This window comes from Flagellimonas baculiformis, assembly GCF_033441575.1.
In the GTDB taxonomy this organism is placed as follows: domain Bacteria; phylum Bacteroidota; class Bacteroidia; order Flavobacteriales; family Flavobacteriaceae; genus Flagellimonas; species Flagellimonas baculiformis.
On the sequence record NZ_JAUZVW010000001.1, the window covers coordinates 461371 to 519041 of the forward strand.

The following is a 57671-nucleotide window of genomic DNA, read 5'->3' on the forward strand; positions in this document are numbered from 1 at the left end:
CTATGAAAAGAACAATTTTTATGTGGGTGTGGAAGGGTTCTACAAAAATGTGGACGGTATCAGCACCAACACCCAAGGTTTCCAGAATCCGCACCAATTTTCCGGGGAGATAGGCAGTTATCAGGTCAAGGGCATCGAATTTCTCATCAACAAAAAGACTGATCGGTTCAGTACTTGGTTGAGCTATTCCTTCAACAAGAACGACTATACCTTCGATTCCATAGTGCCCCAAAAATTCCCCAACAATCTGGACATCCGCCACACGCTCACATTTGCTGGGGCCTATACCTATAAAAACCTGAAGTTGAGTCTAGGGGTGAACTATCGCACAGGCAAACCGTTTACCGAGCCCTTGGACGGCGACGATGCCCTTGACAATGATTTTACCCCGGCACGCATCAATTACAAGGCACCGAACAGCAGTCGATTGCCCGAATATTTCAGGGCGGATGCCTCGGCCATTTATAGTTTCAGACTGACCACGGGCATCAATGCCAATGCCGGACTCTCCCTGCTGAACATGACCAATCGAAAGAACAGTCTGAACAAATACTATCGCATGAACGAGAACAATGAAATAGAGGCCGTGGAAAATCTCTCCTTGGGCATTACCCCTAATTTCAGTTTTCGGGTGAGTTTTTAAAACATTTTAATCTGTCAAAGGACGGAGGGATGTATTCTACATCCGCTCCGGCACATCGATGCCCAAAAGCAAAAACGCCGATTTGATCACTTCTCCTACTTTTTGGGACAACAATACTCTAAACCGTTTCTTCTGTTCATCGGGTTCGCCCAAAATGGACACCTGCTGGTAGAACGAGTTGAATTCCTTCACCAAATCATAGGTATAATTGGCAATAAGCGCTGGACTATAGTTTTCCGCCGCCAACTGTACCGTTTCCGGGAACAATTGTACCTGCTTCAACAACTCCTTTTCTTTTTCGTGGAGAACCAGTGAGGTCTCGACTGCCTGCCCATCCGGTAGGCGGGCGCTCGACCTGACATTGTCCGCCTTTCGGAGAATGGATTGGATCCGCGCATAGGTATATTGGATGAATGGCCCCGTATTACCTTGAAAATCAACTGATTCCTCTGGGTTGAACAGAATCCGCTTCTTGGGATCCACTTTTAAGATGTAATATTTCAGGGCGCCCAGACCAATGGTCCGGTACAGCTCCTTTTTTTCCGCTTCTGAATAACCGTCCAGCTTGCCCAGTTCCTCGGAAATGGCCTCGGCAGTATCTTCCATACTCTGGATGAGGTCATCCGCATCCACCACGGTACCTTCCCTACTCTTCATCTTGCCGCTGGGCAGGTCCACCATGCCATAGCTGAGATGGTACAACTGTTCGGCCCAGGTGTAGCCCAATTTTTTCAGGATAAGGAACAGCACCTTGAAGTGATAGTCCTGTTCGTTCCCCACGGTATAGACCATTCCGTTGATGTCGGGAAAATCCGTCACCCGTTGGATGGCCGTCCCAATATCCTGTGTCATGTACACCGCAGTACCATCGGAGCGGAGCACAATTTTTTCATCCAGACCGTCCTCGGTAAGGTCGATCCACACACTGCCATCTTCTTTTTTAAAGAATACCCCTTTTTCCAGACCGTCCTTTACCACATCGCGACCCAACAAATAGGTATCGCTTTCGTAGTACAGCTTATCAAAATCGACCCCTAGGTTTTTGTATGTAATGTCAAACCCCTCGTACACCCAACTGTTCATTTTTTTCCATAGGGAAACCACCTCGGCATTGCCAGCTTCCCACTTTCGAAGCATTTCCTGGGCCTCCAAAAGGATGGGGGCTTCCTTTTCGGCCTTTTCCTTTTCCACACCCCCGGCCACGAACTCCGCAACCTGTTCCTTATAGGCCCTGTCAAAGGCCACGTAATATTTCCCTACCAAATGGTCGCCCTTCAGACCAGAGGTTCCCGGGGTTTCCCCATTGCCAAATTTTTCCCAGGCCAGCATGCTCTTGCAGATGTGGATACCTCTATCGTTGATGATCTGCGTCTTATACACCTTCTTGCCCGATGCCTTCAAAATCTCCGCCACGGAATAGCCCAAAAGGTTGTTTCGGATATGCCCCAAATGCAGCGGTTTGTTGGTGTTGGGTGATGAATATTCCACCATGATGGCATCATTGGACGTTGATTTCACGTATCCAAAATCCGCTTCATCTTTGATGCTGTTGAAAAAATTAAGGTAGTAGCTGTCTGCGATCACAATGTTCAAAAAGCCCTGAACCACGTTGCACTTGGTCACTTCGGCCACATGTTCCTGCAGATAGTCCCCGATCTGGGCCGCAATCTGGGCAGGGTTGCCCTTCACATAGCGCAACATGGGAAACACCACCACCGTGATGTCCCCTTCAAAATCCTTTCGGGTCGGTTGAAACTCCACTGTGGGCAGGTCCACTTGGTACAGTTGCTTTACCGCCTCGATCACTTTTTGGGTCAAATCGTTCTGTAAACTCATCTCAAAGGCTTTCAGCCCGCAAAACTACATATTTTTTGCCCTTTTATGGCAATTTGGGGCTGTGTTGCGCCGATAGAAACCGTATTTTTAGGAAAAACTTTCCCATGGAACATTTACAACGTGCCGTACCCGTACTCTTTGCCCTCAACGTTCGAAAAGCGGTTGCTTTTTACCGTGACAAATTCGGATTTGACAAACAAGGTTGGGTCGATGACCACTATGCCGTGATAGGTCGTGACAAGATTGAGCTCCATATTGCCAAGTGCAATGATAAAATCTTTCCCGAGAATACCAGTTGTTACATCCATGTGGAAGGTGTGGACGAACTTTATGCGGAACTGAAAGAAGCAGGGGTCATCCATCCCAATGGGCCCTTGGGCGACAAACCTTGGGGCCTTCGTGAATTCTCCGCACTGGACGGCGATGGCAACCTGCTACGGTTCGGACAAAAATTGTGACCATGCTCCTGAACGTCTCCTACTCCGACAAGAACATCTCCCGAAAAATCGACGAGGCCGTGGGCAAGCCCTATACCCTGAAGGAACGCTTGGCCTTGAACGGTATCGGCTCCCCAAAGCTCCATATTGTCCAGTCCAGCCCTGAAATCCATAACCTGCTCCTTCTGGACAATAACCTCGACACCTGCAACATCGAGATCAGGCCCAAGGGCGTCATCGTGCGGTTCCGCTCCCTGCTGGAGACCTATGGGCTTATCATCCCTTATTACAAATTGAACCTTCTCAAGGGAGATATGGCCATACATTCCATCCATATGGACAAGCATTTCATCAAAGTGCATTCGGATACCAAGGCCGTTCAGAAGTTTTTCAAAAAACTATTGGACCATCGAACGGACAATTTGCCACCCTCTATCGATGATCTATGAAGATTTTGCTCACAGGTGCCAACGGCTACATTGGAATGCGTCTGTTGCCAAACCTTTTGGAGTTGGGACACGAAGTGGTCTGTGCCGTTCGTGATGAAAAACGCCTTTCGGTGGATGCCAAAACAAAGGCCAAAATTGATATAGTTGAAATCGATTTTTTGGAAGACCCGGAAACCCAGGTACTGCCCACGGGTATTGATGCCGCCTATTACCTCATCCATTCCATGACATCCTCGGTCACCGACTTTGATGAGAAAGAATCCATGGCAGCACGGAACTTCAATACCTTAATGGCCCAGACCCATTGCAAACAAGTGATCTACCTCAGTGGCATCGTCAACGATAAACAGCTTTCCAAGCACCTCAGTTCCCGTAAAAATGTGGAGTACATTCTCTATCAAGGTCCTTTTCAGCTTACCGTACTCCGTGCGGGCATCATTGTCGGTTCTGGCAGTTCCTCCTTCGAGATCATTCGTGATCTCTGTGAAAAACTGCCGGTGATGATCACCCCAAAATGGGTGCTCACCAAGACCCAGCCCATTGCCATCCGCGATGTGATCCTGTTCCTCACCCATGTCTTGGGCAATCCGGGCACCTATGATCAATCTTTCGATATCGGCGGCCCCGATGTGCTCACCTACAAGGACATGCTGCACCGTTACGCCAAGGTCCGGGGTTTTAAGAACTGGATTTTCACCGTTCCCGTGATGACCCCAAAGCTCTCTTCCTACTGGCTCTACTTTGTCACTTCCACATCTTATAAATTGTCGACCAACCTGGTGGACAGCATGAAAATGGAAGTGGTGGCACAGGACAACCGTTTGCAAAAAATACTGGACATCCATACCCACACCTACGAGGAGGCGATAGACATGGCCTTTAAAAAAATAGAACAGAATCTTGTGGTGAGCAGTTGGAAGGACAGTATTGCCAGCGGACAGATCAAGGACGATCTGGAAAACTATATCCAGGTGCCCAAATATGGGGTGCTTCAGGATAAAAAGACCCTAGCGATAACCGATGAGGCCGCCGTTCTTGAAAACATCTGGCATATTGGCGGGGAAACGGGCTGGTACTATGGCAACTGGCTGTGGAGGTTCCGTGGCTTTTTGGACAAATTGGTCGGTGGGCCGGGCCTTCGGAGGGGGCGCACCCATCTGGATAAACTGAACCCAGGGGATGCACTTGACTTTTGGAGGGTGCTCTTGGCCGATAAAAAAGCAAAGCGCTTGCTCCTTTTTGCCGAAATGCGAACGCCCGGTGAGGCTTGGCTGGAATTTAAGATCGAGGATGGCGTGCTCCATCAAACAGCGACTTTTCGCCCGAAAGGACTGTTGGGAAGACTGTATTGGTACTCCGTCCTTCCTTTCCACGTTTTCATCTTTGGCGGCATGATCCGGAATTTGGCCAAAACCTAAAAGGACGAAAATCGATTTTATTCCCGTAAGAGGTCTCGATACATTCCAAACAAGTTTGGAACACTCGACCTGACAAAACCATCATTCGTGTCAAGAGCAGAAAAAAGAAAATAGAACCAAGACATAAGACTTCAAATCCATTGGAATCTGGAGATTGACTTTTGGAATTTGAGAATATGTTCCGTCATTATACACCCCTAAGGTCCCCTACCATCGGCAGGCAGGCCTCAAGGGGACAATTCATAATCCTCGACCTGACAATATATTGTTTATTGGAAATTGTCATTTGGAATTTGTGTCCCATCCACAGAAATAACAATCCTTTAAAACGCTTTGTCACAAAATTCGTCTAAGTTCGTCATATGACCGAAGCAACCCTTGCCGCTCCAATGGCGTCTTTATAGTAAAAACACAAAAACCATGTCATTCCACAAGATCCTGACCCTCTGTTCCCTTTTCATGTTGATGGCCCCTTCCCTCAGCGCCCAGACCATCAGCTCCCGTTTGGTGGATGCCAAGACCCAAAAGGGCATCCCCTACGCCACCGTCCAATATGGCGAACACCAAGGCGTGATCACCAACGACGAGGGCCGTTTCAGTTTTGTGCTGGAAACCGGCACCAACCTGCCCGACTCCATCCACATCTCCTCTATGGGGTACGAGAAAAGGGGCTTTGCCTTGCAACAACTCCAGGACAGTGTCGTGATGCTCACCCCCAAGGCCATCGAGCTCAGCGGTGTGTATCTGTTTGACAAGGAACTGGAGGTGGACGACATCATCGAGAAAATGAAGGAACGCCTGCCCCAGAACATCAACAACGACCCTGTGAAGCAACGGTTTTTCCTGCGACGCTCTCAGTTTGCCACCATCAACAAGGTGGATTTCGGGTTTGAAAAGTCCACCATCAAGGAACTGGACAAGGAACTCATGGACAGCATTGCCCGTTCCGTGCCCAAAAATGCCCATCACTATACCGAGAGCCTGGGCGACCTCTACAAAAAAGGAACGGACTACAAACTGGCCATCGTCAAGGCGGCCGACCTGTATGACAAGAACAATGTGGGCTCTTTTGAGGACCTCGGCAAGCGCATGGAGGAAATTTTCAAAAAGAACATCAAACCGGATTCCTACCTGAAGATCAAGTCGGGCATTTTTAGCCAGAAGGTGCAGGTGGATTCCATTTTGGACGAAATGGAGGAAGAACAGGCGCAGGAAGTGAAGCAACGCATCCAAAAGGACAGCACTTCGGGGCTGTTGGACTCGCAGCGGCACACCATCAAGGACCTGCTCGGGGAGCTTTACTACCGGGAGGACAGCAAGTTGGACCTTATTGAAAAAACGAACCGCTACGACTTCAAACTGGCCGGCTATGCCGATATTGATGGTATGGGGGTGTATGTGGTGGACTTTTTCCCCAAGCGCAGCAGTGCCGATTTCAAGGGGCGGCTCTACATCAACATCGAGGACTTTGCGGTGATGCGGATGGATTTTGAGAACACCGACCGCCTGCGCAACTTCCGGTTGCTGGGCATTACCTACCGCGAGGTGCTCTACAAGGGCACGGCCCGCTTTGCCCAACTGCCCAATGGCCGGTACGACCTCAGGTTCATGGACCTTACCGTGGGGAACTACTTTGCCGTGGACCGTCCGCTGAAAGTGGTGGAAAAGAACAAGCACGTAAAGGGCCGCCGCAAGCAGAACGAGCTACTGCTGAACATCGACTTTCGGATGAGCCCCACCGAAAAGTGGGAACTTGTGGTGTTTGGGCAGGACCTCGTGGACGAGCCGCAGTTTGCCAACTTCAAGGAGGACAAGACCGTGCGGGCCACCTATATGCCGCGCTACGACCCTGAGTTTTGGCAAGGCCACACCATTATGGAGCCCAACCAGGCGATTAGGGAGTTTACGGTGGAGGACTAGATGTTGGATGCTGGACGTTAGATGCTAGATGTTAGACGTAAGACTTAGGACACAAGACTTAAGATTTTAGGTTGCAGATGTCAGACAGGGGCACGTCCAAGGCTTGACTGATACGGTACAAGGTATGGATGGTGGCGTTGGTTCTTCCCTTTTCGATTCTTGAAATGTTCGTGGTGTCTATTTTCGCTTCAACTTTGCCCACCAAATCCACTTGCGTATAGCCTTTTTCGAGACGGGCTTTTTTGATATTTTCCCCTATTTTCTTTAGAACTTCCAATTTTTCCATACTTGCCATATTTGACAAGTCAAGAAAAGGTTTATATTTACCGTAGTTAATGCCATATATGGCAAGTTTTGGTTTGATATGGTACATGATGAGGTTTTAGTAAACTGGATTGAAGATACCTATGGTAGTCCGGAAGAACTGGCCAAAATTCTGGATTTTGGTATTGAAATGCTGTTTTATTTGGAAGAAGGTTCTTTTGATCGCAAAGAGGTACAACAGGTGGTGGCTGCGATGAGGGGGATTGTGGTGGGGTTGAGGGAGTAAAATTAGTTAGCAGCCTAGTTCTTAAAGCCTAATTCTTCCCGGGCTTCGGCCGTTAATAAAACTGTCATTAATTCGAGGTTTTTAGAGTCCTTATACCCAAGTTCTTTACGCATTTCTTTCAAGAATACATTTGCATTGCTTAAAATTGCTTTAGAGTCACCTTCATTGGTAAAAATATTATTTTCATATTCAATAAACTTGGTAATTAGTTCTTCACTACCCCAATTCATTAGACCCTTTTTGAAAAGTGCCATTTCGTCAATAGTTTTTTTGGTTAGTCCAGTTCGATTGTTCTTGACATTTTTAAAAATCTCAAAAAAAGCATTATAGAAATGCTCACAAACCTTTTGTTTCTCTTTTAAAATATGTAGTTCATATTCTCTTTCACGAGTTTTTTTATTGTTAATGTTCACTGTCATCACGGATGTAAAAGCTGCTACAATTACCGCTACTATTCCGAAAACTGCAATTTTTGAATCTACAATATCAATATAAAATACTCCCCAAATTGTTAGGGAAACAAGTATTAGAATTAGAATAAACAACCAAATATTAATAAAGACATTTTTTCTCATCTTAATTAAAAACATCTTTTGGTTAATTCTTCTATTTGAATTTGCTTTCATATTTAAAGTTTAAGGATAAATATGATTTTATTAAACCACAAGGAATCAACACTTTAAAATCAATCCAATATACACTATTTCGCTATAATATCTTACAAGAGCAACAGAAAAGCTTTCAGGGGTTGACAATTGTCAATGGAACTAATAAAGCGTCATTTCTCACATCCGTTCGAAATGACAGGTGGATTTTGCTGCTTGACTGAGCGCAGTCGAAGTCCAAGCAAAAGAAGTACCGAAAAGCATTCGTGGAAATTCGTGAAATTCGTGTCTAGAAAAAACAAAATACGAATCAAGTTACCCCACTAAGAGGTCTCGATACATTCCAAGCCCATTTGGAACACTCGACCTGACAACTAATTGATCATTACTCATTGTAATTTGTGGGCATTCGTGGAATTCCTGCCTGCGGCAGGCAGGCGTGTCAAACAGAGAGGACGAAGTACGAAGGTGGAAGTACGAATAAAGATACCCCGCTAAGAGGTCTCGATACATTCCAAACCCATTTGGAACACTCGACCTGACAACTACTTGCAGTATTGATAATTGGTTATTGTAAATTGTGATTCCCTTTACACCCCTAAAGTCCCCTCAAGGGGACAATTCCCGACAACCTATTGGAAATTGTTTATTGGTCATTGGAAATTGTCCCCCGTCTGGGTTGCATCAATTTGCCCAAATAGAAAAGGGCGCCCATGACCAACACCATAAGAGCACATACCACAGTGATGTTGAGCAAGGTAGTTGCCAGCCCCAACGTTCCCACATTCAGGAACGGATAAGGATAAAAACCGGAGAAATGCCCTCGCACCATCACGAACAACACATACCCTAAAGGGTATAGCAGCCATCGGAAAAGCTGTTTCCACGCAACGGGCGTGCGCGCATGGAACATCACCCAATAGATGTACACCAATACGGGGATGATGGTATGGAGCAGTTCGTCCACCACCATTTGCAGTCCTGTGGGGTTCCAGAGTTTTCGCAGCACCACTTGGTACACCAGCCCCACCACGATGATGAAGGCCGTGAGGGCCATCGGGGTTGCCTTTCCGTGGAGCAGGGCCATTCGTTTTGGGTCCGCCCCGAATACCTTGACGGTAAAGAAAAGGGCCACCAAAGCGTTTGTCAAAATGGTAAAATAGCTGAAAAAGCGCACCAGGCTCTCGGCAACGCCCACTTCCCGGTTTTGGAGCATCAGGTAGAGTTGGGCCATCACGGCGAACCAGCCCAAACAGAGCCCCAAGATCTCAAAATTTCTTCGCAAGGTCGGTTTTTGGAAGTGAAGTTACGGTTTTTTTGCGGTCAGACTAAGCGCAGTTGAAGGACGAAGAACAAAGTACTACATACGAAGGTGGAAGTACGAATCAATCTTTACCCCGGAAGAGGTCTCGATACATTCCAAACCCATTTGGAACACTCGACCGGACAAAACCATCATTCGTGAACATTCGTGCCATTCGTGTCAAAAAAAGACAATAGAACCAAGACGTAAGACAAAAGACTTCAAGTCCTTTGGAATTTGGAGCTTGATATTTGGATTTTCCCAGTATGTGAGACCACTTTACACCCCTAAAGTCCCCTCAAGGGGACAATTTATAATCTTGACAAAAGCATTCGCCTTGACAACCTATTGGAATTTGGAGATTGCTCTTTGGAATTTGCAAAACGGCAGGCAGCCCTCAAAGGGACAATTTATGATTTCGGCAAGAACACTTCGGCCATCATGCAACGGGCACTGCCGCCCCCGCAAGTCTCTATGGTGTCCAGCGGACTGTGGATGATACCGCAATGCTTTTCTATGGCCGCAATCTGGTCCTTGCGCAGACTGTTGTAGGCCGCGGAACTCATCACCAGATAGCGTTGGTCGTCCGTACCGATCACTTGGAGCATGTTGCCCGCAAAATGGTACATCTGTTGCTCGCTAATGTCAATGATCTCCCTACCGTCCTTTTTGATGTGGTCCACCACGTTCTTGCGCTCCTTTTTATCATCAATGGTGGCCAAACAGATAACGACGAAAGTCTCCGCCATGGCCATCATCACATTGGTGTGGTAAATGGGCAACCGCTGTCCGCCCACCGTTTGGTTGGCCGTGAAAATGACAGGGAAACAGTCAAAATCCTCACAGAACTCAATAAAAAGCTCCTCATGCGCGCGCTCGGATAGGGCGCAATAGGCTTTTTGGTTCACGCGGTCCAACAAAATGCTGCCCGTGCCCTCCAAAAAAACACCTTCCTCTTCCGCAGCCGTATAGTCCATCACATGGTCGATCACAAAACCCTTTTCCTCCAACAGTGCGAAAATATCCTCCCGACGCTCCTTCCGGCGGTTTTCGGCGAACATGGGATAGATGCAGACGGTCCCGTCCTCATGAAAGGACACCCAGTTGTTCGGAAAGATGGAATCGGGAGTGTCCCGCTCCTTGGTGTCGTCCACCGTGATCACGTTCACGCCATGGTCACGGAGCACCTGTACGAACTGGTCAAATTCCTGTTGGGCCTTGCGATTGATCTCCGTGTTCCTCACATCCAGGTCTTCCTGAAAATAGTTGTTCACGGCGGTCTGTTCGTTCATCCTGAAATTCACGGGACGGACCATAAGAATGGTATCGGTAATCTGTTTTTTCACTGTTCTGCTTTGCTTTTTTTGTATTGGGGTATGTATCACAACACCCCTAAAGTCCCACTTCGACTTCGCTCAGTGCGAGATCTCAAGGGGACATTCTTATTTTTCTCTGATCAAGGGCATGGTGCTGCAACGCAAAAGTCCCTCTTGCTTGGCAATCTCGGCATAGGGAATCTCCTCCACGGTAAATCCTTGATCGCGGAGCCAGTGGTTCAAGCGGGTAAAGTTTTTCTCGGAGACCACCACCTCTGGGGAAATGGAAAATACATTGCTGAACATCTGGTACATTTCATCCTTATCAATCTCAAAAATGTTCTCCGGCCCAAAAAAATCCACCAAATAATGGTATTCCTCCTCCACCAAAAACCCATTCTTGTGCAAAATGGCCTTGTCCTTGCCCAGAGGCTGAAAACAACAGTCCAAATGCAGGGCATTTTCCCTCGGGTCGGTGTTGGATTTCCGCAGCTCGAAGGACTTCACCGTCTTATGGGGAAATAGCTCCCGGATATAGTCCACGGCCGCCTTGTTGGTACGGGCGGTAATGTAGCTAGCATAGTCCGGCCCGGTATAAGTTCCGATGAAAATATGGTCGTTCCAAGGCATCACGTCCCCGCCTTCAATGTGCACTTCCGCAGGTGGCCTGATGATGTTTTCCGGGGCGATCATGTCCAGCACTTCGTGGATGGCCACAAACTCCTGTTCCCTGTCCGGTAAAATATTGGCATGGAAAAGTTTATCCTCTATCACAAAAGCAATGTCGCGTGTAAAGATCTGGTTGCAATCTTCCAAGACCTCAGGCCTATAGACCTGCACCCCATATTTTTGGAACACTTGGGCAAATGCTTCCATTTCCCGCACCATATCCTCCTCTTTGGGGTAGGTGCCCGCCAAGATATGCTCCAACGATTTGGGATCATAGGCCTCCTCCGGTTTCGGTGTGGGACCGCAGCTCTTGGCCGTTCCCAATATCACCGCCTTCAATGGGCTCGTCTCGTTTTCTATGTGCAATCGTATCAGCTGGTGGACCGTATTGACCATTGAACAAATACCTTAAAATTTCTAGGGCAAATCTAGTGTTTTACTCCCTATTTCCCTCCTACGAAAAAGGAAAAAGCACAATAATCATGGAGATTTTCCCCAGCCTGAAAAAGAAAAATCATCACACTATAACCAAATGTTTTTCAGTTAGTTAAAAAATCATTTTTTGCCACATTTTCTCTGGGTCAAATGTGGTCAATACATTTTTAATCATTACATTTGTATTAAGATTTTTCTTACAAATGAAAAAAATACTATTATTGACCTCACTCCTCGCAGGTGCCTTTGCCGTACTTGGAGGGATTGATGCGTTCCATGGTGAAAGAGGGGTTGATGACACTACTGTTTCCAATGACGGGACACCGGCCATCTATCCTGCCAAGTACAAGGATTGTATCGGCAAGGAGGATTTTCCTGAAAGCCTTGCTTCCGATGAGGGAGGCAACAATGATTGGGACATCAAAAAGGTGGACAACTCTGTGGCAAAGTATAAAATTTCCATGGAAACAGCGACCAAAAACCTGAACTACATCGATGCGCATAATTTTATCCATCAAGAGTTCCTACGTTCGAAGGACTATCTGCTGAACAGGGAGCTTTCAGAAATACAGAAACACTACCACCGCGAGGTCATGCGGATATGCTATGATACCGACAAGGCCCTGAACCTAGGTTCGGCCAGTAGGTTATAAATGCAAAAAGGGCGATGAATCGCCCTTTCTGTATAATCGTTGTCCCAAATCTTACCTTTTTTCCAACGGCACAAATGACCTTAGGTTTTCCCCGATATATACTTGGCGGGGCCTTCCTATGGGCTCTTTTCGCAATCGCATCTCCCTCCATTGGGCTATCCAGCCGGGCAATCTTCCCAGCGCGAACATCACAGTGAACATCTCTGTGGGGATGCCGAGGGCACGATAAATGATCCCGGAATAAAAATCGACGTTGGGATACAGTTTTCTGTCCACGAAATAAGGGTCTTCCAGCGCTTCTTTTTCAAGTCCCTTCGCAATGTCAAGAATGGGGTCTTGGATACCCAAGTTTCCGAGCACATCATCTGCCGCTCTTTTGATGATCTTGGCCCTTGGGTCAAAATTCTTATAGACTCGGTGCCCAAAGCCCATCAATCGGAATGGGTCGTCCTTGTCCTTGGCCTTCGCCATATATTTTTTGGTATCGCCACCGTCTGCTTCGATAGCTTCCAACATTTCCAGAACCGCTTGGTTGGCACCACCGTGAAGTGGCCCCCAGAGGGCCGAAATACCTGCGGACAACGAGGCGAAGAGACCTGCATGTGACGAACCTACGATACGAACGGTGGAGGTGGAGCAGTTTTGCTCATGGTCAGCGTGCAAAATCAGCAACTTGTCCAATGCATCTATGGCAATCGGGTCTTTTCTGTATTCCTGGTTAGGTCTTTTGAACATCATTTTGTGGATGTTCTCCACATATCCCAAGGAATCATCACCATAATCCAACGGAAGACCTTTCTTTTTGCGGAGCGTCCACGCCACCAGTACCGGAAATTTGGCGAGAATGCGCACAATGGAATTGTACATGGCCGTTTCGGAGGACACATCCACCGAAGTGGGGTTGAAAGCGACCAAAGCACTTGTCAGGGACGAAAGCACGCCCATGGGGTGGGCAGATTTTGGAAAACCGTCCAAAATCTTTTTCATCTCTTCATCCACTTGGGATTCCTCTTTAATGTCGTTATGGAATTTTGCCAGCTGTGCCTTATTGGGAAGCTCGCCAAAGATCAGAAGGTAGGCCACTTCCAAAAAGTCAGCTTTCTCGGCCAACTCTTCGATGGCGTAACCTCGGTACCTCAGTATCCCCTTTTCGCCATCAAGAAAGGTAACGGCACTTTCACAGGATCCGGTGTTCTTGTAACCCGGGTCTATGGTGACCATTCCCGTTTCGGCCCGCAACGATTTTATATCTATGGCCAATTCATCTTCAGTACCTTTGATTACGGGGAATTCATACCGTTTACCCCCATATTCGAGTATAGCTTTATCCGACATTTATACAATTAAATAGATTAGTAAAAATAGAATGCGGAATTTACGAAAAAGCGGAACCATTAACAATTTACTGTTGTGATTTGTGCTGTTATTAACAATAAAATATCAATGGTGGAAAATCCTCAATTTGTTTTGTAAAGTAGTTTGTAATATTCGTCCACGGACTTTTGCCATGTGAAGCGCATTTTTTTGGCGGAAGCCTGGATTTTCTTCCATTTGGGCTTGTCATTTTCAAACACATCCAGTGCCTCATCCAAGGCGACCAACATGTTCTTTATCTTTTCATCGTAACTGTCGCCATCGAAACTGAAGCCTGTGACCATGTGTTCCACCGTATCCTTCAGCCCACCTGTGTGATGGACAAGGCATGGGTTCCCGTTGCGCATGGCCAACATCTGACTGATGCCGCACGGCTCAAAAAGGCTCGGCATAAAATAGAGGTCGGACTCCAGGTACATGGAATCGATCAATTTTTCCGATTGGCCGTTGGTAAAGATGAAATTCTTGTGCTGGTAGCTCAATTTCCTAAAAAGTTCTTCATACTCGGGTGCCCCGGTTCCCAAGAGCATGAAAATCCCATCCACCTTTTCCAAACGTTTCAGGATTTCCACAAAGGCTTCCGGCGAACGCATGAAAAAGTAAAATTTCTGTTCTGTCAATCGGGCCACGCTGGACGCGATGAACCTGGGCCTATCCTCCACATACTCCATGATCTTTTCCCCAGTGTGGGCCAAAAAGTCGGCCTTGTACTTCTTGGACTCCTCTTGCAGCCATCGAAACAGCGCTTTGACGGTATTGCGATAGATATTCCCTTTTTTCTCCTTGTTGATGTTCTTGTAATTGCAACCGTTCAAAATCCCAAAGAGCCTTCCTTCGGCATCGGCCTTTTGCAGGTCCCGTTCCAGACCTTCACCACCTATGAACTCGGGTGGGGAACTGGGCAACAGCACATCTTCCTTATAAGACGGGGAAACGGTGTGCACTGCATCTGCAAAACGGATGCCCACGGCCATGAGGTTGATGCAATCCCGATACCGGTAGTCCATCAAGGCCCTTTGGTCGATGGCAATGTCGGGAAACCAGTTCTTCACGGAAGAATAATTGTTTTCAAACGGTCTGATGCCCTGAATGGCCAAATTATGGATACTGTACACGAACCGGATATTTTTCAGGTTGGTGTATTCGGGATGGAATTTTCTCAGGAACAGCAAAAGGCTGGAGTGCCAATCGTGCAAATGGACCACATCCAAATCCCCGAAAGCCCCCTTTTTGATGGCCTCGGCCACTGCCGTGCAAAAGATGAAATATTTTATGGCATCGGTATAGAAGGGTTCCTCCGGATCGTTGTGATAAATGTGCGCAATGTCCCCGGCCTCGATCTCCGGATGATGCAGCACATAGTGGAAGATGTTCGGAAATTCCTTCTTCGGTTTTACTTCGTAGAGTTCCGCGGTATAGCCCATTCCCCTTAGCGAGAAATTGAGCGTGGTCTTGGGCACTCCCCCATGATGTAGCCTTGAATAGGACGGCACAATGACATGCACCCTGTCCCCACGTTCGGAAATCTGTCTTGGGACATCCCTGACCACATCGCCCATGCCTCCTGCTTTGCAGTTTTCCAGGGCATCGTTTTCGGCCGCTACGAAAAGAAAATTCTTCATGAGGGAAAATTTAGATAGTATGTTTAGTTGAATATCAATTTAACCAAAGTTTGTTACTGTAACAAAAAAAGCCCCTCCAAATTTGGAAGGGCTTTTATATTTAGAAAATCAATCTTTTTATTTGACCTTAAAGGCTTTTTCCTGAGGGTAGTAAGCCACACTTCCCAATTCCTCCTCTATTCTGAGCAACTGGTTGTACTTGGCCATACGGTCGCTCCTTGAAGCGGAACCGGTCTTGATCTGACCTGTGTTCAATGCCACTGCGAGATCGGCGATGGTGTTGTCCTCAGTTTCTCCAGATCGGTGGGACATTACTGAGGTGTATCCTGCATTTTTGGCCATGTTCACGGCTGCAATGGTCTCGGTAAGGGTACCGATTTGGTTCACCTTAATCAAGATGGAATTGGCAATGCCGTTCTCGATACCTCTGGACAAACGCTCCACATTGGTCACGAACAAGTCATCGCCCACCAATTGTACTTTGTCACCGATTTTTTCGGTCAACAGTTTCCAACCATCCCAATCGTTCTCATCCATTCCATCTTCAATGGAAATGATGGGGTATTTTGCACAAAGGTCGGCCAAGTACTGTGCCTGCTCGGCAGAGGTCCTCACCATTCCCTTATCGCCTTCAAACTTGGTATAGTCGTATTTTCCATCCACATAGAATTCGGCAGAGGCACAATCCAAAGCGATCATGACATCATCACCCAATTTGTAACCGGCCTTTTCCACCGCTTTTGCGATGGTGTCCAAGGCATCTTCCGTACCTCCTGCCAAGTTTGGTGCAAAACCTCCCTCATCCCCTACAGCGGTACTCAATCCACGATCGTGCAACACTTTTTTAAGGTTGTGGAAAATCTCGGTTCCCATCTGCATGGAATGGCTGAAATTTTTCGCTTTTACGGGCATTACCATAAATTCCTGGAACGCTATGGGCGCATCGGAGTGCGAACCGCCATTGATAATGTTCATCATGGGCACGGGAAGGGTGTTGGCACTTACCCCGCCAACATATCGGTACAAGGGCATGCCCAACTCGTTCGCGGCCGCTTTGGCCACGGCAAGGGAAACCCCCAAAATGGCATTGGCACCCAATTTGGATTTGTTCGGTGTACCGTCCAAATCGATCATAATCTGGTCTATCTGGTTTTGTTCAAAGACCGAAGTCCCCACCAATTCCTCAGCGATGATGGTATTGACGTTCTTGACGGCATTGGCCACGCCTTTACCCATAAACGAGCTTCTTCCATCACGCAATTCAACAGCTTCGTGCTCTCCCGTAGAGGCGCCTGATGGCACTGCGGCCCTTCCCAAAATACCATTTTCGGTAACGACATCTACCTCTACCGTAGGATTACCTCTTGAATCTAATATCTGTCTTGCATGAATGTTGATGATAATGCTCATTGTAATGCTTATTAATGTTTTGATTTTATTGGGCTAAGATACAAAAGCAGTGCCTTTTTGATACTATGTTGCTCCTGATAAAACCCTCTTGATAACCTAAAAATAAAACTATAACGATTTAGTTTTTCCCTGTTTTGATCATGTCGAAGAACTGATCGAATAAGTAGTCGGCATCGTGGGGTCCAGGACTGGCCTCTGGGTGGTATTGCACCGAGAAAACGTCCTTATTCTTCATCCGGATTCCCGCCACGGTCTGATCGTTCAGGTGCACGTGGGTGATCTCCAACTCTGGGTGTGCCTCGGTCTCCTCCCTGTTCACGGCAAAGCCATGGTTTTGGGAAGTGATCTCTCCCCTACCCGTCACCAAATTCAAAATAGGATGGTTGATCCCCCTGTGCCCATTGTGCATCTTGTAGGTGGACACGCCATTGGCCAAGGCCAGTACTTGGTGGCCCAAACAGATACCAAACAATGGTTTGTCGGATTTTATCATTTCCTTGGTGGCAGCAATGGCGTCCGTCAACGGCTCTGGGTCGCCAGGTCCGTTGGATATAAAATAGCCATCGGGGTTCCATGCTTTCATTTCCTCAAAAGAAGCATTGTAAGGGAACACTTTGATATAGGCTCCCCTTTTGGCCAGGTTTCTCAAGATGTTCTTTTTGATCCCGATGTCCAAAGCAGAGATCCGGTATGTCGAATTTTCATCCCCGTAATAATAGGGCTCTTTGGTGGAGACCTTGGAAGAAAGCTCCAATCCTTCCATGCTGGGCACTTGCTTGAGCTCTTCCTTCAGGGCATCTATCTCATCTACCCTTGTGGAAATCAAGGCGTTCATGGCCCCATTGTCCCTGATATAGCTCACCAAGGCACGGGTGTCCACGTCTGAAATGGCGAAAAGATTGTTCTTGTCCAAAAATTCCAAAAGGCTCATATCGGCGCTTGGTCTGGAATATTCGTAGCTGAAATTTTTACAGATAAGCCCTGCGATCTTGACGGTTTCGGATTCCACTTCATCTTCCTGGGTACCATAGTTGCCAATGTGGGCATTGGTGGTCACCATCAATTGTCCGAAATAGGAAGGGTCGGTAAAAATTTCCTGGTACCCGGTCATCCCTGTGTTGAAACAGACTTCCCCAACGGCGGTACCTTCCTTTCCCCCAACGGATTTACCATAGAAAATGGTTCCATCGGCCAACAAAATCAATGCGCTTTTCTTTGTGTGATACTTCATGCTGTGTTCTATTTTCTATTATGACAAAAAAACATAAAAAAAGGATAAGTTCTCACTTATCCTTTTTCCACTAATACAATAGTTGATAACATTCTTCTTATTCTTCAGAATCGTCGGTCTTGGTTTCAGTTTCAGCGACCGGTGCAACCACCTCCGCTTTCTTGCTTCCTCCCCTTCGGCTTCTTCGGGTCGATTTTTTGGCAGGCTTACCAGCGTTGTACAACTCATTGAAGTCCACCAGCTCAATCATCGCCATATCGGCGTTGTCTCCCAAACGGTTGCCCAATTTGATGATACGGGTGTACCCTCCTGGTCTATCGCCTACTTTCTCGGCCACTGTTCCAAAAAGTTCGGTCACCGCTTCCTTGCTCCTCAAGTTGCTGAAAACGATCCTTCTGTTGTGCGTACCTTTTTCGGCAGTCTGGTTGTTCTCGGTCTTTGATTTGGTGATCAAAGGCTCAACGAACTGCTTCAAAGCCTTGGCCTTGGCAACAGTGGTGCTGATTCTCTTGTGCTCTATCAAGGAACAGGCCATATTGGCCAACATGGCCTTTCTGTGGGCCGATTTCCTTCCTAGGTGATTGATTTTTTTACCGTGTCTCATGTTTACAGTTTATCATCTTGCTACCAGATCCCATGTTCACAGGGAGAGCAAAATATGATTGATTAATCTTTATCTAATTTGTATTTGCTCAAATCCATTCCAAACTGAAGTCCTTTGTTGATCACCAACTCTTCCAATTCGGTCAAGGATTTTTTACCAAAGTTCCTAAATTTCATTAGGTCGTTCTTGTTGAAGGAAACCAAATCTCCCAAAGTATCCACTTCGGCAGCTTTCAGACAGTTCAATGCCCTAACGGACAAGTCCATGTCCACCAATTTGGTCTTCAACAATTGACGCATGTGCAATGACTCCTCATCGTAGGTCTCTGTTTGTGCGATCTCATCAGCCTCTAGGGTGATGCGCTCATCGGAGAACAACATAAAGTGGTGGATCAAAACCTTGGCGGCTTCGGTCAATGCATCTTTTGGGTGGATGGAACCATCGGTTATAATCTCAAAAACCAATTTCTCGTAATCGGTCTTTTGCTCTACCCTATAGTTCTCGATGCTATATTTTACGTTCTTAACGGGAGTGTACACAGAGTCCACTGCGATGCTACCAAGCGGTGCATTGGATTTCTTGTTCTCCTCGGCAGGAACGTACCCACGTCCTTTTTCGATGACGATTTCCATGTTGATGCTCACTTTGGGACCCATGTTGCAGATCACCAAATCGGGATTGAGCACTTGATATCCTGAAATGAATTTCTGGAAATCCCCAGCGGTCAATTGTTCTTTTCCGCTCACAGAGATGGAAACGGTCTCGCTCTCAACATCATCAATCTGTCTTTTGAACCTAACTTGTTTTAGGTTCAATATGATTTCGGTTACGTCCTCGACTACGCCAGGGACAACCGAAAATTCATGTTCAACTCCATCTATGCGCACAGAAGTGATGGCAAAACCTTCCAAAGAGGAAAGCAAAACCCTTCTCAGCGCGTTCCCAACTGTCAAGCCATAACCAGGTTCCAAAGGGCGGAACTCAAATTTCCCTTCGAAATCTGTTGAATCTATCATTATAACTTTATCGGGCTTCTGAAAATTAAGTAATGCCATAATTGGATTAATGTTGAATTCTTATTTAGAGTATAATTCGACGATCAGCTGCTCCTTGATGTTTTCAGGGATCTGGATTCTTTGGGGAACAGATACGAAAGTACCCTCTTTCTTTTCAGAATTCCAAGTGATCCACTCATAAACGGAACTATTGGCAGCCAATGAATCTACGATGGATTCAACGGATTTTGATTTTTCCCTTACACCGACAACGTCACCTGCTTTCAGCTTGTATGAAGGAATGTTCACTACGTCACCGTTCACGGTGATGTGCCTGTGGGAGACCAACTGGCGTGCGCCCCTTCTTGAAGGGGAGATTCCCATTCTGTAGACTACGTTGTCCAAGCGGGATTCGCACAACTGGAGCAATACCTCACCGGTAACCCCTTCTTTTCTTTTGGCCTCGGCGAACAGGTTACGGAACTGACGCTCCAAAATACCATAGGTATATTTGGCCTTTTGCTTTTCCATCAACTGCACGGCATATTCTGATTTCTTGCCGCGACGTCTGTTGTTACCGTGTTGTCCTGGAGGGTAATTTTTCTTCTCAAAGGATTTGTCGTCCCCGAAGATCGCTTCTCCAAACTTTCTAGCGATCTTTGTTTTTGGTCCTGTGTATCTTGCCATCTTCTTTAATTTGGAAAGCGCGATTATGAATTAAGGCTTATCCTTCGATAATCTAACTGCGCCTTCGGTGAAGACCCTTTTGGGGCCATTTTGATTATACTTGATTAAACTCTTCTTCTTTTGGGAGGCCTACAACCGTTGTGCGGTAGTGGGGTCACGTCGATGATCTCGGTAACCTCGATCCCTGAATTGTGGATGGAACGGATAGCGGATTCCCTACCGTTACCTGGTCCTTTTACATATACCTTCACTTTTCTCAATCCAGCTTCGTGGGCTACCTTGGAGCAATCCTCTGCTGCCACCTGAGCGGCATAGGGAGTGTTCTTTTTGGATCCGCGGAAACCCATTTTTCCTGCTGAGGACCAAGAGATCACATCGCCCTTCTTGTTGGTCAGGGAGATGATGATGTTGTTGAAAGATGCTACTACGTGCGCTTCACCGGTAGATTCTACGATCACCTTACGCTTTTTGGTAGCTGTTTTGGTATTTGCCTTTGCCATATCTTTTAGTTTCTAGTTGTTAGCTCTTAGTTATTGGAATCCTAGACTTTTACATTTCAAACAGATTCTTCTAACGTCTAAAGACTAATGACTATGTTTTATTATTTAGTTGCTTTTTTCTTGTTGGCAACTGTTTTACGTTTTCCTTTTCTGGTCCTAGAGTTGTTCTTGGTACGTTGTCCCCTAAGTGGCAGTCCAGCTCTGTGACGAATTCCACGGTAACAACCGATGTCCATCAAACGTTTGATGTTCATCTGGGTCTCTGAGCGGAGCTCTCCTTCGATGGTGAAAGTGGAAACGGCGTCCCTGATCCTTCCGATCTCGTCATCGTTCCAGTCGGACACCTTGGTATCCTCACTTACCTGGGCCATCTTCAAAATCTCTTGCGCCCTGCTTTTACCTATTCCAAAAATATAGGTAAGTGAAATAACGCCACGCTTTTGTTTAGGTATATCTACACCTGCAATTCTTGCCATAACTACCCTTGTCTTTGTTTAAATCTAGGATTCTTTTTGTTGATTACGTACAATCTGCCTTTTCTGCGTACTATTATACACTCGGCACTCCTCTTCTTTATTGATGCTCTTACTTTCATCGTAATTAGTATCTATAAGTAATTCTTGCTTTTGTTAAATCGTATGGACTCATTTCCAACTTTACTTTGTCCCCTGGGAGCAATTTGATGTAGTGCATCCTCATTTTCCCGGAGATGTGCGCCGTTACAACATGCCCGTTTTCCAGTTCTACCCTGAACATTGCGTTTGACAATGCCTCAATGATAGTCCCGTCTTGTTCTATTGCTGACTGCTTTGCCATAGGGTTACGCTACTTTTCTGTTTTTTCCGGTTTTCATCAAGCCATCGTAGTGTCTGTTCAACAAATAGGAATTGACTTGTTGTACCGTATCAATGGCCACACCTACCATAATCAACAGTGATGTTCCACCGTAAAACAGGGCCCAGCCTGCCTGCACGTCCATCAATTTCACCACCACTGCGGGCAACACGGCCAACAGGGCCAAGAAAATAGATCCTGGCAAGGTGATCAATGACATGATCTTGTCCAAATAATCCCCAGTTTCTTTCCCTGGTCTGATACCGGGTATGAAACCACCACTTCTTTTTAGGTCATCGGCCATTTTGTTGGTAGGCACGGTGATGGCCGTATAGAAGTAGGTGAAGATTATAATCAATATAGCGAACAGGATGTTGTAGGCCAATCCGAAGATATCTGCGAACTGGACTTCCATCCACTGTCCCACTGCGGTATTGTTGAACGTTCTTCCCAACAAGCTTGGTGCGAACATAATCGCCTGGGCGAAAATGATGGGCATTACGCCGGAAGCGTTCAATTTCAATGGGATATACTGTCTAGCTCCCATGATGTTCTTTTCATAGCCTCCAGAAGCTGTTCTTCTGGCGTATTGTACAGGTATCTGTCTCACGGCCATGACCAAAAGTACGCTAGCCAAGATCACCAAGAACCATACGATAACCTCTATCAACATGAACATGATACCTCCAGTGTTGTTCGTGGTCCTGGAGATGAACTCCTGTACAAAGGACTGTGGCATGGTGGCAATGATACCGACCATGATCAACAGGGAAATACCGTTTCCGATACCTTTGTCCGTGATCTTCTCACCCAACCACATGGCGAACACACATCCGGTGACCAAGATCACTACAGCCGGGATGATGAAATCCAAACCTTTGCCCAAAATAAAGGCACTGTCCGGCACTCCCAATGCTCCAAGACCGTACAAATAGGCAGGGGCCTGGACAATACAGATACCGATGGTCAACCAACGTGTAATCTGGTTGATGGTCTTTCTACCGCTTTCCCCTTCTTTCTGCAATTTTTGCAGATAAGGGATGGCAATTCCCATCAACTGTACCACGATGGATGCAGAAATGTAGGGCATGATCCCCAATGCAAATACGGATGCATTGGCAAAAGCACCTCCTGTGAAAGCATTAAGAATCCCCAAAATACCCGAATCGGTTTGGGAGGCCAATTGGGCCAATTGGGCAGTATCAATACCGGGAAGCACGACCTGGGCACCAAAACGGTACACCAATAAAAGGCCGAGCGTAAGGATGATGCGCTGTCTCAACTCATCAATTTTCCAGATATTTGATATGGTCTCGATAAATTTCTTCATGCTATACGTACTTATAAACTTATTGCCTCACCTCCGGCAGCCTCGATGGCAGCTTTTGCGGAAGCACTAAATTTATGTGCAGAAACTTTTAGGGACGCTTTCAATTCTCCATTGCCCAAGATCTTCACCAAATCGTTCTTGTGCGCCAATCCGTTCTCGATCAAAGTGTCCAAAGTAACTTCGTTCTTCACACCGGCATTGTCCACCAATTCCTGAAGTTTAGCTAAGTTGACTGCTTTGTATTCCTTTCTGTTGACGTTCTTGAAACCAAACTTGGGAACCCTTCTTTGCAAAGGCATCTGACCTCCTTCAAAACCAATTTTCTTGGAATATCCAGATCTGGCCTTGGCTCCTTTGTGCCCACGGGTGGAGGTTCCTCCTTTTCCAGAGCCCTCTCCTCTTCCTACACGCTTTCCTTCTTTGTGAACAGCGCCTTCCGCTGGTTTAAGATTATGTAAATCCATGTGCCGTTATATTTTTAGGCTTCCTCTGTGGAAACCAAGTGTTTTACCTTATTTATCATTCCAAGGATATTAGGCGTTGCATCGTGTTCAACAACATGCCCGATCTTACGCAGTCCAAGGGCCTCCAAAGTCCTTTTTTGGTTCTGTGGCCTTTTGATGGCGCTCTTTACTTGTTTTACCTTAATCTTTGACATAATATCCTCTTGTTTATCCTTTAAAGACTTTTTCCAAAGAAATGCCTCTTTGTTTTGCCACGGTATCTGCACTCCTCAACTGCAATAGGGCATCAAAAGTTGCCTTTACCACGTTGTGGGGGTTGGACGATCCTTGTGACTTTGACAATACATCGTGTACACCGACTGCTTCGAGTACGGCCCTGACCGCACCACCTGCAATCACTCCGGTACCATGGGAAGCTGGTTGGATGTACACCTTTGCACCTCCGTACTTCCCTTTTTGTTCGTGGGGAAGTGTGGCCTTGTTCAAAGGAATACGGACCAAGTTCTTTTTGGCGTCCTCGATTGCTTTTGCAATAGCAGTTGCAACTTCTTTAGATTTGCCAAGACCATGTCCAACAACTCCGTTCTCGTCACCAACCACAACAATTGCAGAAAAACCGAAGGCCCTACCACCTTTTGTTACCTTGGTAACCCTTTGTACTCCTACCAAACGGTCTTTCAACTCCAGTCCACCTGGCTTAACAATCTCTACGTTCTTATAATTTTGGTACATAGCTCTTATTAGAATTTTAGTCCTGCTTCCCTAGCTCCTTCAGCCAATGATTTTACTCTTCCGTGGTATAGGTTTCCTCCCCTATCAAAGGCCACGGTCTCCACACCAAGCTTAAGGGCCTTTTCGGCAATGGCCTTACCAACGGCAGTGGCCACATCGGATTTGGATCCTTTGGCGTCAACACCTTTGTCCCTGGACGATGCAGCTGCAAGGGTAACCCCTTTGTTGTCATCGATCAACTGGGCATATATTTCCTTGTTGCTCCTGAAAACGGACAATCTTGGTCTTGCTTCAGTTCCGAAGGATACTTTGCGTATTCTTCTTCGGATGCGTAATTTTCTTTCAGTCTTAGATAATCCCATAGTCTTATATCATTAAGCTGATTTACCTGCTTTTCTTCTTAGTTGCTCACCCACAAACTTGATACCTTTTCCTTTGTAAGGTTCTGGCTTACGGAAGCCACGGATCTTGGCGGCCACTTGGCCCACCAATTGTTTGTCATGGGATGTTAGTTTCACGATAGGGTTCTTTCCCTTTTCGGAGATGGTCTCTATTTTCACCTCAGGAGCGATGTCCATGATGATGTTGTGGGAGAACCCTAGGGCAAGATCCAATTTCTGTCCTTGGTTGCTGGCCCTGTATCCAACGCCCACCAATTCCAATTCCTTGGTCCATCCTTTGGATACACCTTTGATCATATTGGCCACAAGGGCGCGGTATAGTCCGTGCTTTGCTTTGTGCTCTTTGGAATCCGATGGTCTTTCCACTACTACGGTCCCATCTTCAACCTTTACATCAACTTCCGAGAAATCCTGGGAAAGTTCTCCCAATTTTCCTTTTACGGTAACCACGGCATCCTTCACCTCTACGGTGACGCCATCTGGAACTGTAATTGGATTGTTACCTATTCTTGACATTTTTCTTCTCTTTTCTCTATTAATATACGTAGCACAATACTTCGCCACCAACGTTCTCCTGCTTGGCCTGCTTGCTGGTCATCACTCCGTGTGAAGTGGACACGATGGCAATACCCAAACCGTTCAAGACCCTTGGCAGTTCATCGGAACCTGTGTATTTACGCAGACCGGGCTTACTCACCCTTTGTAGCTTCTTGATAATGGGCTCCTTGGTGGATTTGTCGTACTTAAGGGCTATCTTGATGTTGCCCTGTACTTTGTCCTCCTCGAACTTGTAACTCAAAATATAGCCTTGATCGAACAATATTTTGGTAATCTCTTTCTTTAGATTGGAAGCGGGGATGTCCACTACCCTGTGACCTGCCTTATTGGCATTCCTAATTCTGGTCAGAAAATCTGAAATTGGATCTGTAAGCATTTCTTTTCTTTATCTAAATAATTACCAACTTGCCTTTTTAACTCCTGGAATCAAGCCCTTATTGGCCATTTCCCTGAACATCACCCTGGATATGCCGAATGTTCTCATATATCCTCTTGGTCTTCCGGTCAATTTGCAACGGTTGTGCAAACGTACGGGAGATGCATTCTTTGGCAACTTCTGAAGCGCCTCATAATCTCCGGCTTCTTTCAGTGCCTTTCTTTTCTCGGCATACTTCTCAACCATTTTTGCCCTTTTTCTTTCACGGGCTTTCATTGATTCCTTGGCCATACTAGTTCTTTTTAAAGGGTATTCCCAATTGGGTTAACAATGATTTTGCTTCTTTATCAGTATCGGCAGAAGTAACGAAGGTGATATCCATTCCATTGATCCTGTTGATCCTGTCTATGTTGATCTCTGGGAAGATGATCTGCTCGGTGATCCCTAGGTTGTAATTGCCCCTACCGTCGAAACCGGTGGCTTTCACTCCTTGGAAGTCACGTACCCTTGGAAGGGCTGTGGTAATCAATCTATCCAAAAATTCGTACATACGCTCTCCCCTAAGGGTCACTTTTGCCCCAATGGGCATTCCTTTTCTCAATTTAAAGGTAGCAACGTCCTTTTTGGAAATGGTGGCAACGGCTTTCTGACCTGTAATGTTGGTCAGTTCGTCCACAGCGTGGTCTATGAGCTTTTTGTCGGACACAGCGGCACCAACACCTCGGCTCACAACTATTTTTTCCAACTTTGGAACCTGCATTACGTTCTTGTAACCAAACTCATCGGTCAGCGCCTTGATCACACGCTCCTTGTATTCTTGCTTTAATCTTGGGATGTAACTCATGACTAAATTACTTCATTGGATTTTTTGGAGACCCTTACTTTCTTGCCATCCCTTACTTCATAACCTACCCTTGTGGCTTCGCCAGACTTAGGGTCGATCAAGGAAAGGTTGGAAATGTGTATGGGAGCTTCCTTTTTTGTTATGCCTCCTTGAGGGTTCTTTGCACTTGGCTTTTCGTGTTTGGACACCATATTGACGCCTTCCACGATGGCCTTGTTCTTTTCGCGGTCCACTACGAGCACTTTGCCTTCGCTACCTTTGTGGTCGCCAGCCGTGACTCTTACCGTATCCCCTGTTTTGATTTTCAACTTCATCTCTCTGATATTTCTTTTATAGCACTTCGGGCGCCAATGAAACAATCTTCATGAACTGTCTGTCCCTAAGCTCTCTTGCAACAGGACCAAAAACACGGGTCCCCCTCATCTCGCCAGCAGCGTTCAACAATACACAGGCGTTGTCGTCGAAACGGATGTAAGAGCCATCAGGTCTTCTTACTTCCTTTTTCGTCCGTACCACAACGGCCGTGGAAACAGAACCTTTCTTTACAGTACCATTTGGAGTTGCCTCCTTGACGGACACAACAATCTTGTCACCTAGGGAAGCATACCTTCTTTTGGTTCCTCCCAGTACGCGGATGGTCAAAACTTCTTTTGCACCTGTGTTGTCCGCAACCTTTAATCTTGATTCCTGTTGTACCATAATTATTTAGCTCTTTCAAGGATTTCGACCAATCTCCAGCATTTTGTTTTGCTCAATGGTCTTGTTTCCATTATTTTAACGGTGTCACCTTCGTTGCAATCGTTCTTCTCATCGTGGGCTACATACTTCTTGGTCTTCAAAACGAATTTCCCGTACATGGGGTGCTTCACTCGTTTTACCTCAGAAACCACAATTGATTTCTCCATTTTGTTGCTGGTAACAACGCCTATTCTTTCTTTTCTTAAATTTCTGTTTTCCATAAGGCAGAACCAATTATTGTAATTCCCTTTTTGTTAATTCAGTTGCAAGTCTTGCCACCGTCCTTCTGGTCTTTCTGATCTGTAAAGGATTTTCCAAAGGAGTAATGGCGTGTGCCATCTTAAGGTCGGCATGTTGTTTTTTCAACTCGACCAACTTCTCCTTTAGCTCTTCAATTGAAAGTTCTTTTATTTCTGATTGTTTCATCTTTCTTCTCCAATTAAAAAATTAGGCGGAATAATCCCTTGCTACGATAAATTTGGTCTTTACCGGCAACTTTTGTGCCGCTAGCCTCAATGCTTCCTTGGCAACATCCATGGGAACCCCGGCTACCTCGAACATGATCCTACCTGGCTTCACGATGGCCACCCAGTATTCCGGTGCACCTTTACCCTTACCCATACGAACCTCAAGGGGTTTCTTGGTGATGGGCTTGTCCGGGAATATCTTGATCCACAACTGGCCTTGTCTTTTCATATACCTAGTTGCAGCAATACGCGCAGCCTCGATTTGACGGGAAGTAATGAAATGCGAATCCATGGATTTGATACCGAACATTCCATTGGAAAGTTGGTGCCCCCTTTGGGATATACCTTTCATACGCCCCTTCTGGGTCTTACGAAATTTTGTTCTTTTTGGCTGTAACATCTTACCTTACTTTATCTTATTACTTTCTACGGCGTGGTTTTTTGCCACCTTCTTGTTTACCGCCTTTTGTTCCTTGGGCCTTGGACAATCCTACCAATGGGGAAAGTTCTCTTTTTCCATAGACCTCTCCTTTCATGATCCACACTTTGATCCCCAATCTACCATAGGTAGTGTGGGCTTCCTGCAATGCGTAATCCACATCGGCACGGAAAGTGGACAATGGAATCCTTCCTTCTTTGTAGGACTCGGAACGCGCCATCTCGGCACCGTTCAAACGTCCTGAGATCTGGATCTTGATTCCTTCGGCATTCATACGGATTGCAGCTGCAATCGCCATTTTGATGGCCCTTCTGTATGAAATCCTGCTCTCGATCTGTCTTGCCACACTGGCAGCGACCAAATTGGCATCAAGCTCCGGTCTCTTTATTTCATGGATATTGATCTGGACCTCTTTGTTGGTGATTTTCTTAAGCTCTTCCTTAAGCTTGTCCACCTCTTGTCCCCCTTTACCGATGATGATACCAGGTCTTGCCGTGGTAATGGTAATGGTGATCAGTTTCAAAGTCCTTTCAATGATTACTCTGGACACGCTGGCCTTGGCCAAACGTGCATGAACGTACTTTCTTATTTTGTCATCCTCAGCCAGCTTATCGCCGTAATCGTTTCCTCCGTACCAGTTGGATTCCCATCCTCTGATAATTCCTAAGCGATTTCCTATTGGATTGGTCTTCTGTCCCATATTCTATTTTCTAGCTTTGAACGTTGTTATTGGATTCCACGATCATGGTCACATGGTTGGAACGTTTTCTGATTCGGTGGGCCCTTCCTTGTGGAGCGGGTCTCAAACGTTTCAACATGGTTCCTCCATCCACTCGGATTTCCTTGATATAAAGATCCGCATCCTCGATGCTGGCGTCCTCATTCTTGGCTTCCCAGTTGGCAATGGCGGAAAGCAACAGCTTTTCCAGTTTCCTGGATGCCTCCTTGGAGTTGAACCTAAGGATGGCCAATGCCAATTCCACTTGTTTTCCCCTTACCAAGTCAGCTACCAAACGCATCTTTCTTGGAGATGTAGGGCAATTGTTAAGCTTTGCAATAGCAAGTTGCTTTTTTTCTTCCTTTAACCTTTCGGCCATTTGTCTTTTACGAACTCCCATAGCTTACTTACTTTTTACCTTTGTTTTTGGCTCCTGCGTGACCTCGGAAAGATCGCGTAGGTGAAAATTCTCCAAGTTTGTGTCCCACCATGTTCTCAGTAACATACACGGGAACGAATTGTTTTCCGTTGTGTACCGCGATGGTCTGTCCCACAAAATCCGGGGTTATCATAGAGGCCCTAGACCATGTTTTGATAACTGTTTTCTTACCTGATTCTATATTACCTTGGACTTTCTTCTCCAAGCTATGATGAACGTATGGTCCTTTTTTTAATGAACGTGCCATTTCCTTTTTCTTTTATTTCTTTCTACGTTCGATGATATATCTATTGGTATCCTTGGTCTTGGAACGGGTCCTGTAACCTTTTGCAGGAATACCGTTTCTAGATCTTGGGTGACCTCCGGAAGCCCTTCCTTCACCACCACCCATTGGGTGATCGACAGGGTTCATGGCTACTGGTCTTGTTCTTGGTCTTCTACCCAACCATCTGCTTCTACCAGCTTTACCGGACACCAACAATTGGTGGTCGGAGTTGGAAACCGCTCCGATGGTGGCCAAACAAGTGGCCAAGATCATACGGGTCTCTCCAGAAGGAAGCTTAATGGTAACGAATTTACCGTCCTTCGCCATCAACTGGGCAAAGGTACCGGCACTACGTGCCATAATGGCTCCTTGACCTGGTCGAAGCTCGATACAGGAAATAATGGTTCCCAATGGAATCTCACCCAAAGGCAAGGCATTTCCAATTTCAGGGGCAGAACCGGTACCAGAAGTAATCTTTTGGTCCACCTGCAACCCATTCTGGGCAATCACATATCTTTTCTCACCATCAGGATACTCCACCAAGGCGATGAATGCAGTTCTGTTGGGATCGTACTGGATAGAGGCCACTGTGGCATCCACTCCCTGCTTGTCCCTTTTGAAATCGATGATACGATATCTTCTCTTATGACCTCCACCCCTATGGCGCATGGTCATTTTTCCTTGACTGTTCCTACCACCTGTCTTTTTTAACGGAGCAAGCAAGCTTTTCTCCGGCTTATCAGTAGTGATCGCGTCAAATCCGTTCACTACTCTAAAACGCTGACCAGGGGTTATCGGTTTTAATTTTCTAACTGACATCTCTCGTCTTTATAGATTACTGTAAAAATCAATGATATCACCTTCGGCAACATCTACGATCGCCTTTTTCATGGCATTGGTCTTACCATGCTGGATACCCGTTTTTGTATAGCGGCTCTTGCGGGTAGGACCATAGTTCATGGTCCTGACCTTTTCCACTGAAACACCATAAGTAGCCTCTACCGCTTCTTTGATCTCCAACTTGTTGGCCTTGGGCTCAACATAGAAACCATAGCGATTGAAAAGCTCGCTGTCAGCGGTCATTTTTTCCGTAATGATCGGTTTTATCAACACACTCATGATGCTCTTATTTCTTTAGATTCGATTCAATTCCTTCCAAAGCACTCTCGGTCAATACTAGACTTTTAGCGTTAACTATACTGTAAGTATTTAATTGTGAGCTGGTTACAACTTCGGAGCGTTCCAAATTACGCGACGACAAATATACGTTATTATTTGTATCACCCAACACTATCAGGGACTTTTTATTGTCGATGCCCAAAGATGTAAGGAAAGCAACAAAATCCTTGGTCTTTGGTGCTTCGAAGTTGAAGTCTTCCACAACCACCAAAGCGTTCTCTTTGGACTTGAGGCTAAGTGCCGATCTTCTGGCCAAACGCTTAAGTCCTTTGTTCAGCTTTTGGGTGTAGTCTTTTGGTCTTGGACCGAAGATTCTACCTCCGCCCCTGAAAACTGGGGACTTGATGCTACCGGCCCTTGCGGTACCAGTACCTTTTTGCTTTTTGATCTTACGGGTACTTCCTGCAACCTCGGCTCTTTCCTTGGCTTTGTGCGTACCTTGTCTCTGATGGGCCAAATACTGCTTCACATCCAAATAAATGGCATGCTGATTGGGCTCTATCGCAAAAACGTCGTCAGAAAGGTCTACCTTTCTTCCGGTTTCTTTTCCGTTGATATCTAAAACTGCTACCTTCATTATTGCCACCTTTGAATAGTTACATATGCATTTTTATGGCCAGGCACACATCCTTTTACAACCAAAAGGTTTTTTTCTGGAACCACTTTCAACACTCTCAAGTTTTGGACCGTTACACGATCACCACCCATTCTACCGGCCATTTTCATTCCTTTGAAAACACGGGCCGGGTATGACGCGGCACCGATGGAACCGGGAGCCCTCAACCTGTTGTGCTGACCGTGGGTCGCTTGACCTACACCACCAAAACCATGGCGCTTGACAACACCTTGGAATCCTTTTCCTTTGGATGTGCCGACAACGTCAACAAACTCACCCTCCATGAAAATATCGACACCAACGGTATCGCCCAATTTGTATTCTCCTTCAAATCCTTGGAATTCGATGACTTTTTTCTTGGGAGAAGCACCTGCTTTTTTGAAGTGACCTGTTTCGGCCTTGTTAGCACGTTTTTCTGCCTTGTCATCGAAACCTAGTTGAAGGGCACTGTACCCGTCCACCTCTTCGGTTCTGACTTGGGTAACCACGCATGGCCCAGCTTCAAGAACGGTACATGGAATGTTCTTTCCATTCTCGTCGAAGATGCTGGTCATACCGATTTTTCTACCTATTAACCCAGACATATTTATAATTATTAATTGTTTACTTTTTTAATTGCGCCAATTTCTCGGCAAAAAAATTGGGTCAAGAAAAGAATTCTGCTCTGACCCAGATTTTTTTCTTTCTCCGTTTTTCCCTGACCATCGTCAGAGACATGTTTATGCTGAACCTTTTTCAGCATCTTTTCATTAAGACACTTCGGCTTCGCTCAGTGTTTGTTCGGCTACGACTTTCTGGCCTTCAGAAAGTCAAGTCCTCATCAAACCTTGATCTCAACCTCAACGCCACTGGGAAGCTCAAGCTTCATAAGGGCGTCGATGGTCTTTGACGAAGAGCTATAGATATCCAACAATCTCTTGTAAGAGCTCAATTCGAACTGCTCCCTTGATTTTTTGTTCACGTGGGGTGAACGCAAAACGGTGAATATCTTCTTGTTGGTGGGCAACGGAATGGGTCCAGTCACCACAGCACCAGTTGTCTTTACTGTTTTCACGATCTTCTCAGCAGATTTGTCCACCAAATTGTGATCGTAAGACTTCAATTTTATTCTGATTTTTTGACTCATCTTGCTGAATTATTAAGCGGTTACTCCTTTAGCTGCCTTGATTACTTCCTCTGCAATATTGGAAGGAGTTTCTGCATAGTGTGAAAATTCCATGGTGGATGTTGCCCTACCTGAGGACAAGGTCCTCAACGAGGTCACATATCCGAACATTTCCGAAAGGGGAACCTCAGCTTTGATCACCTTGGCACCGGCTCTATCGTCCATGTTGTTCACTTGACCCCTTCTACGGTTCAAGTCACCTACGATATCACCCATGTTTTCCTCGGGCGTAAGAACCTCCAATTTCATGATAGGCTCCATCAACACCGCCCTAGCTGCTTTGGCCGCAACTTTGTAACCAAGTCTTGCTGCCAATTCGAACGACAATGAATCGGAATCCACAGGGTGGAAAGATCCATCCTTAAGGGTAATCTTCATACTGTCCATCTCAAATCCAGCCAAAGGTCCGTTCTTCATAGCCTCCCTGAAACCTTTCTCCACGGCAGGAACATATTCCTTAGGAATGTTACCACCTTTGATTTCATTGGAGAACACAAGACCCACTTTTCCTTCTTCAGCAGGCTCCATGGTGAATACGATATCCGCAAACTTACCACGACCACCGGTCTGTTTCTTGTAAACCTCCCTGTGATCTGCTTTGGCAGTAAGGGCCTCTTTGTATTCCACTTGAGGTTGACCTTGGTTTACCTCCACTTTGAACTCACGACGAAGACGATCGACAATGATATCCAAGTGAAGCTCACCCATACCTGAAATGATGGTCTGTCCAGAAGCTTCGTCGGTTTTCACCTGGAAGGTTGGATCCTCTTCAGCCAATTTGGCCAAAGCCATACCCATTTTATCCACATCAGCCTTTGTTTTGGGCTCAACAGCAATACCGATTACGGGATCGGGGAACTGCATGCTCTCCAATACGATCGGGTGCTTTTCATCAGAAAGGGTATCACCCGTTTTGATGTCCTTGAACCCAACAGCAGCACCAATATCACCTGCCTCGATGAACTCGATGGCATTTTGCTTGTTGGCGTGCATTTGATAGATCCTAGAGATACGCTCCTTGTTACCTGAACGGTTGTTCAAGACATAGGAACCTGCATCCAAACGACCTGAGTATGCCCTGAAGAATGCCAAACGTCCCACAAAAGGGTCAGTGGCAATCTTGAACGCCAAAGCTGCAAATGGCTCTTTGGGGTCCGGCTTTCTTTTTTCTTCTTTTTCCGTATCTGGATTGGTACCGATGATGGCCTCTTTATCCAATGGAGAAGGCAAGTAACGGCAAACAGCATCCAAAAGGAACTGAACACCTTTGTTCTTGAAAGATGAACCACAGATCATCGGGATGATCGCCCTGTCCATAACAGCGGCACGCAAAGCGGCATGCACTTCTTCTTCGGTGATGGAATCTTCATCTTCGAAGAATTTCTCCATCAAGTTCTCATCATATTCGGCAACAGCCTCGATCAAAGCTGCCCTGTATTCCTTCACTTCATCCTGCATATCAGCAGGGATATCAATCACATCAAAAGTGGAACCGAAGTTCTCATCATGCCAAACAATGGCTCTGTTCTTCACCAAGTCAACGATTCCTTTGAAGTCAGCCTCGTCACCGATCGGCAATACGATCGGCACGGAGTTGGAACCCAACATTTCACGAACCTGCTTGCACACGTTCAGGAAATTGGAACCTTGACGGTCCATTTTGTTCACAAACCCGATACGTGGCACTTTATAGTTATCGGCCAACCTCCAGTTGGTCTCGGACTGTGGCTCAACACCATCAACAGCACTGAACAAGAACACCAACCCATCCAATACACGAAGGGAACGGTTTACCTCAACGGTAAAGTCAACGTGCCCGGGGGTATCGATGATATTAAAATGGTATCCTTTGGTATCAGGTGTAGGTTGTGCGTTTTCCAAAGGAAACTGCCAAGTACAGGTGGTAGCGGCAGAGGTAATGGTGATACCACGCTCCTGCTCCTGCTCCATCCAGTCCATAGTGGCCGCACCATCGTGCACCTCACCAATTTTATGACTCACACCTGTATAGAAAAGAATACGTTCTGTAGTAGTTGTTTTCCCAGCATCGATGTGAGCTGCAATACCTATATTCCTTGTATATTTTAAATCTCTTCCCATTGTACTGATTAGAATCTAAAGTGTGAGAATGCTTTATTGGCCTCGGCCATTTTGTGTGTATCTACTCTTTTCTTCACTGCCGCACCTTCTTCCTTGGCTGCAGCCAAAATCTCAGCGGCCAATTTTTGGGCCATGGATTTCTCATTACGCTTTCTGGAGTAATTGATCAACCACTTCATGGCAGTGGATATTTTTCTGTCAGGACGGATCTGCATCGGAATCTGGAAGGTAGCACCCCCAACCCTTCTACTGCGGACCTCAACGTGGGGCATTACATTGGAAAGGGCATCTTTCCAAAGCTCCAAGGCCGTCTTCTCATCATCCGTCTTTTTCTCGTCAACGATATCGATCGCATCATAGAAAATCTTGAATGCAATCGACTTTTTACCATCCCACATCATCATGTTCACAAAACGTGTCACAAGCTGATCGTTAAATCTTGGGTCTGGCAACAATGGTCTTTTCTTTGCCTGCTTTTTTCTCATCGCTTCTTCTTAAAGTTGATTACTTTTTAGGACGCTTAGCACCATATTTCGAACGACGCTGTGTTCTACCGGCAACACCGGCAGTATCCAACGCACCGCGAACGATATGGTATCGAACACCAGGCAAATCCTTTACTCTTCCGCCCCTTACCAATACTATCGAGTGCTCTTGGAGGTTGTGACCTTCACCAGGGATGTAAGCATTTACCTCTTTACCGTTGGTCAACCTTACCCTAGCAACTTTACGCATTGCAGAGTTTGGTTTCTTCGGCGTAGTGGTGTACACACGCGTACAAACCCCTCTTCGTTGAGGACACGAATCCAAAGCAGCCGATTTACTCTTCTTGGTAATTGTGGCCCTTCCTTTTCGTACTAATTGTGAAATTGTTGGCATTAAATTTCTTTTAAAAACTGAATAACCCCCATTTTGAGGGCTGCAAATGTAGTGATATTTCGGAATAATTCAAATCCTTGCAGGTTAATTTTACTGGAGAAGAGAAAAATATTCCAACAAACCCAAAGAACAGACTTCATTAGTTACTCGTCCCGAATTTTACATATATATTAGGTATAAGAATAGTAGATTTAGATTTGAGTTGAAATTACCTTAATTAAAATCATGGGACCACATCACACAATACTTCAGAAAATGATGGTTAAAAAGCACACTAGGAATTTTCACAAAAAACCAAACAGGACACACCCCTTATTTGCATTAAAATCAATTGTACCCCCTCCAAATTACAGACTCATCAATCAATATTAAACATTTTACACTTATTGCATTTAACACCCCCTTCTTAAAGATTTAATAAAATTAGTTTGGATTATTAACATGAAATTATGACTTTCGCAATCAGCTAATTCAAATAATTCAACAATGAAAACAAAACTTAATGGATTGTTAACGCTATTATTGGCGTTTGTTGTGCATATATCCTTTGCACAGGACAAAACGATCACGGGTACAGTCACGGATGTCAACGGCCTCCCACTGCCTGGGGTCAATATTGTCGTTGAAGGGACCACCACTGGTACCCAAACAGATTTTGACGGAAACTATACGATCAATGCAAGTCAAGGTCAAACGTTACTTTTTACCTATATAGGGCAAAAATCCGTAAGAACCATCATAGGGGCTTCAAACACCGTGAACGTGCAAATGGAGGATGACACCCAGGCTCTTGAAGAGGTTGTTGTAACCGCACTTGGTATTTCCAGGGAAAAGAAATCCTTGGGCTATGCCACTCAGGAAATTGAAGGTGACCAAGTGAACACTGCCAAGGATCAAAACTTCGTCAATTCTCTTTCTGGCAAGATAGCTGGTCTTGATATCAAGAAAAGTTCCACAATGGGAGGTTCTGCGAATGTTATCATTAGGGGATATGCGTCCATAACCGGAAACAACCAAGCCTTATTTGTGGTAGATGGTGTTCCGTTAAGCAATGAAACTTTCAACTCCACTTCACAACAAGGTGGGGGAAATGGCTATGATTATGGTAATGCCGCCAGCGATATCAACCCTGATGATATTGCGAGCATCAACGTATTGAAAGGCTCTGCCGCTACAGCTCTATATGGATCAAGGGCCGCTAATGGGGTAATCATTATTTCCACCAAAAAAGGAGCAAAAAGACAAGGTTTGGGTGTTTCAATAACAAGTTCCGTGAATGTTGGAAAGTATGATAAATCCACTTTCGCCGAATTTCAAAATGAATATGGTCAAGGTTATGGTCCTTTCTATGGAGCCGGCTATATAGATTCTATTGATGTGGATGGAGACGGCATAGAAGACGTGACCCCTCCCACTGGTGAAGATGGTTCTTTTGGTTTGGCATTTGATCCAAACTTATTGGTTTACCAATGGGATTCTTATTACCCACAATTGGGATCTTACCTTAAACCACGCCCATGGGTAGCACCCGAACACGGTCCAGAATATTTTTTTCAAACCAGTGTTACAAGCTCGCAGAACATCGCCATCAGCCAAGGTTTTGAGAGGGGAAGCCTAAGGATGAGCTACACCAGATTGGACCAAACAGGTATTTTACCAAACAGTAAGATAGGCCGCCACACCTTGGATTTGGTTGGCACAATGGATTTGAATGACAAAATAACCATTACAGGTAAAGCTACCTATACTAAAAATTCAGGTCTTGGCCGTTACGGAACAGGTTATGATGCTGAAAACATAATGACAAACATGAGGCAATGGTGGGCAAATAGCACTGATCTTAAAGAACAAAGAGATGCATATTTTGCTACAGGTCAAAACATTACTTGGAACCCTTCAGGACCGAACAGTTTAAGCCCTAAATATTGGGACAACCCTTATTGGACAAGATATGAAAACTACAATACTGATGAACGTAACCGTTTGTTCGGCTACGCCACAATTTCATATGACCTTACCGATTGGGTGGAAGTTTTCGCACGCGCCACAGTGGATAGTTATGGCGAAATAAGGGAAGAAAGGAACAATGTTGGAAGTGTGGACACTTCCCAATACACCCGTAGAAACATTAATTTTGCCGAATACAACTACGACCTATTTTTAAATTTCAACAAAGACCTCTCTGACAAGATAGGAATTGCCGGAGTACTGGGTACCAACTATAGGCAAACAAAGACAAACAGAATAACTGCGGCAACTGACGGAGGGTTAAAATTAGAAGGCCTCTATGCACTGTCCAACTCGGTTAATCCAATTGTTTTTGGTGCTGACTCTGAATTCGATGCTGATGTACGCGTTGTTGGCGTATTTGGCAATGTTAGTTTGGATTATGATGACACCTTATTTTTGGAAGGATCAATAAGAAATGATACTTTTTCCACTCTTCCTGATGGGGACAACAGCTTCTATTACCCTGCAATTTCCGCAAGTTTTGTTTTTTCAAACCTCTTTGATAGCAGCTTTTTGAGTTTTGGTAAATTAAGGGCCGGTTATGCCGAAGTAGGCAACGGAGCAACATCATATCAATTACTGAACACCTTTAATCCAATTGCTGGTTTCGGAGGTGCAACATTATATTCCAACCCAGGGACCTCCAATAATCCTCTACTGAAAGAAGAAAGAACAGAAAGTAAAGAAATTGGATTGGAAATGAACTTCTGGAACAGAAGACTAGGTTTTGATGTTTCTCTTTACGAACAGGTAACTAGCGATGCCATTATTCCTGTGGAAATTAGCCCAGCAACAGGTTTTACCAACACCGTGGTTAATTCAGCTCAAGTTTCAAACAAAGGTATAGAGGCACAATTGTATTTCACCGCACTTAAGTCTGATTCCTTTTCATGGAGTACCGACATCAACTTCTCAACATATAAAAGTGAAGTACTGGATTTATTCCAAGATTCTCAGAATATATTGGTCAACAGTTTCTTTGGGGTTAGCTTGAATGCTGCCAAAGGTGAAGCGTATGGAACCATTAAAGGTACTGATTATGTGTATTTGAATGGCCAAAAAGTAGTAGGTGAAGATGGTAATTACCTTAAGACAGATTCAAACCAAGTGGTATTGGGCGATATCAACCCTGATTGGAAGGCTGGTATCTCCAACACATTCAAATACAAAGATTTGAGCTTAAGCTTTTTGATAGACATTCAAGAAGGTGGAAGTGTTTTTAGTGGGGATACTTATTTTGGAATGGCCACTGGTATTTATCCTGAAACTGCCGGTCTCAATGATTTGGGCAACCCGGTACGTGACCCCGTCACCAATGACAATACCAGTGGGGGTATAATTCTACCTGGTGTTAAGGAAGATGGAACACCCAACGATATAAGAGGAGATTTTACCACATATGAAAATCCTTATGGCAGATACGGCAATGCTCCTGATGCACAATTCATATATGATGCGTCCTACATCAAGTTAAGAGAGGTCACTCTTGGATATTCCCTTCCTGCAAAAATCATTAAGAACCTACCATTTACTGGCCTTACCATTACGGCTGTTGGCCGAAATCTATGGATTATCGACAAAGATTTGCCCTATGCAGACCCAGAACAAAGCTTTGGTGCTGGCAATGTACAAGGATTCCAAATCGGGGCATACCCCTCTGTCAAGGAATATGGTTTTAACATCAAACTGGAATTTTAATTAAAAATTATGAGAAAGATATTCATATTAGCTGCAGCTTTTGGGCTTGTTCTGCAAAGTTGCACAGAAGATATAACCGACTACAATAATGATCCCAAGTTACCTACTGCGGTTCCACCAGCAACTTTGGTGGCCAATGCCGAGAAAAACTTGGCGGACAGGATTACGACCATAAGTGGCTCCAATGTTTTTAGACTTTGGGCCCAGTTATGGGGCCAGGCGACGTACGTGGATGAATCCAATTATTTGATCATAGGCAGGGACCCATCCCAAGCTTATTGGACAACTTATTATAACAATGTCATAAATGATTTAAATTCCGCAAAAGAATTAATCAATGCCGATGAAAACTTGCTTCCCCAAACAAAGGCAAACCAATTGGCCATCATCGAGGTCATACAAGTGTACACCTTTCAACATTTGGTGGACATGAACGGCAATGTTCCTTATAGTGCAGCTGCCGACATAACCAATCTTTTCCCTGTCTACGATGATGCAGAAACCATCTATATGGATTTAATCGCAAGAATTTCAGCGGCCCAAGCTGCATTGGCTAGTGGTGGAGAATCTTTTGGTTCGAGCGATATATTTTACGGAGGCGATGTTACGGCTTGGAGAAAATTGGCCAATTCGGTAAAACTAAGACTTGGAATGCGTTTGGCCGATTTCAATTCCTCAGTTGCCTCAACAGTTGTAAGCGAGGCCGTCAGTGCCGGGGTGTTCACATCAAATGCCGACAACACCATAATAGCGTATGAGTCTGCCCCAACTGCAAACAATAATCCCTTGTACAATTTGTTCGAAATCAACAATAGAAGAGAGGACTATATTGCTCCCAAGACTATTGTAGATGTCCTATTGGATCTAAACGATCCAAGGATAGATGACTATTTTGCCGACAATTTAGACCCCTATGTTGGAGGGCCAGTAGGTGGAAATAATTCATATGCCAATTATACCCATTTGAATTTTGACATTGTCGGTGACCCCACTTACCCTGGTTCTATCATGGATTATGTTGAAGTAGCTTTCTTTTTGGCCGAAGCAGTTGAAAGAGGCTACATTTCAGGTGATGCTGAAACTTACTACAATTCAGGAATTCAGGCTTCCATTCTATATTATGGAGGAACACAGGCCGAGGTCGATGCGTATTTGGCACAACCATCTGTAGCGTACAATACTGCAGAAGGAGACTACAAACAAAAAATCGGAACCCAAAAGTGGATTTCGTTGTTCAATCGCGGTTTTGAAGCTTGGACAGAGTACAGAAGATTGGATTGGCCAGAACTGGTTTTATCCGACCAAACCCAGCAACCCGTTCCTTTGAGAATGATTTACCCCGTCAAGGAACCTGCTGTCAATGGGGCCAATTATGATGATGCTGCATCTGCAATTGGTGGAGATGATTTATATACTCCAATTTTCTGGGATGTCAATTAATTAAAACAATAAAAAAGTTTTGTGAAAGCCCGATTATATTTATCATAAATCGGGCTTTTCATTTATGCACGAAGTCTGTGCAATTCTTTTCCTTCACCCAATTTTGACACCTTTTGAACCTTCCAGTGTCTTCATTCTGTGGAACATTCTTATATTTGATAGCCTAGAGCCGACGATATGTTTGCCCCAAAAATTTTAGTATTCTACATATTATTCCTTTTAGGCCTACAAAGCCTATTTTCACAAAGGGAGGCATCAATATGGTATTTCGGTAATAAAGCGGGTTTAGACTTCAATAGCGGATCACCAGTTTCTTTATTAGACGGGTTATTGGAAACACACGAAGGTTGTTCAACAATTTCAGATAGAAATGGCAATTTATTGTTTTATACAGATGGTGTCAATGTTTGGGATAAGTCGCACAAGTTAATGCCAAATGGCACTGGTTTGCTTGGCCACGAGTCAAGTACCCAATCTGCAATTATTGTCCCAAGAGCGGGATACAACAACACACAATACTATATTTTTACCACTGATGACCCCGACCCCAAAGACACTCCCAACTATGGCCTTAACTACTCTTTGGTCGACCTTACATTGAACAATGGTTTTGGCGATGTTGTCCCTAAAGAAAAAAATGTGCATCTCATCACCTATCACCCAGAAAATGATTTAGAGAATAAATACAAGTGCTCTGAAAAAATAACCGCAGTACAGCACAATGATGAATCTTCAATTTGGGTAATAACACATTTTGTCAATTCGTTTTATGCCTTTAAAGTAGATAGCAACGGCGTGACCAAGACACCTGTCATAAGTGCAACAGACACAAAAGCCCCAGTGGAAGGTTATAAACAAAATGGTGTTGGATACCTTAAGGTTTCCCCCAATGGAAAAAAAGTTGGTGTAGCCCATAGTCAAACAAGTTATTCCGAGCAAACAGGGCCAAAAACTCAAAATAAACAAACAGGAAAAGTACTGATATATGATTTTGATTCCACAACAGGTCAAATAACCAATGAGACCTCTCTTCTGAGCAATATGATACCATATGGCTTAGAATTCTCACCAAAAACGACCAAACTGTATGTTTCCATCAATATTTATGACAAAGATGGCGACCCAAATGGAAGTTCCCTTCTACAATTTAACCTTTTGGCCGGTAACATTGGAAACTCTAAAGAAGAAATCATCACATCATCCAATACGGCAGGCGCCCTTCAATTGGCAATGGATGGTAAAATATATAGGGCAGGTTACCCTATAAATAGCTCTGGGACAACTCTTTCAGTCATCAATAATCCTGAGGCAAAGGGAACTTCTTGCAATTACCAATCAAATACAATTTCATTGGGAGGAAGAACTTCAGAATTGGGCCTTCCCCCATTTGTGCAATCATTTTTCATTTTCAAATTTGAATACAAAAATGTTTGCCTTGGTGATGAAACAGAATTCACCATTCTTGACGATGCCCCTTTTGATTCCATAAAATGGGATTTTGGTGATGGAGAAACATCAACGGAAGAATCTCCAAAGCACATCTACCAACAACCTGGAAATTATTCGGTAACCCTCACTAAATATATCGATGGAAATGCTTTGGATCCCTTAACCAAGGAGATTACCATTTTTGATGCTCCGTCGACCCCTTCTGAAATTGTTGAATACTATCAATGTACTGAAAATACAGATTCCAATGGCCTCGCTACTTTTAACCTCAATTTGATAAACCCTATTGTTAGTTTAGATATTGATCAGGTTACCAATGTTTATTATTATAACGATTTAGCAACTGCCCAACAAGATGTCTCAAATTCGAATTCACTTCCAAACATCTATACCAATAGTGCTGCCGACGAGATCTTAATAGCCAAGGTCCATAATCCAATAAGCGATTGTTATGCATTTGCCCAAGTTCGCCTTAAAGTAAAGCAAACCCTTACCATAAACGGCCCTGTTTTGCCAGGTTGTGATATAGGAAGTGGTAAGGGAGAATTTAATCTGTATATATATAGTCTTCTTATACGGAATCAATATAATTTGCCCAATAACACAGATATCAGGTTCTATAGCAATCAAAATGATGCACTGCTGGGAAGGGGAAATTATCTCCCCGATTCATATATTTCCCCAAACAGAATTTTGTACATGAGGATAGATCAGGAGAGTATATGTTACGGTCTCGGACAATTTAGTCTGGACGTTCAGAGTATGGAGGTCCCGTTCCAAGAAGATGCAGTTTATTTATGCGCCGACAATAATGAAATAGAGGCGGTAGATATATTTTCTGGAGTCCCTACATATGATCATGGCAATTACTCCTTTTTTTGGTCCTCTGGAGAATCAACCCCTTCCATTAAAGTCAACACGCCCGGAACATATACCGTGACCATAACCAATAACATTGGCTGCAGTGTAGAAAGAGAGATAGTTGTTCTTGCCGTTGATCCCCCCAAAATAGAAAACATAAAAATCTCCAATGACAGGGTAGAGATAATCACCGATGTAAATGGAAGTCATGAATATGCAATAGGGGATATTTCTGGGCCATACCAATCAAGCAACATATTTACAGATGTCCAGACCGGCACAACCGATATATATGTGCGAAACCTTCAAGATTGCGGGATAGCATCCAAAGAAATATCCATCGTAAGCTATCCAAAGTTCTTTACCCCAAATGGTGACTTTATAAATGATTTATGGCAGATCAATTTCAATAGCACGGATTCGTATTCTTTAATTGAATCACCTATTTTTATTTTTGATAGGTATGGCAAGCTTTTGATGCAATTAGACCCTCTTTCAAATGGGTGGGATGGCACTTTAAATGGAAAACCACAGATATCCAACGATTACTGGTTTAAAGTTACACTGTCAAACGGAAAAGAACTTAAAGGACATTTTGCGTTAAAAAGGTAAAATTTTAACAAGAACTCATTTAGACTTTTTGGTTCTGAACTTTTTAGGGCCAGCACGATGAAAGATAGGTAGTTGAACCCTTTCCAGCTTTCGGTTGTGGTGTCGAACCTATTGAGCAGTGAACGGAAGCTGTCCATCCATGCATTGGTGCGCTCTATCACATATCTTTCATCATATGGTTCCCGATCAAAATATTCGTCCCTCTCCACGTTGCCGTTCCTTTTGTTGAAGCAAATGTTGGCACTTATTTCCTTGGCGGCACAGGCCGACCTGAAATCCTTGAAATCATAACCAGCATCCGCATTGAGGAACAGCCCCCTCGACATTTATCCCGGAACTTTCAAGTGTTGCCGTGACCACCTCGAACTGCACCTCTATGTCGTAGAGGTCGTTGTGGTTGCCCGCCACGGGCTCCGACATGGCTAATGGCAATCCCTGCCTATCGGCCAGATATAGTGCATTGGTGGTCTTTCTGCGCTTGCGGCCCTGATACTCCACGCCCTGTCCGCCCCTTGGGGCGGGAGTGTGGCTACCGTCAAGGTCCACGCTGGAAAGGTCCAGCCTGTCCCGGCATTTTTCAAGTATGCCCGTCCAACATCGGTGAAAAGTGCCCGATAGGCACCATTTCCTGAAATGATGGTAAACACCTTGCCCAAGTCAATGCCCTTGCCGAAAAAAGTGAGGTTACGGGCAGGTATCCCCATTGCACGCCCGTCTTCATCTTGTAAAGGACGGCATTGACAATCTCGGAGAGCGCGACCCTAGGTGGAAAACCGCGTCTTGGCATCGGTATATTGGGCACTATTTCCATTTCTATGATATCTTTGTCGAGTACTTTGTACATGGGCTATGGGGTTTGGGTGTTGCAACACAAATATCCGTAGCCCTATCTTTCGATCCAAAAAAAGTCTAAATCACCTCTATAATTGGATTGGGCCAAAAAAACTTGGCCCACCCCTTTTCGAGAAAAGAACATCTATCCGTCACGGAGACTGTTTAGTGCTTCAATTCGAGTAAAGCCCATATCTACCCGAGAAATCAGACTATCCAAAATCCCAACGGACACCTAGAAACCATATGTTCCATTTGTCAATGCAGCAATCAAAATTGAAGTGACAACCTTAAATACGGAAATCCTTAAAAGGATTAACTCCCTACCACTGTTCACCGCCCACTGATTTTTAATCAAATCTTACCCATCCAAATTAAGAATATATCAATCAAAATAGACCATTTTAAGGTTATCTTATTTAACCACAAAATCTTAAATATTTTATAAAATTAGTTTGGATTGTTAACATTATTTTAGGATTTTAGTAATAGCTAATTCAAATAATTTAACAATGAGAACAAAACTTAATGGATTGTTAACGCTATTATTGGCGTTTGTTGTGCACATATCCTTTGCACAGGACAAAACGATCACAGGTACGGTCACGGATGCCAATGGCCTCCCGCTACCTGGGGTCAACATTGTCGTTGAAGGGACCACTAGCGGTACCCAAACAGATTTTGACGGAAACTATGCTATCACTGCTCGTCAAGGTCAAACACTGCTCTTTACTTACTTAGGTCTAAAAGCCACAAGCAGAACAGTTGGTTCAAGCGATGTAATCAATGTCCAGATGGAAGAAGATGCACAAGCACTGGATGAGGTAGTTGTTACGGGCGTAGCTGGCGCCACAAGCGTCAAAAAACTTTCGGTCACTGTTGCCAAAGTCAGTGCTGATGAGTTGCAGAATGTTCCTGCTGCATCTGCCGCCAATGCCCTGCAAGGAAAAGTATCAGGAGTTACAGTAACAAATCTTGGACGCCCAGGTCAGGGTGCCAATATCATACTTAGAGGCGCAAAAAACCTTTTTGGTTCTCAAAGTCCTTTAGTTATTGTTGACGGTGTATTTGTTGAAGGTGGACTTGCCGATATCAACGTTGACGACATAGAATCCTTTGAAATTGTAAAGGGTGCCTCTGCATCTTCACTATATGGGTCAAGGGCTGGTAACGGTGTAATCGTAGTAACCAGCAAAAAGGGAAAAGCAGGAAGAACCCAAGTAACTATAAGGTCGGAAGTGGGATTTTCAGAACTTGGAACTAAAATGGACATTAACAAATCACACCACTATGCCCTTGCTTCCGATTTTGCCGATTATGAAGGCCTGTTCACCAAGTATGCTGGAGTGGCTTATCCTGATGGATATCAAGGGGTAAGAGTTCCACAAGTTGTTGGTGCAAGAATACAGGAAGATGATTTATACTCTGATAATCCTTATGGGGTATATTACGATTTCCAAGATGAGTTCTTCAGGAAAGGCATAAACCAAACGCTATACACTTCAGTTTCTTCCGGAAGTGAAAATGCCCAAACCTTCTTTTCGTATGAGCATACGGAAAACGAAGGTATTTTAATAGAAACTGAAGGATATGCGCGTAACAGCTTTAGGCTAAATACAGACTTCAAAATCAATGATTGGCTTAAACTATCAGCATCAAATCTTTTTGTCAAAACAAAAGACTATGTCCCCACAGGCGATAATGGCATATATAGGTCAGCCACTCGTGTAAGTCCAGACGCTAATGTTTATGCAAATAACCCAGATGGACAGCCATACTATTACTATCCCGACCAATGGTCGTCCGAGGTGACCAACCCGTTGTACTACCTTAGCACCTACAATCGCTTAGCAAGACAGCAAAGGTTTTTAGGAGGGTACAATTTGAATATCAAACTTGCAGATTGGATAAATTTGGACTCTGAGTATTCCTTTGAAAAAAGGGATTACCGCTATACCACATATAGGCCTTATGAAACTTATACCTCTTCGGGAGATGCGCTTGGCTTTGGATACTCCAAAGGATCTCTTACCAAATATTCATCCTATGGATTGTCACAAAAAGCCCAGTTTACGGCAAATATAGCCCAGACATGGGGCGACTTGAACTTAAAGTCAAAACTCAGTTTCTTGATGGAAGATAGGTACTTCGAAGACTATAGTGCCTCTGGTTATGACTTTCTTTACAAGGACCTACCAACCCTCGACAATTTTGACACATCGACCATTTCATCCTCTTCAGACAGTCAAACCGAACGTGCAAAGAACTTCTTTGCCATTGTTGGCTTAGATTATAAAGATAGATACATCATCGATGGAATGTTCAGATATGACGGCTCATCTCTTTTTGGAATAAATGAAAAATGGGCCCCATATTATCGTGTTTCAGGAGCATATAGAATTTCAGAAGATTTCCCTATCAATGGGATAAATGAACTTAAAATACATGCTTCATATGGCACTTCTGGTCAACGACCAGGGTTTGATTGGCAGTATGAACAAACCGAAATTACAAATGGCAGTCTTTCCACGGATAGGTTAAAGGGTAATCCAGACTTGAAACCTTCCAGAACTTCAGAATTCGAAGCAGGTATAAACATTGACTTTTTAGATAACAGATTCAGGCTGGAAGCCAACTATTCGAAATCCGAAACAGAAGACCAATTCATGAAGGTCGATTTGTTTTCTCCTGCCAATGCGGGTAAAAACAAGCAATGGCAAAATGTTGGCACCGTTTCATTTGACACATACGAGGCCACATTACAAATTGATGCTATTAAAAATGAAACCACAAACTGGACTCTTGGTTTCAATTTTGCCACTACTAAAAATGAAATCGAGGAACTTGCCGTTGCCTCAATGAAAGTAGGACCAGACGATCTTTTTTACATAACCGAAAATGAAGAGTTTGGAAGCATGTATGGAAGGTCGTTCGTTACCTCTCTACAACAAATGGAAGCACAACTCGATGATGGTCAAAACATATCGGACTATGCTGTCAATGCTGATGGTATTGTTGTATTAGCTTCAACAATTGGGACTGCAGACGAAGCAGGGATAATCAAATTAAATGAGGATGGATCAGTGGCTTACGAAAAAATCGGTAACCAAAATGCAGATTTCCAATTGGGAATTACCTCCAATTTCACATACAAAAATTTCGGTTTTTATATGCTTTGGGATTGGAAACAGGGAGGTGATGTGTACAACCGCAATTATCAATGGAATACTATTGACCTCAGGAGTTCTTTAGTAGATCAGGCTGGCAAACCGGCTAGCGAAAAGAAAACCACAACTTATTATGCTTCGCTTTATGATGTAAACCAAAATAATGCATTCTGGGTAGAGGACGGAACTTTTGTAAAACTCAGAGAAGTTTCCCTTTCATACACTTTGGACAAAAAAATCTTGAGCAGCGTAGCCAGCGGTTTTTTCGATTCCATCAGATTTAGCTTGATCGGTCGTAACCTATTGACCATTACAGACTATAAGGGTTGGGATCCGGAAGTGGCCCAATATGACAGTGAAACATTGCAGTATTATTCTGTTGATTATGGTGTTTATCCTGTACAAAGAGCATATTCATTATCACTACAATTTAAATTTTAAACTAATGAAAACTAACAAGATATTCGTCTATTTATCATTTATCGCCTTATTAATAGGTTGTGATGATTTTGACTCCAATTTGGACGTTGCAAATCCAGAGAACCCAAATGATGATATATTAGCGACCGATCCTATAGCTTTAGAATCAACGGCAGGCACATTAATTAATAACTGGTTCCAAGCCAGCCATAGCACAGAAAGTCCGGCATTTGCCATGGCTACTATGGCAGATGTGCTTACCTGTTCATGGGGTAATTTTGGTATGCGTGACACCTCCAGTGAACCTAGAGTTGCCTTTAACAATGAAAGTAGTTATGGCAATGCTGCATTGAATGAAAATTTCTTTAACTCGATGTATTCTATCCTCAGTGACTCTAACACTATTATGCTCGCAGTAAACAACGATATTGAATTCGAAAACCCTGAAGCAGTAGCAGCAATAGCCAAATTTGCCCAAGCAATTGTCATCGGCACTTTGGCTATGACCTATGATAAAGTATGGCTATCCGATGAAAATGGGGTGGTGAATGAAGGAGTGCCTGTGGATTACATGGAAGCAATGAACTTTGCAATTGGGAAATTGGATGAAGCAATAGCCTTGTCTAGCGGATCATCATTTACTCTCCCAGAATCATGGGTGCCAGGCATGACCATATCCAACTCCTATTTGACTTCACTAATGAATTCCTTCGGTGCTCGCATGTTGACCATGAATTCAAGAAACTCTACGGAAAGAGATGCTACAAACTGGACAAAGGTTTTGGAATACGCGAATAATGGTATAACCTCAGACTTTGAACCATTGGCCGACGATGTGGTATGGTATGATTTATACAAAACATATGCGGTATATCCTGGATGGGGAAGAGTCGATCTATATGTGATCAACTTAATGGATCCTTCGACTCCGTCATATTGGCCAGCAAATGCTACTGTACTACCTGAATCCACTAGCGATGATGCCAGACTGACAACAGATTTCGAATATCTTTCCTCACAAGATTTTAATGCAGCCAGGGGAACATATCATTATAGCAGCTACAGATATAGCAGATACGATGACTATATAACCCTTTGGACCACACCCATGCCTGAATTCGTAGTATCGGAAAACGACATGTATAAAGCAGAAGCTCTGCTACGCCTAGGACAATATGATGAAGCTGCAGATGTGATTAATGCCGGTACAAGAACAACAAGAGGTGGCCTCCCCGATATTGGGACCTCACCTGAGGAAATTGCTGATGCGATCCACTATGAAAGATTGGTAGAATTCCCTTTTACCGGTTACGGGCTTAATTTCTTTGAAATGCGCAAAGAAAATCTGTTACAAGAAGGCACGATGTTGCATTTTCCCGTTCCCGGAACAGCCTTGGCAGCCATACCAGCCGAATATTACACCTTTGGAGGAACAACCGGAGTAGCAGGACAAGATTACTCTACAGGCGGGTGGAGATAAGAAAACCTATTAAAATGAAAATTATGAAAATCAAGTATAGTAAACACATATCAATACTTTCTATTTTATTGATTTCCAGCCTAATTAATACGTCATGTTTTGATGACAATGACTTTGGCTCAGATGTCTCGAAAGTAGTTCCTTTTGTCTTTAATTTCACAGGACCGAATGTTGGTTTTGTTGGTGAAACGGTCGAATATTCTGTGAGATCTAGGGGAGGTTCTGAATTTGTATGGACCGTTGATGGTGCCGAGATGCAAGTTGTTCCTGGAGAACCAAACAAAGTCAATGTAACCTTTAACCAGTTTGCCGACCCTGTTTCAGTTTCTGTATATGAAGTTGTTGCCAATGGTTCACAATCCGAGGCGAGTAGTATTGATGTAACTGTTTTTGGAGTACCATGTACTTGGACCGTTGAGTTACAAGACGCTTATGGTGACGGGTGGAATGGGGCCTCACTTTCGTTTAGCTACGACGGTGTACCAGGAGGAGAGATTACATTAGGGGAAGGGGCAGCATCAACAGAAACAATAGACATCCCAGATGGCAGTGAGGTTGAAGTAACTTTCAACTCAGGAGATTGGGATGAAGAAGTCACATTCCAAATTTATGATGCAAACGGAAATTTAGTTTTAGATGATGGACCCACGCCAACGGTTGGTGTTGTTGTGTCACAAACAAACAATTGCCCTTAATTTGAGGGTCATTTTTTGAATTATTCAAGTCAAGCCACCTCAAAATGAGGTGGTTTTTTACTTAATAAAATTCTTAGCTTCACCTACATCAATTTAACATGAATACATTATTTTAGTTATAAACGTAGGTCGATTCTTGGTTTTTGATATATTCAATGCTTCACTTATTTAAGTTTTAATCTGAGTCCCCTTATTACCGGATGGGCGTTTCATCAAATGATCAACATGAAAAAAATTAATCTTTATCCCATGAAAATAATTGTGGGCATATTCTTTTTTGCCTTTATCACAGCCTGCAATAACGATGACAATGGACCAAACCCTGCTGAACCAGATCAAATAGAAGAGGACAACAACGATGAGGAAGAACCGAATGAGGCCAGAATAGTTGGTGAAGTGGAGATACTTGCTCCAGAACGTATATATGATGGTTACATCCTTGTGAACGATGCCATGGACAACAGGGTGTACCTCATGGACAAAAACGGCGATCTGGTATATGAGTGGCCACTTGGGGAAAGGAAAATTGGAAACGATGTGGTGTTACTTGAAGATGGGACACTCTTGGCAGCACTGCAAGCTGAAGGATCGGACATATCGTTTGGAGGGTCTGGAGGAAAAATCCAAATTATAGACAAAGAGGGCAATGCTCTATGGGATTTCACCTATTCCAACAGTGACCACCGTCTGCACCACGACGTAGAACTTTTGCCCAACGGTAATGTGTTGGGCATTGCTTGGGAAAAGATACCCCAGGAAGAAGCTTTGGCCAATGGTTCCAATCACAATACAGACCTTTATCCGGAATCGATTTTGGAAATCGACCCTACAACGGATGAAATTGTATGGGAATGGCATGCCAAGGACCATTTAGTCCAAAATTTTGATGATGACAAATCCAATTTTGGCGATATTGCCGCAAACCCACAACTCATAGACATCAATCATGTCACTGCTGAAAACGGCAATATCATGCACATCAATGGCCTTTCATACGACCCTTTAAATGACCTCATCTTTTTGAGCGTCAATTTTTACAGTGAAGTATGGGTCATTGACCACAGCACCACAACCGAGACAGCTGCAACCCACTCAGGAGGAAATTTTGGCAGGGGTGGCGACCTTGTTTATCGCTTTGGAAACCCCACTACTTATGGGGATAATGATACGGAGAGACTGTTTGTGAACAATCATTATCCCAATTTATTCGAGCCGGGAAAAATGCTCATTTTCACCAATGGAGGTGACTTGGAGCAATCCACAGTGTATGAATTGCAACTTCCCGAAGCATTGAACTCAGCGTCCATTCCCGACCTTGTCAATCCCGACATTCTTTGGAGTTTCACCGATGCGGAACTGTATTCCCCTAAAGTATCGGGAGCAGTCCGGCTTCCCAATGGGAATACCCTCATCACCGAAGGTGATTATGGGATTTGGGAAGTCACCACAGAAGGTGAAGTGGTCTGGAAGTTCAGCAGCGAAGGATTTTTCTGGAGAGCTTACCATTATGCAAAGGATGACCCCGCAATCTTGGCATTGGACATACCATAGTTTTTTCTACTCTTAAAAATCCCTCACGACCATCTTTTTTAGGATATTTGCAACCATAAAAGACAGCATGAGCGATCAAATCTACGGGATCAGGGCAGTACTGGAGGCCATAAAAGCAGAGCAGCCCATCAATAAGATATTCCTACAAAAAGGTACTAAGGGCGAGCTTTTCAAAGAACTGGAATCCACCATCCGAAAGAATGGTATAAGTGCATCCTATGTGCCCATTGAAAAATTGAACCGCCTTACCCGCAACAATCATCAAGGTGTGGTAGCGCAGATTTCCCCTGTAACCTTTCACGATTTTGAACAACTTGTGGAGGAAGTGATTTCCAAGGAAAAACTTCCACTTTTTCTGCTTTTGGACCAAGTATCCGATGTTAGGAATTTTGGCGCCATCATCCGGACCGCTGAATGTTGTGGGGTACACGGCATCATTGTTCCCAAAAACGGTGCAGCGCCCATTACAAACGATACGGTAAAGACCTCTGCCGGGGCAGCCTTCAATGTCCCGATTGCCAAGGTGGACCACCTAAAGGACGTTGTGTTCTATTTACAATCATCAGGGATATGCGTTACAGCGGCCACTGAAAAAACCGAATATGAGATCTATGCCGTGGATTTTGACCAACCTTCCGCCATCATCATGGGGTCAGAAGAAAAGGGCATCTCCCCTTCCATCCTTGGCATTGTGGACCAAAAGGCAAAATTGCCCCTTTTGGGCAAGATTGGCTCATTGAACGTGTCAGTGGCATGTGGGGTGTTCCTATACGAAGTGGTCAGGCAGCGAAGAAAGTAACATTACTCCTTTTTATCGGTGCGGTAGTGGTATTTGACCTCAATCCCGTCTTCTTCTTTATCATCTTCTTCCACATTCTCGATGAAATTTCCGTGTTCGTCAAAATGCTTAAGGAAGGGATCGTTGGCCTCGCTATAATCTTCCCGCTCCCATTCATACTTCCTTTCCATGGGCGTATTGACCTTGATCGTAAATGCCAATAACAATCCAGTGGCAAATCCTGCCAGGTGGCCTTCCCATGAAATATCCTCCTTAATAGGAAAAATGTACCAAATCATGCTCCCATAGATAAAAACGACCACCAAGGAAAGGGCCACCCACCTATAATGCTTTGTAATGATTCCTTTAAAGAAAATGAAGCTGGACAATACATAGATGACCCCACTCGCGCCAATATGGAACGATGGTCTGCCTATCAGCCACGTGATGAGGCCGGAAAGCAATATTCCCAACAACAAGACCCGAAAGGCAGCTTCGCGATAAAAATAGAACAGAAAGGACGATAGCACGGCCAAGGGAACAGTATTGTTATAGAGGTGTTCCACCGACCCATGGATGAACGGGCTCATCACGATCCCTTTCAATCCAGAAACCGTCCTTGGGTAAATGCCGTATTCATTCAGGTTGATGCCAAAGCGGACTTCTGCCCAAAACACGGTCCATATAAGCAACACCGCCAAAAGAGGGGCCAGCACTACGCTTTGGGAAAAATTATAGGGTTTGGACAGTTCCATATTCACTTCACTGCAATTATGTTACCATAACCTTGAAAATACACAAATTGTCATATTCCTAGACATTAGATCGGAATTGGAAGTCAAAATCACCATCAAAATTGTCTTATTTTTACACCTATGAACGAACCTTTGGCAGAACGGATACGCCCAAAAACACTGGAAGACTATATCAGCCAGCAACATTTGGTGGGCGAACATGGCGCATTGACCACACAAATCAAAAATGGGGTCATCCCCTCCTTGATCTTTTGGGGGCCACCAGGAACTGGCAAGACCACCTTGGCAAACATCATTGCCACGGAAAGCCAACGACCGTTCTATACCCTGAGCGCCATAAGCAGTGGTGTAAAAGATGTAAGGGAAGTCATTGATAAGGCCAAGCAAAGTGGGGGCCTGTTCACCTCGAAAAACCCCATACTGTTTATTGACGAGATCCATCGGTTCAGCAAATCCCAACAAGATTCCCTGCTGGGTGCCGTGGAAAAGGGATGGGTGACGCTGATTGGCGCCACCACGGAAAACCCCAGCTTTGAAGTGATCCCCGCCTTACTGTCCAGATGTCAGGTCTATATCCTGAACCCCTTTGGCAAGGAGGACCTCGTGGCCTTGTTGGAAAGGGCCATCAAAACGGACAGTGCTCTGAAAAACAAAAAAATAATCCTGAAGGAAACCGAGGCACTCCTACGTTTGTCAGGCGGCGATGGCAGAAAACTGCTCAACATTTTTGAACTCATCATCAACTCGGAAGCCAGCGATAGCATCACCATCACCAATGATCTGGTCCTTAGCAAAGTTCAGAAGAACACGGTACTTTATGACAAGACCGGGGAGCAACATTACGATATCATTTCGGCTTTCATCAAATCGGTCAGGGGAAGTGATCCCAATGCAGCGGTCTATTGGTTGGCCCGTATGATAGAGGGCGGTGAGGACGTGAAGTTCATTGCCCGTCGCATGATCATTCTCGCATCGGAGGACATAGGAAATGCCAATCCCACGGCACTGGTCATGGCCAATGCAACCTTTGAGGCCGTAAACATCATTGGATACCCGGAGGCCAGGATCATTCTGGGCCAATGTGCCACCTATCTGGCCAGTTCCCCAAAGAGCAACTCCAGTTATATGGCCATCAATGAAGCACTGCAAATGGTGAAACAGACCGGCGACCTATCCGTACCGATGGCCATCAGGAACGCGCCCACAAAGTTGATGAAGGATATTGGCTATGGCAAGGGATATGCATATGCCCACGATTATGAGAACAATTTTGCGGAATTTGAGTTCCTTCCCGATGAAATTTCGGGTACCACTTTCTACAAACCTGGGAACAACCCCAGGGAAAAGGCCATGAAGGATTTTTTAAAGAGCAGGTGGAAGGATAAATATGATTTTTAGAACTTGATATTGAGTTCCATCATTTTTTTCTCACCGTTTTCGGAATATTCCAGAACCCACTTTTCCTCCTTTTTGAAAACCACGGCACTGTTGCCGGCATATTCTGTCAAGAAAACATTTTCCATGGAAGTTTCCCCCAACTTCAATACGATTTTTGGGGTACTGTCCACCAATTGATAGCCGTTTTCTATCGGTTGGGCATACAGCACACCTGATGGTACTTCTTGGGCTTGCGGTTCTGAGACAGTTGTGGGTCTTTGGATGTTGGAAGGGCGTGGCTCCACACTCTTATAGGTCTGCTCTTCCAAAGTGGCCTTTTGCTCCACAACATATTCCTTGGGCTTTTCTTCCAACGTTTTTACATCATCCTTAAAACTGATGGTCACCGGCTTATCCTGCGAAACGACTTGCTGTGTCTTGGGTTCATACTGATAGTTCATGCTGGAGAACGAAATAAAGGCACGTTCCAAAGCTTCCTTATAGGCCGCATCAAATTCCTTGATCTTGCTTTTTCCTTCCACGGTACTGAACACTTCAATGTTCTGGCAGTTTTTCAGGGTGAGGGTCACCTTGGTGGAGAACATGGAAGAATTATCCTGAAGATCGGCCGTAAGTCCCAAACATCTATTGGCCGCCAAATCTTCTGGAAGGGCGTCGTCATACACTGCCGTAAAACCATTTTCCCCTAAAAAATGTTTGACCAAGGTACTGGTCTGGTATTGGTTCTCCGATTTAAAATCATTGAACTTTTTGGGCACAATGATATACTTATACTCATTCAACTGTGCGCTCACGGAGTAATTCAGCCCTAGGGCAAACAAAAAGATATATAGCAATTTCGGTTTCATACTGAACAATAACTCAATTATCGTTCCAAGATATGATATTAAATCCGAACTGTAAAGAAGCGTAGTGACTATCGGCGATGTTCCCATAGCCCAAAAGATTGTCGCCCAGCACATAAAAATTTACGGGACCGGCCTGCAAATTCAGTCCAAGACCGATGTTGGTCAACGAGTATTTATCGACGGTGTAGGTCGTCTTCAACGAAAGGCCCCTACCTACTCTTTTTTGGTAGAATCCGGTCAATGCAGCCTGGATTCCCCTTGGCCTTTTGATCATATAAAGCTGTCCTCCCACGCTGTTCCTATAAAAATCACTGTTGATACCACCTCCAGTGTTTATGGCACAGCCGCAGTTCTCCGACCAGTTTCTTCCCCCTTCCCCATAATCATATCGAATGGAGCCATAGGCCTTTATCGGCCTAAAGGAGATATAACTGGATTGGTTTTCCCCATGCGGCAGCGCTTCATCGATTTCATCTACCAACTCCTCCCAAAGATCATTGTCCACATCATCGATATCCTCGGGCAGAAAAACGGTGATGCCCTCGGTGCTTGCAGTGCCTTCAAGAGTATAGTTCCAAACATCGTTGGAGTTGTAGATGAACCCCACATCCAAAATGCTGCCCGTTATAGTGGTCTGCGGGTTCAGTTGATGGGTGAATCCGGCATCGAAACCGAGTCCAAGGCTCCCCCCCAACAATACGCGCTCGGTAAAGAGGCGTTTTAGGTCTTTTCTGGTGGTCCCGGTATCCTCATCAATGATATCGTAAAATCCTTTCACGCCCGAGGTCTGGAATTGCATGTCGGCCACAATGGTACTCCTGTAAATATTGTCCTGCCCTTGCACTGTCGTGAACGAGCCTGAATTTTTGATGGATTGGAACTGAAAAATGCTGGAGTACAATTTGGCCCTGCCCCCAATGGTCCAGGTATTGCTCACTTTCCTATTGATGCCAAAATGGAACACGTTCACCATTTCCCCCCTTAATTTCAAATCGCCGAGATCAAAACTTCTACCAATATTGTTCCCGCCATTGCCCTCAAAGGCCAATAGGGCCAAATCCCTGGGCCAATAGCTTATGATGTCCATTTCACCATACATCCCGAAGGAATAATAGTCATCTGGCCTGTTTCTTCCTCTAAATCCGATGTTGAACCCTTCTATTTGACTGGTGGAACTAAAATCGTCCCTGCGGGTCATCACGTCCAAAACACGCTCCTGCACTTTTGTGGTAAAATCCACTCCGTCATCGGCAAAAAGATCATTTACGGTGACACCACTGGTCGAAGCTTGAAAAAACAATCCCGATATCACTGGAACACCCACGTGCCAACGTTGTGAGGTCTTCATTCCGGGGTTGAGCATCAATGCTTGCGGGATTTCGTTGAAATCGTAGAGCAGCTGCCTATTTTGGGCATGGATGGAATAAATTCCAAAAGCAGCTAGGAATATGGTTGCGAGCAATCCCCTCATTTCAAACGGAATATAAATTCAGCAGTAGAACTCAACGAGATCTTGGGTTCCGGATGTGATGATGTGCTAGTGGCATCGCCCAAATTCCTTCCGGTGACCCTAAGACTGGAGGTGTTGGCCAAAATGGAAAGGCTTACACCACCGGGACCGTAAGCAACTTCCCTTATGAAGGGTTCCGATAGGTTGGCTTCCACAGTGAATTCTTCCATATATAGGGGATTCCCGGATTCATCCAGAAATTCAATGCTGATGTCCAATCGTTTGCTGGTCGTATTCTCAATTTCATAGATGATCACACCTTCCAACAGTCGCTCTGCCACATAGGTCTCATTGAATGCATCAAAATTTACCGTTTGGGAATAGAAAGTACCAAATCCCCCGAATGAATTGATGGTTTCCTCATCCGATTCCAAGTAAAAAATCCCGGAAGCCAAGGTGGGTGTTATACTGAGGTCATCAAATTGGCCAAAGTCCTGTTCTTCCATACAAGAAGAGGGCATAAATATCAAAATTGAGGCAAAAAGTATAGGGAAAAACAACCTTTTCATAGCCAAAAGCATTTTCAAGAATAGTGTGACAGGGGTATGCTGTATGTAGTAATAACTCTATAAAATGTTTTTTATTTCAATGAGATCGTAGATAGTTCTGCAAACATCGTGGGCGGCTTCTTTATTGGAGTTGAAGTGGACCACCTGCATGCCCATGGCCTTTGCGCCCAAAATATCCGCCTCCAGATTGTCCCCCACCATAAGCGTATGTCTTGGTTCAACTTTGGCCTTGCTCAAAGCCAGTTCAAAAATATAGGGATGGGGTTTCTTCACCCCGGCCATTTCGGAATTGATGATCTGATCGAAATAATGGTGGATGTTACTGCCCTTGAGTTTCCGTTCCTGTACCTCCTGAAATCCGTTGGTGATGATGTGCAGCCGGTATTTTGGAAAAAGGTAGTCCAACACTTCGATGGTGTTGGGCAACAGATGTACGAACGAGGGCAGGTGTTCTATGT

The 57671-nt window shown here is 44.7% G+C and carries 63 protein-coding genes and 1 pseudogene (2 of these 64 only partly in view); 16 read left to right on the plus strand and 48 right to left on the minus strand.

The window, feature by feature from the left end; all coding sequences use genetic code 11:
• A protein-coding gene (locus SD450_RS02015) for a TonB-dependent receptor (protein ID WP_318342985.1) crosses the window boundary here: on the plus strand, positions 1–643 show its 3' portion. It extends 1925 nt beyond the left edge of the window; only the last 643 of its 2568 coding nucleotides appear in the window; the start codon falls outside the window, past its left edge; the stop codon is at positions 641–643.
• A gap of 36 nt (positions 644–679) precedes the next feature.
• Here the strand turns inward: SD450_RS02015 and argS are convergent, their stop codons facing one another.
• Positions 680–2479: an arginine--tRNA ligase gene (gene argS / locus SD450_RS02020; protein WP_318342986.1), complete on the minus strand. Its 1800-nt coding sequence runs from the start codon at positions 2477–2479 to the stop codon at positions 680–682.
• Positions 2480–2583: 104 nt separating this feature from the next.
• On the opposite strand from argS, the gene SD450_RS02025 reads away from it, so the two are divergent.
• The 4 genes from SD450_RS02025 (at position 2584) to SD450_RS02040 (ending at position 6703) form a co-directional block, all read left to right on the plus strand.
• Positions 2584–2937 carry a bleomycin resistance protein gene (locus SD450_RS02025; protein ID WP_318342987.1) on the plus strand — a complete coding sequence of 118 codons (354 nt, stop codon included), beginning with the start codon at positions 2584–2586 and terminating at the stop codon, positions 2935–2937.
• 2 nt (positions 2938–2939) lie between these two features.
• Positions 2940–3365 carry a hypothetical protein gene (locus tag SD450_RS02030; RefSeq protein WP_318342988.1) on the plus strand — a complete coding sequence of 142 codons (426 nt, stop codon included), beginning with the start codon at positions 2940–2942 and terminating at the stop codon, positions 3363–3365.
• The gene (locus tag SD450_RS02035) at positions 3362–4783 is read left to right on the plus strand and encodes an SDR family oxidoreductase (RefSeq protein WP_318342989.1); all 1422 of its coding nucleotides are present in this window, start codon (positions 3362–3364) and stop codon (positions 4781–4783) included. The genes SD450_RS02030 and SD450_RS02035 overlap by 4 nt, the downstream gene beginning before the upstream one ends.
• 420 nt (positions 4784–5203) lie before the next feature.
• On the plus strand, positions 5204–6703 hold the full coding sequence (locus tag SD450_RS02040) for a peptidase associated/transthyretin-like domain-containing protein (RefSeq protein WP_318342990.1): 1500 nt from the start codon (positions 5204–5206) through the stop codon (positions 6701–6703).
• Positions 6704–6761: 58 nt separating this feature from the next.
• Here the strand turns inward: SD450_RS02040 and SD450_RS02045 are convergent, their stop codons facing one another.
• Positions 6762–6989 carry a helix-turn-helix domain-containing protein gene (locus SD450_RS02045; protein ID WP_318342991.1) on the minus strand — a complete coding sequence of 76 codons (228 nt, stop codon included), beginning with the start codon at positions 6987–6989 and terminating at the stop codon, positions 6762–6764.
• Between the two features lie 78 nt (positions 6990–7067).
• On the opposite strand from SD450_RS02045, the gene SD450_RS02050 reads away from it, so the two are divergent.
• Positions 7068–7253, plus strand: a complete 186-nt coding sequence (locus SD450_RS02050) for a hypothetical protein (protein WP_318342992.1) — start codon at positions 7068–7070, stop codon at positions 7251–7253.
• Positions 7254–7267: 14 nt separating this feature from the next.
• Here the strand turns inward: SD450_RS02050 and SD450_RS02055 are convergent, their stop codons facing one another.
• From SD450_RS02055 to SD450_RS02070, 4 genes are all read right to left on the minus strand, one after another.
• Positions 7268–7879: a hypothetical protein gene (locus SD450_RS02055; protein WP_318342993.1), complete on the minus strand. Its 612-nt coding sequence runs from the start codon at positions 7877–7879 to the stop codon at positions 7268–7270.
• A gap of 625 nt (positions 7880–8504) precedes the next feature.
• Positions 8505–9143, minus strand: coding sequence for a Pr6Pr family membrane protein (locus SD450_RS02060; protein WP_318342994.1), 639 nt, complete (start codon positions 9141–9143; stop codon positions 8505–8507).
• A 428-nt stretch (positions 9144–9571) separates the two neighbouring features.
• Complete coding sequence (gene ctlX, locus SD450_RS02065) at positions 9572–10477, minus strand: citrulline utilization hydrolase CtlX (RefSeq protein WP_404828217.1); 906 nt, start codon at positions 10475–10477, stop codon at positions 9572–9574.
• Positions 10478–10603: 126 nt separating this feature from the next.
• Positions 10604–11542 carry a dimethylarginine dimethylaminohydrolase family protein gene (locus tag SD450_RS02070; protein ID WP_404828212.1) on the minus strand — a complete coding sequence of 313 codons (939 nt, stop codon included), beginning with the start codon at positions 11540–11542 and terminating at the stop codon, positions 10604–10606.
• Between the two features lie 242 nt (positions 11543–11784).
• Here SD450_RS02070 and SD450_RS02075 point away from each other — a divergent pair, with 242 nt between their 5' ends.
• Positions 11785–12234: a hypothetical protein gene (locus SD450_RS02075; protein ID WP_318342995.1), complete on the plus strand. Its 450-nt coding sequence runs from the start codon at positions 11785–11787 to the stop codon at positions 12232–12234.
• Between the two features lie 51 nt (positions 12235–12285).
• Here the strand turns inward: SD450_RS02075 and SD450_RS02080 are convergent, their stop codons facing one another.
• The 36 genes from SD450_RS02080 to rpsL form a co-directional block, all read right to left on the minus strand.
• Positions 12286–13569, minus strand: a complete 1284-nt coding sequence (locus SD450_RS02080) for a citrate synthase (RefSeq protein WP_318342996.1) — start codon at positions 13567–13569, stop codon at positions 12286–12288.
• A gap of 122 nt (positions 13570–13691) precedes the next feature.
• Complete coding sequence (locus SD450_RS02085) at positions 13692–15230, minus strand: glycogen synthase (protein WP_318342997.1); 1539 nt, start codon at positions 15228–15230, stop codon at positions 13692–13694.
• Positions 15231–15347: 117 nt separating this feature from the next.
• Positions 15348–16640 (minus strand): phosphopyruvate hydratase, encoded by a 1293-nt coding sequence (eno, locus tag SD450_RS02090; protein ID WP_318342998.1) that lies wholly within the window; start codon positions 16638–16640, stop codon positions 15348–15350.
• A gap of 118 nt (positions 16641–16758) precedes the next feature.
• Positions 16759–17871 carry a glutamine-hydrolyzing carbamoyl-phosphate synthase small subunit gene (carA, locus tag SD450_RS02095; protein ID WP_318342999.1) on the minus strand — a complete coding sequence of 371 codons (1113 nt, stop codon included), beginning with the start codon at positions 17869–17871 and terminating at the stop codon, positions 16759–16761.
• Positions 17872–17968: 97 nt separating this feature from the next.
• Complete coding sequence (gene rplQ, locus SD450_RS02100) at positions 17969–18475, minus strand: 50S ribosomal protein L17 (RefSeq protein WP_119619488.1); 507 nt, start codon at positions 18473–18475, stop codon at positions 17969–17971.
• Positions 18476–18537: 62 nt separating this feature from the next.
• Positions 18538–19530, minus strand: coding sequence for a DNA-directed RNA polymerase subunit alpha (locus tag SD450_RS02105; protein WP_072881275.1), 993 nt, complete (start codon positions 19528–19530; stop codon positions 18538–18540).
• A 21-nt stretch (positions 19531–19551) separates the two neighbouring features.
• Positions 19552–20157 carry a 30S ribosomal protein S4 gene (gene rpsD / locus SD450_RS02110; protein WP_108423760.1) on the minus strand — a complete coding sequence of 202 codons (606 nt, stop codon included), beginning with the start codon at positions 20155–20157 and terminating at the stop codon, positions 19552–19554.
• 104 nt (positions 20158–20261) lie between these two features.
• On the minus strand, positions 20262–20657 hold the full coding sequence (gene rpsK, locus SD450_RS02115; RefSeq protein WP_108423761.1) for a 30S ribosomal protein S11: 396 nt from the start codon (positions 20655–20657) through the stop codon (positions 20262–20264).
• A 101-nt stretch (positions 20658–20758) separates the two neighbouring features.
• The gene (rpsM, locus tag SD450_RS02120) at positions 20759–21133 is read right to left on the minus strand and encodes a 30S ribosomal protein S13 (RefSeq protein ID WP_072881268.1); all 375 of its coding nucleotides are present in this window, start codon (positions 21131–21133) and stop codon (positions 20759–20761) included.
• A 2-nt stretch (positions 21134–21135) separates the two neighbouring features.
• Complete coding sequence (gene ykgO, locus SD450_RS02125; RefSeq protein WP_014166264.1) at positions 21136–21252, minus strand: type B 50S ribosomal protein L36; 117 nt, start codon at positions 21250–21252, stop codon at positions 21136–21138.
• A gap of 5 nt (positions 21253–21257) precedes the next feature.
• Positions 21258–21473 carry a translation initiation factor IF-1 gene (gene infA, locus SD450_RS02130; protein ID WP_008239515.1) on the minus strand — a complete coding sequence of 72 codons (216 nt, stop codon included), beginning with the start codon at positions 21471–21473 and terminating at the stop codon, positions 21258–21260.
• A gap of 4 nt (positions 21474–21477) precedes the next feature.
• Positions 21478–22821 carry a preprotein translocase subunit SecY gene (secY, locus tag SD450_RS02135; protein ID WP_318343000.1) on the minus strand — a complete coding sequence of 448 codons (1344 nt, stop codon included), beginning with the start codon at positions 22819–22821 and terminating at the stop codon, positions 21478–21480.
• An 11-nt stretch (positions 22822–22832) separates the two neighbouring features.
• On the minus strand, positions 22833–23285 hold the full coding sequence (gene rplO, locus SD450_RS02140; RefSeq protein ID WP_318343001.1) for a 50S ribosomal protein L15: 453 nt from the start codon (positions 23283–23285) through the stop codon (positions 22833–22835).
• 14 nt (positions 23286–23299) lie between these two features.
• Positions 23300–23479: a 50S ribosomal protein L30 gene (rpmD, locus tag SD450_RS02145; RefSeq protein ID WP_072881262.1), complete on the minus strand. Its 180-nt coding sequence runs from the start codon at positions 23477–23479 to the stop codon at positions 23300–23302.
• 13 nt (positions 23480–23492) lie between these two features.
• Positions 23493–24017 (minus strand): 30S ribosomal protein S5, encoded by a 525-nt coding sequence (gene rpsE, locus SD450_RS02150; protein ID WP_072881260.1) that lies wholly within the window; start codon positions 24015–24017, stop codon positions 23493–23495.
• A gap of 8 nt (positions 24018–24025) precedes the next feature.
• Entirely contained in the window at positions 24026–24379 is a 354-nt protein-coding gene (rplR, locus tag SD450_RS02155; RefSeq protein ID WP_318343002.1) for a 50S ribosomal protein L18, read from the minus strand.
• A 12-nt stretch (positions 24380–24391) separates the two neighbouring features.
• Positions 24392–24934: a 50S ribosomal protein L6 gene (gene rplF, locus SD450_RS02160; protein WP_318343003.1), complete on the minus strand. Its 543-nt coding sequence runs from the start codon at positions 24932–24934 to the stop codon at positions 24392–24394.
• Between the two features lie 19 nt (positions 24935–24953).
• The gene (gene rpsH, locus SD450_RS02165) at positions 24954–25352 is read right to left on the minus strand and encodes a 30S ribosomal protein S8 (RefSeq protein WP_318343004.1); all 399 of its coding nucleotides are present in this window, start codon (positions 25350–25352) and stop codon (positions 24954–24956) included.
• Between the two features lie 21 nt (positions 25353–25373).
• Complete coding sequence (gene rpsN, locus SD450_RS02170) at positions 25374–25643, minus strand: 30S ribosomal protein S14 (RefSeq protein WP_318343005.1); 270 nt, start codon at positions 25641–25643, stop codon at positions 25374–25376.
• Between the two features lies 1 nt (position 25644).
• A complete protein-coding gene (rplE, locus tag SD450_RS02175; protein WP_072881249.1) occupies positions 25645–26196 on the minus strand; it encodes a 50S ribosomal protein L5 in 552 nt (183 codons plus the stop codon).
• A gap of 2 nt (positions 26197–26198) precedes the next feature.
• Positions 26199–26510: a 50S ribosomal protein L24 gene (gene rplX / locus SD450_RS02180; RefSeq protein WP_318343006.1), complete on the minus strand. Its 312-nt coding sequence runs from the start codon at positions 26508–26510 to the stop codon at positions 26199–26201.
• A gap of 16 nt (positions 26511–26526) precedes the next feature.
• Complete coding sequence (gene rplN, locus SD450_RS02185; protein ID WP_072881245.1) at positions 26527–26895, minus strand: 50S ribosomal protein L14; 369 nt, start codon at positions 26893–26895, stop codon at positions 26527–26529.
• A gap of 2 nt (positions 26896–26897) precedes the next feature.
• Positions 26898–27155, minus strand: coding sequence for a 30S ribosomal protein S17 (gene rpsQ / locus SD450_RS02190; protein ID WP_014032003.1), 258 nt, complete (start codon positions 27153–27155; stop codon positions 26898–26900).
• 13 nt (positions 27156–27168) lie between these two features.
• Positions 27169–27360, minus strand: a complete 192-nt coding sequence (rpmC, locus tag SD450_RS02195; RefSeq protein WP_072881243.1) for a 50S ribosomal protein L29 — start codon at positions 27358–27360, stop codon at positions 27169–27171.
• 21 nt (positions 27361–27381) lie between these two features.
• Positions 27382–27801, minus strand: coding sequence for a 50S ribosomal protein L16 (gene rplP, locus SD450_RS02200; RefSeq protein ID WP_151891325.1), 420 nt, complete (start codon positions 27799–27801; stop codon positions 27382–27384).
• 19 nt (positions 27802–27820) lie between these two features.
• Positions 27821–28540 (minus strand): 30S ribosomal protein S3, encoded by a 720-nt coding sequence (rpsC, locus tag SD450_RS02205; protein ID WP_072881240.1) that lies wholly within the window; start codon positions 28538–28540, stop codon positions 27821–27823.
• A 10-nt stretch (positions 28541–28550) separates the two neighbouring features.
• On the minus strand, positions 28551–28958 hold the full coding sequence (rplV, locus tag SD450_RS02210) for a 50S ribosomal protein L22 (protein ID WP_108423770.1): 408 nt from the start codon (positions 28956–28958) through the stop codon (positions 28551–28553).
• Between the two features lie 7 nt (positions 28959–28965).
• The gene (gene rpsS / locus SD450_RS02215) at positions 28966–29244 is read right to left on the minus strand and encodes a 30S ribosomal protein S19 (RefSeq protein ID WP_151891326.1); all 279 of its coding nucleotides are present in this window, start codon (positions 29242–29244) and stop codon (positions 28966–28968) included.
• 12 nt (positions 29245–29256) lie between these two features.
• Complete coding sequence (rplB, locus tag SD450_RS02220; protein ID WP_318343007.1) at positions 29257–30081, minus strand: 50S ribosomal protein L2; 825 nt, start codon at positions 30079–30081, stop codon at positions 29257–29259.
• Positions 30082–30090: 9 nt separating this feature from the next.
• A complete protein-coding gene (gene rplW, locus SD450_RS02225) occupies positions 30091–30381 on the minus strand; it encodes a 50S ribosomal protein L23 (protein WP_072881232.1) in 291 nt (96 codons plus the stop codon).
• Between the two features lie 7 nt (positions 30382–30388).
• Positions 30389–31018 (minus strand): 50S ribosomal protein L4, encoded by a 630-nt coding sequence (gene rplD / locus SD450_RS02230; RefSeq protein ID WP_318343008.1) that lies wholly within the window; start codon positions 31016–31018, stop codon positions 30389–30391.
• The gene (gene rplC, locus SD450_RS02235; RefSeq protein WP_072881227.1) at positions 31018–31641 is read right to left on the minus strand and encodes a 50S ribosomal protein L3; all 624 of its coding nucleotides are present in this window, start codon (positions 31639–31641) and stop codon (positions 31018–31020) included. Before rplC ends, rplD begins: the two co-directional genes overlap by 1 nt.
• 236 nt (positions 31642–31877) lie before the next feature.
• Complete coding sequence (rpsJ, locus tag SD450_RS02240) at positions 31878–32183, minus strand: 30S ribosomal protein S10 (RefSeq protein WP_010519396.1); 306 nt, start codon at positions 32181–32183, stop codon at positions 31878–31880.
• Positions 32184–32195: 12 nt separating this feature from the next.
• On the minus strand, positions 32196–34322 hold the full coding sequence (gene fusA / locus SD450_RS02245) for an elongation factor G (RefSeq protein ID WP_318343009.1): 2127 nt from the start codon (positions 34320–34322) through the stop codon (positions 32196–32198).
• A gap of 8 nt (positions 34323–34330) precedes the next feature.
• On the minus strand, positions 34331–34807 hold the full coding sequence (gene rpsG, locus SD450_RS02250; protein WP_318343010.1) for a 30S ribosomal protein S7: 477 nt from the start codon (positions 34805–34807) through the stop codon (positions 34331–34333).
• A 19-nt stretch (positions 34808–34826) separates the two neighbouring features.
• Entirely contained in the window at positions 34827–35201 is a 375-nt protein-coding gene (rpsL, locus tag SD450_RS02255) for a 30S ribosomal protein S12 (protein ID WP_013305196.1), read from the minus strand.
• Between the two features lie 486 nt (positions 35202–35687).
• Here rpsL and SD450_RS02260 point away from each other — a divergent pair, with 486 nt between their 5' ends.
• The 3 genes from SD450_RS02260 (at position 35688) to SD450_RS02270 (ending at position 43271) form a co-directional block, all read left to right on the plus strand.
• The gene (locus tag SD450_RS02260) at positions 35688–38909 is read left to right on the plus strand and encodes a SusC/RagA family TonB-linked outer membrane protein (protein ID WP_318343011.1); all 3222 of its coding nucleotides are present in this window, start codon (positions 35688–35690) and stop codon (positions 38907–38909) included.
• Between the two features lie 9 nt (positions 38910–38918).
• Entirely contained in the window at positions 38919–40349 is a 1431-nt protein-coding gene (locus tag SD450_RS02265) for a SusD/RagB family nutrient-binding outer membrane lipoprotein (protein WP_318343012.1), read from the plus strand.
• A 177-nt stretch (positions 40350–40526) separates the two neighbouring features.
• Entirely contained in the window at positions 40527–43271 is a 2745-nt protein-coding gene (locus SD450_RS02270; protein WP_318343013.1) for a T9SS type B sorting domain-containing protein, read from the plus strand.
• A gap of 26 nt (positions 43272–43297) precedes the next feature.
• Here SD450_RS02270 and SD450_RS02275 read toward each other — a convergent pair.
• A pseudogene (locus tag SD450_RS02275) lies at positions 43298–44115 on the minus strand (IS5 family transposase); the annotation flags it as partial.
• 499 nt (positions 44116–44614) lie between these two features.
• On the opposite strand from SD450_RS02275, the gene SD450_RS02280 reads away from it, so the two are divergent.
• From SD450_RS02280 to rlmB, 5 genes are all read left to right on the plus strand, one after another.
• Positions 44615–47710: a SusC/RagA family TonB-linked outer membrane protein gene (locus SD450_RS02280; RefSeq protein ID WP_318343014.1), complete on the plus strand. Its 3096-nt coding sequence runs from the start codon at positions 44615–44617 to the stop codon at positions 47708–47710.
• 4 nt (positions 47711–47714) lie between these two features.
• A complete protein-coding gene (locus SD450_RS02285; protein ID WP_318343015.1) occupies positions 47715–49169 on the plus strand; it encodes a RagB/SusD family nutrient uptake outer membrane protein in 1455 nt (484 codons plus the stop codon).
• 14 nt (positions 49170–49183) lie between these two features.
• The gene (locus SD450_RS02290; protein ID WP_318343016.1) at positions 49184–49864 is read left to right on the plus strand and encodes a hypothetical protein; all 681 of its coding nucleotides are present in this window, start codon (positions 49184–49186) and stop codon (positions 49862–49864) included.
• A gap of 225 nt (positions 49865–50089) precedes the next feature.
• Positions 50090–51415 (plus strand): aryl-sulfate sulfotransferase, encoded by a 1326-nt coding sequence (locus tag SD450_RS02295; protein ID WP_318343017.1) that lies wholly within the window; start codon positions 50090–50092, stop codon positions 51413–51415.
• Positions 51416–51482: 67 nt separating this feature from the next.
• Positions 51483–52214, plus strand: coding sequence for a 23S rRNA (guanosine(2251)-2'-O)-methyltransferase RlmB (gene rlmB / locus SD450_RS02300; protein ID WP_318343018.1), 732 nt, complete (start codon positions 51483–51485; stop codon positions 52212–52214).
• A 2-nt stretch (positions 52215–52216) separates the two neighbouring features.
• On the opposite strand, the gene SD450_RS02305 is transcribed toward rlmB, so the two are convergent.
• The gene (locus tag SD450_RS02305) at positions 52217–52948 is read right to left on the minus strand and encodes a rhomboid family intramembrane serine protease (RefSeq protein WP_318343019.1); all 732 of its coding nucleotides are present in this window, start codon (positions 52946–52948) and stop codon (positions 52217–52219) included.
• 120 nt (positions 52949–53068) lie between these two features.
• Between SD450_RS02305 and SD450_RS02310 the strand changes: the two genes are divergently transcribed.
• On the plus strand, positions 53069–54346 hold the full coding sequence (locus SD450_RS02310) for a replication-associated recombination protein A (RefSeq protein WP_318343020.1): 1278 nt from the start codon (positions 53069–53071) through the stop codon (positions 54344–54346).
• On the opposite strand, the gene SD450_RS02315 is transcribed toward SD450_RS02310, so the two are convergent.
• The 4 genes from SD450_RS02315 to SD450_RS02330 form a co-directional block, all read right to left on the minus strand.
• A complete protein-coding gene (locus SD450_RS02315; RefSeq protein ID WP_318343021.1) occupies positions 54343–55194 on the minus strand; it encodes a hypothetical protein in 852 nt (283 codons plus the stop codon). The genes SD450_RS02310 and SD450_RS02315 overlap by 4 nt on opposite strands.
• A gap of 13 nt (positions 55195–55207) precedes the next feature.
• Positions 55208–56665, minus strand: coding sequence for a DUF5723 family protein (locus SD450_RS02320; protein WP_318343022.1), 1458 nt, complete (start codon positions 56663–56665; stop codon positions 55208–55210).
• Positions 56662–57165, minus strand: coding sequence for a hypothetical protein (locus SD450_RS02325; RefSeq protein WP_318343023.1), 504 nt, complete (start codon positions 57163–57165; stop codon positions 56662–56664). Before SD450_RS02325 ends, SD450_RS02320 begins: the two co-directional genes overlap by 4 nt.
• Positions 57166–57270: 105 nt before the next feature.
• On the minus strand, positions 57271–57671 hold the 3' portion of the coding sequence (locus SD450_RS02330) for a YjjG family noncanonical pyrimidine nucleotidase (RefSeq protein WP_318343024.1). 289 nt of this gene lie beyond the right edge of the window; only the last 401 of its 690 coding nucleotides appear in the window; its start codon lies beyond the right edge, outside the window; the stop codon is at positions 57271–57273.

Bases quoted from the DNA above. Each gene is read 5' to 3' on its own strand.
- argS (WP_318342986.1), bottom strand. From the start codon at position 2,479: ATGAGTTTACAGAACGATTTGACCCAAAAAGTGATCGAGGCGGTAAAG.
- SD450_RS02025 (WP_318342987.1), top strand. From the start codon at position 2,584: ATGGAACATTTACAACGTGCCGTACCCGTACTCTTTGCCCTCAACGTT.
- SD450_RS02030 (WP_318342988.1), top strand. From the start codon at position 2,940: ATGCTCCTGAACGTCTCCTACTCCGACAAGAACATCTCCCGAAAAATC.
- SD450_RS02035 (WP_318342989.1), top strand. From the start codon at position 3,362: ATGAAGATTTTGCTCACAGGTGCCAACGGCTACATTGGAATGCGTCTG.
- SD450_RS02040 (WP_318342990.1), top strand. From the start codon at position 5,204: ATGTCATTCCACAAGATCCTGACCCTCTGTTCCCTTTTCATGTTGATG.
- SD450_RS02045 (WP_318342991.1), bottom strand. From the start codon at position 6,989: ATGGAAAAATTGGAAGTTCTAAAGAAAATAGGGGAAAATATCAAAAAA.
- SD450_RS02050 (WP_318342992.1), top strand. From the start codon at position 7,068: ATGGTACATGATGAGGTTTTAGTAAACTGGATTGAAGATACCTATGGT.
- SD450_RS02055 (WP_318342993.1), bottom strand. From the start codon at position 7,879: ATGAAAGCAAATTCAAATAGAAGAATTAACCAAAAGATGTTTTTAATT.
- ctlX (WP_404828217.1), bottom strand. From the start codon at position 10,477: ATGGTCCGTCCCGTGAATTTCAGGATGAACGAACAGACCGCCGTGAAC.
- SD450_RS02070 (WP_404828212.1), bottom strand. From the start codon at position 11,542: ATGGTCAATACGGTCCACCAGCTGATACGATTGCACATAGAAAACGAG.
- SD450_RS02075 (WP_318342995.1), top strand. From the start codon at position 11,785: ATGAAAAAAATACTATTATTGACCTCACTCCTCGCAGGTGCCTTTGCC.
- SD450_RS02080 (WP_318342996.1), bottom strand. From the start codon at position 13,569: ATGTCGGATAAAGCTATACTCGAATATGGGGGTAAACGGTATGAATTC.
- SD450_RS02085 (WP_318342997.1), bottom strand. From the start codon at position 15,230: ATGAAGAATTTTCTTTTCGTAGCGGCCGAAAACGATGCCCTGGAAAAC.
- eno (WP_318342998.1), bottom strand. From the start codon at position 16,640: ATGAGCATTATCATCAACATTCATGCAAGACAGATATTAGATTCAAGA.
- carA (WP_318342999.1), bottom strand. From the start codon at position 17,871: ATGAAGTATCACACAAAGAAAAGCGCATTGATTTTGTTGGCCGATGGA.
- rplQ (WP_119619488.1), bottom strand. From the start codon at position 18,475: ATGAGACACGGTAAAAAAATCAATCACCTAGGAAGGAAATCGGCCCAC.
- SD450_RS02105 (WP_072881275.1), bottom strand. From the start codon at position 19,530: ATGGCATTACTTAATTTTCAGAAGCCCGATAAAGTTATAATGATAGAT.
- rpsD (WP_108423760.1), bottom strand. From the start codon at position 20,157: ATGGCAAGATACACAGGACCAAAAACAAAGATCGCTAGAAAGTTTGGA.
- rpsK (WP_108423761.1), bottom strand. From the start codon at position 20,657: ATGGCAAAGGCAAATACCAAAACAGCTACCAAAAAGCGTAAGGTGATC.
- rpsM (WP_072881268.1), bottom strand. From the start codon at position 21,133: ATGGCAAGAATTGCAGGTGTAGATATACCTAAACAAAAGCGTGGCGTT.
- ykgO (WP_014166264.1), bottom strand. From the start codon at position 21,252: ATGAAAGTAAGAGCATCAATAAAGAAGAGGAGTGCCGAGTGTATAATA.
- infA (WP_008239515.1), bottom strand. From the start codon at position 21,473: ATGGCAAAGCAGTCAGCAATAGAACAAGACGGGACTATCATTGAGGCA.
- secY (WP_318343000.1), bottom strand. From the start codon at position 22,821: ATGAAGAAATTTATCGAGACCATATCAAATATCTGGAAAATTGATGAG.
- rplO (WP_318343001.1), bottom strand. From the start codon at position 23,285: ATGGATTTACATAATCTTAAACCAGCGGAAGGCGCTGTTCACAAAGAA.
- rpmD (WP_072881262.1), bottom strand. From the start codon at position 23,479: ATGTCAAAGATTAAGGTAAAACAAGTAAAGAGCGCCATCAAAAGGCCA.
- rpsE (WP_072881260.1), bottom strand. From the start codon at position 24,017: ATGTACCAAAATTATAAGAACGTAGAGATTGTTAAGCCAGGTGGACTG.
- rplR (WP_318343002.1), bottom strand. From the start codon at position 24,379: ATGGGATTATCTAAGACTGAAAGAAAATTACGCATCCGAAGAAGAATA.
- rplF (WP_318343003.1), bottom strand. From the start codon at position 24,934: ATGTCAAGAATAGGTAACAATCCAATTACAGTTCCAGATGGCGTCACC.
- rpsH (WP_318343004.1), bottom strand. From the start codon at position 25,352: ATGCTTACAGATCCAATTTCAGATTTTCTGACCAGAATTAGGAATGCC.
- rpsN (WP_318343005.1), bottom strand. From the start codon at position 25,643: ATGGCCAAGGAATCAATGAAAGCCCGTGAAAGAAAAAGGGCAAAAATG.
- rplE (WP_072881249.1), bottom strand. From the start codon at position 26,196: ATGAGTTACATCCCAAGATTAAAGCAAGAATACAAGGAGCGTGTGATC.
- rplX (WP_318343006.1), bottom strand. From the start codon at position 26,510: ATGAAGTTGAAAATCAAAACAGGGGATACGGTAAGAGTCACGGCTGGC.
- rplN (WP_072881245.1), bottom strand. From the start codon at position 26,895: ATGGTACAACAGGAATCAAGATTAAAGGTTGCGGACAACACAGGTGCA.
- rpsQ (WP_014032003.1), bottom strand. From the start codon at position 27,155: ATGGAAAACAGAAATTTAAGAAAAGAAAGAATAGGCGTTGTTACCAGC.
- rpmC (WP_072881243.1), bottom strand. From the start codon at position 27,360: ATGAAACAATCAGAAATAAAAGAACTTTCAATTGAAGAGCTAAAGGAG.
- rplP (WP_151891325.1), bottom strand. From the start codon at position 27,801: ATGTTACAGCCAAAAAGAACAAAATTTCGTAAGACCCAGAAGGGGCGT.
- rpsC (WP_072881240.1), bottom strand. From the start codon at position 28,540: ATGGGACAGAAGACCAATCCAATAGGAAATCGCTTAGGAATTATCAGA.
- rplV (WP_108423770.1), bottom strand. From the start codon at position 28,958: ATGGGAGTTCGTAAAAGACAAATGGCCGAAAGGTTAAAGGAAGAAAAA.
- rpsS (WP_151891326.1), bottom strand. From the start codon at position 29,244: ATGGCACGTTCATTAAAAAAAGGACCATACGTTCATCATAGCTTGGAG.
- rplB (WP_318343007.1), bottom strand. From the start codon at position 30,081: ATGTCAGTTAGAAAATTAAAACCGATAACCCCTGGTCAGCGTTTTAGA.
- rplW (WP_072881232.1), bottom strand. From the start codon at position 30,381: ATGAGTGTGTTGATAAAACCGATCATTACGGAAAAAATGACCGCTGAC.
- rplD (WP_318343008.1), bottom strand. From the start codon at position 31,018: ATGAAGGTAGCAGTTTTAGATATCAACGGAAAAGAAACCGGAAGAAAG.
- rplC (WP_072881227.1), bottom strand. From the start codon at position 31,641: ATGTCTGGGTTAATAGGTAGAAAAATCGGTATGACCAGCATCTTCGAC.
- rpsJ (WP_010519396.1), bottom strand. From the start codon at position 32,183: ATGAGTCAAAAAATCAGAATAAAATTGAAGTCTTACGATCACAATTTG.
- fusA (WP_318343009.1), bottom strand. From the start codon at position 34,322: ATGGGAAGAGATTTAAAATATACAAGGAATATAGGTATTGCAGCTCAC.
- rpsG (WP_318343010.1), bottom strand. From the start codon at position 34,807: ATGAGAAAAAAGCAGGCAAAGAAAAGACCATTGTTGCCAGACCCAAGA.
- rpsL (WP_013305196.1), bottom strand. From the start codon at position 35,201: ATGCCAACAATTTCACAATTAGTACGAAAAGGAAGGGCCACAATTACC.
- SD450_RS02260 (WP_318343011.1), top strand. From the start codon at position 35,688: ATGAAAACAAAACTTAATGGATTGTTAACGCTATTATTGGCGTTTGTT.
- SD450_RS02265 (WP_318343012.1), top strand. From the start codon at position 38,919: ATGAGAAAGATATTCATATTAGCTGCAGCTTTTGGGCTTGTTCTGCAA.
- SD450_RS02270 (WP_318343013.1), top strand. From the start codon at position 40,527: ATGTTTGCCCCAAAAATTTTAGTATTCTACATATTATTCCTTTTAGGC.
- SD450_RS02280 (WP_318343014.1), top strand. From the start codon at position 44,615: ATGAGAACAAAACTTAATGGATTGTTAACGCTATTATTGGCGTTTGTT.
- SD450_RS02285 (WP_318343015.1), top strand. From the start codon at position 47,715: ATGAAAACTAACAAGATATTCGTCTATTTATCATTTATCGCCTTATTA.
- SD450_RS02290 (WP_318343016.1), top strand. From the start codon at position 49,184: ATGAAAATTATGAAAATCAAGTATAGTAAACACATATCAATACTTTCT.
- SD450_RS02295 (WP_318343017.1), top strand. From the start codon at position 50,090: ATGAAAAAAATTAATCTTTATCCCATGAAAATAATTGTGGGCATATTC.
- rlmB (WP_318343018.1), top strand. From the start codon at position 51,483: ATGAGCGATCAAATCTACGGGATCAGGGCAGTACTGGAGGCCATAAAA.
- SD450_RS02305 (WP_318343019.1), bottom strand. From the start codon at position 52,948: ATGGAACTGTCCAAACCCTATAATTTTTCCCAAAGCGTAGTGCTGGCC.
- SD450_RS02310 (WP_318343020.1), top strand. From the start codon at position 53,069: ATGAACGAACCTTTGGCAGAACGGATACGCCCAAAAACACTGGAAGAC.
- SD450_RS02315 (WP_318343021.1), bottom strand. From the start codon at position 55,194: ATGAAACCGAAATTGCTATATATCTTTTTGTTTGCCCTAGGGCTGAAT.
- SD450_RS02320 (WP_318343022.1), bottom strand. From the start codon at position 56,665: ATGAGGGGATTGCTCGCAACCATATTCCTAGCTGCTTTTGGAATTTAT.
- SD450_RS02325 (WP_318343023.1), bottom strand. From the start codon at position 57,165: ATGCCCTCTTCTTGTATGGAAGAACAGGACTTTGGCCAATTTGATGAC.